This is a genomic window from Psychrobacter nivimaris (genome assembly GCF_904846365.1).
In the GTDB taxonomy this organism is placed as follows: Bacteria; Pseudomonadota; Gammaproteobacteria; order Pseudomonadales; family Moraxellaceae; genus Psychrobacter; species Psychrobacter nivimaris_B.
Genome location: NZ_CAJHAL010000018.1, coordinates 1 through 57,671 on the forward strand (window position 1 = coordinate 1; position 57,671 = coordinate 57,671).

Below are 57,671 nucleotides of genomic sequence, written 5' to 3' on the forward strand. Positions count from 1 at the left end.
ATGTCATCGAAGCTGTTCATGCTACCAGCCATTTGCTCGGCCAGTTTTTTAATGTCAGATTGAGTAGTCATTGCTTATTCTCCTGTTAATGGATTATAAGCAGTTACACAGTTTTTAGGAAACTCCCATAGAACTTTGCCATTTTCTATATAGAACTATCGAACGACCTTACTTCATAAACTAGCAACCATAAGCCGCAGCAATCAAGTTACGGTAAATATGGAGCTAGACACATGAAACAGAAAAATCACATCCCAACTAAGCCACAAGAAAAGCCACCTCAATATCAGCCTAAATGGCAACTCTCTCTACTTAAAATAGTACTCAGTATCCTATTAGCCTACCTGCTGTCACCGCCTGATATCAGCTTTCATATTTATCACATTAATATTATATTTTAGCGCCAACAAACTGAGCACTGCCCTAGCGGATACTCGTGTCCTATAGACTTTTATAGAGCGAGCCGTTAGGGTAAATGCTACACCTTCACACTGGTTTATCCTATGTCCGAGCCTGTCAATCAGCCCACATCTAACTGCCTCATAGTTAACTCACCTTGGGAACGTTACCGCCGACCCTATGTGCGCGATTTGGCTTATGTGTTGGCATGTCCCAATGTTTTGACACAATGGCTAGACTTTGCGCCGCATCAGAGTACACATACGGTTGCCGTGCATAGCGCACAATTTTGGCAGACACAGTTTGAGACGTATGAGCAACGATTAGTAGAGCTAGATACCACTGCCGCCTATCAAGAGCTGACTCGCTATTTACTCAAACGCCCTAGCCCCAATCGACTGGGTTTTCATTTTGAGGGCTTACTGTCATTTTGGTTAGAGGATGGATTTGCGCGCAAGCTGCATCCGTATGAGACACTGGCTAGCAACGTGCAGCTCTATAATGGCAAGCAGACGACTGGTGAGCTTGATTTGATTTTGTATAACCATGCAGAACAGCTGGTTGAACATTGGGAGCTAGCGATTAAGTTTTTTATGGGGTCAGCACCTTTTGAACCTGTGAACTGGGTTGGCATTAACTCCAATGATAACCTACAGCGCAAAATGACGCACATGCAAACCAAGCAGTTTCGAGCGGTGTGGGTAGATACAGAAAACCACGGACAGGTAAAAATCGATAAGCGTTATGGCGTGATCAAAGGGCGATTCTTTTTACCGATTAATACAACTGATTGCGGTGATTATGATTGGCCATATTGGCTAACGCCGAATTTCCCGATACATGAATGGTGCGATAAAAGAGACATGGCAAGTCTTGCAACGATTGACACTACAGCTTTGCGAGCCGCGCATTATATTGAGTGGTTCACCAAGCGCGACTTTTATGATGAGCGAAATGCTTATGATAGTCGCCAGCAGCCGATAGTTTGGTCAGATAGCGAGCTACCTAAAACAGGTTTATATTTTGAAGGCAATCGACCAATCGTTATTTACCCAAGCCAATCAGACCAGCTCGATGAATAAATTTAGCTAACCTAAAGTTTTAAAATGATGCTGCTTAGATAATATTCTGGCCTTAACAATCGGACAGCTTTCACAGAATGCTTAATAACTCTCAATCACTTGCATCAACTCATATCTAAGCATATCGGCACTCGGCATACGCTCAGCATGGAAGCGCACCATCGCAATACCTGCACTGGCAAGCGCCTTATCTTTTTTATCATCCGCTTTTTGGCGGGCTTTGCTACTATGCGTCCAGTCATCAAGCTCGATAGCCACCAAGGTAGTCTGAGCATCGACATCCACAATCACATAGTCAACGCTCTGGCGGCAAATACGATTGAACCAAAAGCTACGCTCTGATGTCTCACTACTATTAGCCTCAATGATCCGTGACAGCTGTACTTGGACAAATATATGATACTCCGGCAGCGCATTTTTTAACTTATTAAAAAATATCACTTCCGTATCAGTCATAATCGGCATCGGCGCAAATGGCCAAATAGCCAACTCATCACCGCGCACAGGTTTTGGATCAGGCTCAACGACAGGGCGCTTCGTCAGTAGTGTTGGTAGCAGCTTCGGTAACGTAATCAGCCCTAAAAACCCAACGGCCAATACTAAAAATATAACACCAAACGACATGGTTCTACCTTATACAATATGAGAGTGGTGGGCTAATTGTCATTAGTAATAGCAATTAATAATGCACCGACCACGACAAGGCAACCTATATAGGCTGACAGGTTATACAACAACGGATTATAAAAATGGCGCTCATCTTAACTAAGGCGGCGCCAATCAGCAATCTATAAAACAAAAAACACGACAGTATTTGTCGTGTTTTCATATAAAGTAGATAAAAGCCGAATCCAGACCGTTAGAAATGCTCTAGCTTAACGCCAGTAAAGCACCCAAGCGCTGGTCGTATTTACTTTAGGGTCACTATTGATTTTATCTTTTAGTGCCAATGCTGCGACTTTACCACGTTCAGGCCCAACCACAACACGGACACCGCGACTGGTCGCACTGGTCTTGACTTGATAACCTGCTGCTCGGAACTTTTTCGCTAACTCATCGGCTTTGGCTTGGTCATTTGCTAGAGCCACTTGTACCCCAAAGCTACCTTTAGCGTCTGTTTCTTTGACTTCTTTACGCGCTTCACTCAGTTTTTGCTGCGCTTCACGTTTTGCATCGGCAGATTTCTTCGCCAGCGCTTCTTCTTGTTGGCGCTTCTTCTCACGCGCTTGTTCAGCGGCAGCCGCTTCACGTTCTAGACGTTGTACCTGTTTGCTCGATGGGATGGTGATGCTCTGACCCATTTGTAGCGCTGCTGATGGTGATAGGTTGTTGGCTTGAGCCAATACTTCTACAGGCATATTGTATTGTCTTGCCAGTTTAATGAGTCCGTCACCTTTCTTAATCTGATATTCAGAAGGCGATTTTGGTGGCTCGTTTTTTGCCGCTTCAGCTGCTTCTCTTTTTCTCTCAGCCGCTGCTTGGGCTTCCCCCTGCTTTTTTGCTTCGGCTAGTTTCTCTGCCTCCGCTTGTTTTTTGCTCTCGGCAAGTTTTTTGGCGGCTGCTTGCTCTTTTATAGCAGCTTGCCTTTGGGCTTCTTGTTGCTCTTGAACCGCTTTTTGCTTCTCGGCTTCGCTAGACTTTGTAGTATCAGTAGCAGACTGACTCTCAGTACGAGGCTGAACGGTCAGATCTGTAGTAACATCTTTTGTAGACTCTGTACTGCTGGTGTCATCAATAGCTGGCGCACTATTATCAACATATTGCTGGCTCTCAGCACGTGCCTTTGCCAACGCTTCTGCTTCAGCAACTTCCTGCTCTGTCAGAAACTCTTTTGCACGTTTTTCTTGCTCTGCAACGCGGGCTGCACGTTCTTTTTGCTTTTGCGCAAGGATACGTTTTTCTGTTTCGATATCAGTTGTGAGCGGCTGCGGAGATTCTTGCTCCGAGCTTAGTTTGTCGACCATCGCTGACATCGGCTCCGGTTGATCGCTATCGCCAATCTGTTGCACCATGGCGTATAGCATCACGCTACCGCCGATAATCATCCCAATGCCCAATAAGGCTTGTCTCGAAAAGTTCATCCGTTTACGTCTCTTAGTTGGTAATAAGGTTGATTGAGCGGCGCAGCGACTATTTCAAAGCAGTATATCAAATCGCTTCAATCATGATCTCTTACCGCCAGTTACTGTCAGTTAATGCCATCAGGGTTCAAAATTTGTGCCGACCGTCTTCTACTAGTCTGGCAAATCATTTTGATTATAAAGCATATTTTTCATGCTGTCTGCTATCAGGCTACGACTAAGATTAACACTAAACATGCCTTACTTTAACTCATATGATCAGTGCTGTAGCGCAGCCAATGCCTCACCAATGGTGTGAAACGAACCGCATACGACGATTAAGTCTTGTGGTTGGCTCGCCTCTATCACTGCATGGGTCGCTGTATGCAGACCATCAAACTCATATATATTGGTGCTATCGACATATTTAACCAAAACAGCTTGCAGCTGCTCAGTAGTCGCGGCACGAGGATAATCAATCTCAGCGATAAACCAGTCACTAATCGGTAAGCCTGCTTGAGTTAAGCGCTGCACAACCTTATCAATGTCTTTATCACCAAGCATAGAAAATAGCATTTTAATCTTTGGCAGGGTGACAGTCGCTGAGCTATTTTGATTATTTTGCTTGGCTACATGCTGCTGCCAAAACGGTAATAGCTGTGCTAGTAAGAACTCAACGCCTTGCTCATTATGCGCCACATCAAATAACCAATGGCGGCTATGGTTCTCACGATAATCAAAACGTCCAGCCAGTTTGACAGTTCGTAACGCTTGCTCAATGGCCTTGATGTCAATATCTAATGGACTTGCTAATACTGCTGATAGTGCATTGGCCGTGTTAGTTAACGATAACGCAGGACGTGGTAACTGCAAGGTAACCGCCGCATTACTGTATTGCCAAGTCGTTGCATCAATATCGCGGTAGCTAAAATCTTGTCCAATCTGATAACAAGTTGCCTGCTGGGTATCGATGGATTGTTGCACGCTAGCTGGCATCTCAGTAGCACCATAAATCAGAGGAATGCCGTTGCGCAAGATACCTGCTTTTTCGCGACCAATATCCTCGACATTATCACCCAACCAGTCAATGTGATCGATACCGATATTGGTAATGACCGCCATGTCAGGGTCAATAATATTGACCACATCTAGGCGTCCACCCAATCCTACTTCTAATACCCATACGTCACAATCTGCCTCAGCGAATATCAATAGCGCTGCTAGTGTGGTCATCTCAAAGAACGACAACGTCAACTCGCACTGTAAGCGTGCTGCCTCTACTTTGCTAAAAGCCTTAATCAGCGTCTGATCGCTGATCATCTCGCCATTGATACGCACACGCTCGTTAAAGGCACTAAGATGTGGCGACTGATATAGTGCCGTCTTATAACCTGCGGCTTTACACATTTCGGCAATGACAGCGGTTGTAGAACCTTTGCCATTGGTACCTGCCACAGTAAATACGTAAGCGTCATCTTTAGCTGACTGCACCACGCCTAACGCTTCTGCAACAGGCAATACACGTGACAATCCCATATCGATCGCCGATACATGAATCTGCTGCATATAATCGAGCCACTCAGTTAGGTTAGCACTTTCATTAGGACTATGGGCATTAGAGCTGCGAAGGTCAGAGGCTAAAAGGTCAGACATGGATAAAACCTATATAAAATTTAATAAGAGATAAAAATATATGTGCTAGCTAAAACCAAAAATAGCACTTACCGTGCAATGACGATAAATGCTATTAGGGGTCTTGCATATGCAGTAGATGTTAGCACGCAGCTAAGTCATTATGCACTCAATAAATGATTCATTATACTGAGTCATTTACCTTATCGAGCATCTCATTTTACTGAGCATCTACATTTGGTACGCGGCATAGTTTTGCAAGCAGACGATAAATCGTATCGATTAGCTGATGACGATGTACCACTTCATCCACTACGCCATGCTCTAATAGGAACTCAGCGCGCTGGAATGGCTCTTCTAGCGTCTCGCGTACAGTCTGCTCGATCACGCGCTTACCCGCAAATCCTATCATCGCTTTTGGTTCTGCTAGATGGATATCACCCAGCATCGCCAGTGATGCAGTTACACCGCCGTACACTGGATTGGTCAATACCACGATGTATGGAATCCCAGCGATTCTTAGACGTTCAATCGCTGCTGCCGTGCGTGCCATTTGCATCAACGATAGCAGACCTTCTTGCATACGTGCACCGCCAGAAGCGGCAAAGCAAACCAAAGGTACTTTTTGCTCTAGCGCCTTTTCAGCTGCTTGGACGAAACGATCGCCAACGACCGAACCCATTGACCCACCCATAAAACGGAAGTCAAAAGCACAGGCTACGATATCAAGGTTACGCAGTTTGCCATACATAGCAACCAACGCCTCAGTCTCACCTGTTTTTTCTTGTGCTTCACTCATACGCGCAGGATATGGCTTACTATCCACAAAGCTCAATGGATCTTTTGCCGTAAATTCTTGTCCTGTCTCACCATCTACTTGATCAAGTAACCAGTTCAAGCGCTCACGAGCACTCATCGGTAAATGATGATCACAATGCGGGCACACATAACAGTTAAAAATCAGCGCTGTGTTGGTAATCATCGAATGACAATTACTACACTTAGTTGACGGTTCAGTCTCTACCGCAGACAGTGGCGCAGTCAAATGCTGTTTGATACCTGGGATAGGACGGTTAAACCATGACTGCCTATCCGTATTGCTGTTTGGCGCGGCTTTAGCAGTATTGTTATCGGGTTTTGTTATTGTATCAGTCATATTATTTGCCATCATAAAAGGCTTATTGACAAGTTTGCTCATTCGCTTGTCATTGAGAGTTTAATGGTTGTCTAAACAAAACGTCTAATACAGTCATAACATGAGCAGTCATGCGACATATTGATAAATAAATCTCGTATGTCGGTAATTTGATTATGCGCTTGTTGATAGATAATGTATTTGCCAATCAAAGTGACGAATAAATCACTGCTATCAGACACCATATAATAGTGATGTTAGTTTACACTCGTAAACTAATTTTAGCAAAGTCATTTAGTATTGTCTTCACGTAAAGCATTTGAGTAAGTCTCAGGTAAACAATAACTGCAATTTGACTTTGCCGTTTCAAATAACTATTTCTTCAAATAACTATCTCTTCAAGTAACAACAATATGAAAGCAATAGCTATTAGGCGCTTAAGCTGTCTAACGCTTCACGTAGCTCATCCATTTTTGCCATGATGTTCTGCTGTGCATTTGCAACCGCGGCGGCATCGTTGGCATCAATATCGGCAAAATTCTGTACCAAAGCACTACCGACGATCACACCATCCGCATGAGTACCGATCGCTTTTGCAGAAGCACCATCACGGATACCAAAGCCGACGCATACTGGCAGGTCTGTTTCTGCTTTGATTGCTTGAACTTGAGTTGCTACATCGTCAGTATCTAGCGTGGCTGAACCAGTCACACCTTTTAGTGATACATAATAAATATAGCCGCCACAATGAGTCAATACTTGCTCACGGCGCTCGGGCAGCGTCGTTGGCGACAGTAAGAAAATCTCATTCATCGAATGATCGGTCAAATGCTGCGTAAAGCTACCCGCTTCTGCTGGTGGCAGATCTACCATCAACAAACCATCAACGCCTGACTGCTCACATAGCGCCACAAAGTTATCATAGCCGATGATTTCAACAGGATTTAGATAACCCATCAGAATAATTGGCGTTTGCGTATCTGTTTGACGAAACTCTGCGACCATTTTTAGCGCATCACGAGTACTGGTACCTGCTGCTAATGCACGCTCGCCAGCCAAGGCCACAGTTGGACCATCGGCCATTGGGTCAGAGAATGGTAAGCCGACTTCGATCATATCAGCGCCGTGTTTGACAAGATCATGTAGCAAGCCAACAAAGTTACTCGGATTGGGATCGCCTGCCATGACATAAGGAATCAGGGCTTTTTTATTTTGTGATTTTAAAGTTTCAAAAGTGCTTTCAATTCGGGTCATAATGTTCTCTTATAATTTTGTTAAATAAATTGTTAGCTTATATAAGTGTATTCTTACTAGCCAATATCCATTAAATTATCATGGTTGTCTTGCGACAAATATTTAATACCATCAGTTCTTTGCTTGTGAAAAGTATTCATAATATTTAGAATTTCACGCAAATCAATATAATACCGGCCATTCAAAACATTGTAATGCTCATATAACGTAAATTTTTTGTGAGCTAACAAGCCTTCAAGTCTTTTATCTTTATTTTTCATAGCTGCAACGTGCTGTTTTTTATATATTATCGAAAAACCAATACCAGAATGACTACTTTGATTTAGATAAAACTTTTCAACATCATCAAAGCTTACTATCTGATCATGATGTAGCTTATCAATGAATATAAAGAAGCTAGATAGAAAGCTAATGCTATCTTCTTTAATAACCATGATTGGCACATGCTTCCAAGTCCATTTTCTAGCAATCCATGGATTTGGCACAACAAAACCTTTTTGGGTACGATGCAACCAATATATCATCAGAAATAAAAACAACATGGGTATAGCTAAAAGAGACCAAAGCCCAAGAATATTTCTTAAAATTTCATCAATTGTCGTAACCGTATAACCTGTCGAAAGCTCCCAAACAGCCATAAAGACATACATCACTGACCATACAATGACAACTATAAAGAAACCATAACTCTGCCAAAAACTGACGCTTTCAGTAGGTACACCCACACTTATTGTGACTGGCGCTGTTAGCACTGCTTGGTCTGGATACTTGCCCAACTGGCTAGGCTTACTCGGTATTAAGCGGTTCAAATTCATGGAGGTATACTATCGATAATAAAAAAATAGCTAGGGCGTGTCTTCAATTCAATCGATAGTCATCTAAATGGGTTAAAAATGGCTAAATCTTGCCAAATGGCGTCAAATAGCTGACTAATATCTCGATATTATCTGCGCTATTTTCCTTGTTTGACTGCGATTTATCTCATTTTTATCACCATTTTTAAAATGAGGACACGCCCTAGCAATATTGATAACTACTCTACTCTATAGAGTGAAGTAATTATCAATTAGCGTATTGAGATTTATGATACCTAATCAAGTTAATACGCTGCTAAACTTTCTTATACAACCATCTAAACTACTCTACTCTTACTACATCTCAATCCCTTCTGCCTTCATTACTGAATGCAGATCCTTGTCACCGCGTCCTGACATATTAACGATAATCGTCTGATCTGGTGTCATGGTTTTAGCCAGTTTCAATGCATAGGCGACCGCATGAGCAGTTTCAAGCGCAGGGATAATACCTTCTTTGCGCGTTGCCTCATGGAAGCCTTCTAACGCCTCTTTGTCAGTACAACCAACATACTCAACACGCTTCATGTCTTTTAGGAAGCTATGCTCCGGACCGACACCAGGATAATCAAGACCCGCTGAGATAGAATGCGTCTCTTGAATCTGGCCATCATCATCTGCCATTAGGTAAGTACGGTTACCATGTAGCACGCCGATACGACCAGCAGCCAATGGTGCTGAATGACGACCTGACTCGATACCATCACCCGTTGCCTCGACGCCATACATTTTAACTTCAGTATCGTTCAAGAAGTCAAAGAACAAACCAATCGCGTTTGAGCCACCGCCAACACACGCAACCAATGCATCTGGCATTTTTCCTGTTTTTTCTAGATGCTGAATGCGCGCTTCTTTCCCAATAATCGCTTGGAAATCACGAACCAATAGCGGATAAGGATGCGGGCCTGCCACAGTACCGATAATATAATAGGTGCTATCTACATTGGTCACCCAGTCACGCATGGCTTCATTCATTGCGTCTTTGAGCGTGCGTGAGCCAGAAGTGACGGGCACAACTCTCGCGCCAAGCAAGCGCATACGATAGACGTTCATTTTTTGACGCTCGACATCGTCCGCACCCATATAGACGATACATTCTAGCCCTAAGCGTGCCGCAATGGTTGCCGTCGCGACGCCATGCTGTCCTGCGCCCGTCTCAGCGATGATACGTTTTTTACCACACATTTTGGCAAGCAATGCCTGACCAATGGTGTTGTTTACTTTATGCGCACCTGTATGGTTTAGGTCTTCACGCTTAAAGTAAATTTGCGCACCGCCAATCTCATCGCTCAAACGCTTAGCATGATACAGTGGCGTTGGACGACCGACATAATTGACCAAATCGTTATGATACTCTTCCCAAAATGCTGGATCTGCTTTTACTTTGGTATAAAGCGTTTCTAGCTCTTCTAGAGCAGCCATTAGCGTCTCAGAGACAAAACGCCCCCCATGTACACCAAAATGACCGCGCGCATCAGGATACTGGTTAAAGTCCTGTACGTTTTCAGGATTGGTAAAAGTGTTTACAGACTGTGCGGTAGCAGATAAATCTTTGTTTTCGACATGACTCATGATAATTCCTACTGTAATAAGTGGTATTTTTTGGATAACTTTAGATAAATAGAGAAAAAATAATAAAAGGGATAATAATCTAATAAGATTTAAGCAGAAAAATCGGAATAACGATCAACTAAGCAGATTGTTTATCGCAAATAGCTAGATACAAACCCACTTAGATGGCGCCAGTGACCGTAGCGTTTTGCCATCGATCGCGTTTGACCGCTTTCATAAAGGCACGCATTTTGGCAGCGTCTTTTTTACCTTTATCAACCTCAATACCACCGCTCACATCGACGCCATAAATAGGTAAATCTAATGTCGCGGCAACATTGTCGGCATCGAGCCCACCAGCCAAAACGATCGGCAGTGCACTGTCATGTGGAATGAGACTCCAGTCAAAACGTGCGCCTGTACCGCCATACTTATGCTGATGATAAGCATCCAGTAAAATACTACTGGCACCTGCTTTAGCAAATTGATTAATCTGAGCGCGGACGCTATCGAGGGTGTCTTGCTCTGTATTGATACGCAATGCTTTGATCCAACGTTTATTGACCATACCTGCCAGCTGTTGGCACTGCTCAGGCGTTTCATCACCGTGGAACTGGATAATATCAAAAGAAACGTTGTTTGCTAATTTGATTAGCTCATCTTTAGGCATATTGACCACTAACGCCACCACGCTGACAAAAGCAGGCACAGCAGCGCTCAGGGTTTGCGCTTGCTCTATCGTAACTGCACGTGGACTTGGTGGATAAAACACCAAACCCACTGCATCTGCACCTAACTGTGCCGCAGTCTTTATATCACTAAGCTGAGTAAACCCGCAAAACTTAACGTGCATTTTGTGACCTTGCGTTTCATGGTACTGAATATGACACCGATTATAGCGGCATCAGATAGGTTCAAGCTAAAGATAAATCGTTAGATGTGATGAGGTTTTGTTAACCAAACGGCAAAGCCATTGCATCCAAAAACTTATCCTAGCATACTTTTATCCTTAGTTTTGTTTATGATTGCGATTGATTAATATAGGGATACTTTGATGTCTAAGACTGCACAGACAGCCGCTACTGATACTGATACTGATACTGATACTGATACTGATACTGACGACAATGCTACTAGCAAAAATCCACCGCATTACTTGATGTGGTTTCGTCGTGACCTACGTATCCATGACAATACTGCTTTAGCAGCGCTTTGCGAACGTGCCAATGAAGACAACGCCTCAGTGTCTGCCGTATTCTTTTTGACACCTGAGCAGTGGCAAGCACACGATACCTCCCTTGTACAAGTTGATCACATTGCTCGCACGCTACCTATTCTAGCGAAGGAATTACAATCGCAATTGAATATCACTTTAACAGTACAGCTCTGCTCAAGCTTTGCTGACTGTATAGATGCGCTCACGACCTTATGCAATGACAATGAAATCAGCTGCATCATGGCCAATCACGAGTACGAAGGCAATGAGATTGATCGTGATGAGCAGTTAAGCAAACAACTTGCAAAAGACGGTATCGAGTTCGTCCGCTGGCATGACCAATGCATTTTGCCACCAAAAACTATCACTACCAATGATGGCGATAGTATGTATAAGGTTTTTACGCCGTTTTATAAAAAATGGCGACATACATTGGACGTCAGCACCATTCAAATGCATGAAGCACCCGCAGTGGATAGCGATTATAAAATCAAACTACCATCATCGCAAACGTTTGCCAATACAATCGACAAGATCAAATCACTAAGTGAGAAGATGCTCAGTGACTACCAGCAGACATTAGAAAAGAACGAGTCATTGCAGCATATCGATATGATAGCTCAGCTTGACCGCGCAAGAGACGCCTATCCTGCAGGTGAATCTGCCGCTTGCCAGCGTCTAGAGGCATTCGTCGATGATGATATCAATAATTATGATGTGAGCCGTGATGTCCCCCATCTGCATGCAACCAGTCAGCTATCGGCTTATCTCACTATAGGCTCTATCAGCCCTAGGCTATGCTATCTACAGGCAAATGCAGCACAAGAGAAACTACATGGCAATGATGGCGACAATGAAGACATCAATCGCTGGATAAGCGAGCTTGCCTGGCGAGATTTTTATCGTCACGTGCTGGTCGAAAAGCCAAACCTTATTCGTCATAAAGCCTACAAAGAAGAGACGGATACTAAGATTAACTGGTCATATGATACCGATGATTTTGAGGCATGGTGCACAGGTATGACAGGCGTGCCGCTCGTAGATGCTGCGATGCGTTGTTTAAATGCGACGGGGTTTATGCACAATCGCTTGCGTATGGTGACTGCGATGTTTTTGACCAAAGACTTATTGATTGATTGGCGCTTGGGTGAGCGCTACTTTATGCAGCAACTGATAGATGGGGATTTTGCGTCCAATAACGGCGGTTGGCAATGGAGCGCGTCGACAGGTACGGACTCAGCGCCCTACTTCCGTATTATGAACCCCTTTAGCCAAGCCAATACGCACGATTCTAAAGCTCTGTTTATTAAAACTTGGCTACCAGAGTTAAAAGATATTCCTAACAGTATCTTACATAACGAAGATAAGATGCGTAAAGAATTGGCAAAAGGTGGTAAGTTTGCCGATGTCGACTACCCTGCGCCGATGGTCGAGCATAAATCGGCGCGCAAGCTGACTATTGCTGAGTTTAAAAAAGAAGCTTAATTTTAGAAAACAACTAGCAGACTAGCCATTGGTAGTGACTGGCAACTGACATGCACCTGCACCCTGAGTGGTAACCGTCACTACCGCTCCCGTGAGTGCAAATAGCTGCTGCAATTGGGTTTGCGCATTTTTCAGTGCCATATTCATAACACCACCTCGGCAAGCACGCTCAAGCACTTCTTTTTTTGCCATGGTCTGTGCTTGCGCTAATATTTTAGGGTCGACTTGCATCATGCCAAAAGCCCCTGTCTGCCAGTCGTAAATCTCAATATCATCCAGATATACTGAAAATATCTCTGTAGGCGGCAAAGTAATATTGATTTGCGGCATAGTGGCAGCTGGTGAGTTGGCATTAGCTACTTGCTCTTCGTCTGCATTAGCTTGAGCAGGTTGCACCACCTGTACCATCTCAGGCGTCAACGCACTCAGATCAATGCCTGCCTCTACGCGACCATGAGCGATAAACAATGCTTTTTGCTCATCCTGCCATAGTTTCATCCAGCTCCCGGGTCGCTCGCTCGTAATCACTGTATCGACACTGAATGCGACGGTATGTAAGCGGTTTAACTGCTGAATTTGCGTAACCACGCCTTCGCGAGTAATAGTTTCTATCGGCGCTTCTTCTGGTTTGTTTTGCGCACTATAAATAGCAAAAACAATCGCTGCTAGACCGATGAGTAATATCACCCACGACATTGTCGCAATAGGATGTTTCTCAGGCTTTTGAGTGGCATTAGCGTTATTCATATCAGGATTATCCATAGAAGCTACCTTTATAATGTTGCATCGTTTGGTAAGGCTAAGAGCGTTGTAAAAACGGAACAGATGCTTAGTCTATAAATGCGACTATTGTGCAGTAACTTCAAGTAATGGCTACCATTCCTCTACATAACTTTATGCATAAACCTCTACGCAATCATGTTAATAAACTGTCTCTCAAGTAATCAGTGCTTTCGCTATAAAATCATACGAATAGCTCAATTATTTACCCCTTATTGAAGCCTTTGCATCACGTTCGGTCTGAAAAGACAAAAAGTCATTGCGTCTTAGGCGAACTTTACCTAACATAGTCAGATTGTATGAATAAAATGTCAGTCTCAAAGCATTTATCAGGGTTTTGATCTGAATAGATTGCATTTTTGGCCTATTGATACATCAAATCAAATTTGCCTCTCTTTTATGAGAGTGGTTTTTACTGATGTGCTTTGTATATAAGCAGATTGGTAACTAGGAAATACCCTAGATTATTGCTAAGTGATAAAGGTAAGCTTGCGGCGGCAATGAAACGATTAGCCATACGCTCAACATCCTACTATTTCTTATTTTTTTATCGTTGATAAGGTTACGCTTTATTTATGAAAGCCAGTCAATTTTTATTTGCCACACTAAAAGAAACCCCAAGTGACGCCGACATCGCCTCAAGCCAATTGATGGTGCGTGCTGGTCTTATCCGCAAGATTGCTTCTGGATTGTATATTTGGTTGCCTATGGGTCTGCGCGTTTTGCAAAAGGTCGAACGCATTGTTCGTGAAGAGATGCAAAACGTCGGCGCACAAGAAGTGCTAATGCCGATGACTCAGCCTGCTGAACTTTGGCAGACGACCGGACGTTTTGATGATTATGGTCCTGAGCTATTGCGCTTCAAAGACCGTCATGATCGCGACTTTGTACTTGGTCCAACGCACGAAGAAGTCATCACCAATCTAGCACAAGGTGAGCTGCGTAGTTATAAACAACTACCGATTACCTTCTTTCAGATTCAAGGTAAATTCCGTGATGAGATTCGTCCACGCTTCGGTGTGATGCGTGCTCGTGAATTTACCATGAAAGATGCTTACTCTTTCCATGTGGATCAAGCCTCATTAGCCAAGACTTACCATGATATGTATGACGCTTATACACGCATCTTTACCCGCTTGGGCTTAGATTTCCGTGCGGTACAAGCAGATACAGGCTCTATCGGTGGTTTTGCCTCACACGAGTTCCATGTATTGGCAGATAGCGGCGAAGACGATATTGCGTTTTCGGACTCATCTGACTATGCAGCCAACGTAGAGCTAGCAGAATCTGTCAGCACCGCTGAGCGTCAACCGCCGAAAATGGAGCGTGAAGACGTTCTAACCGAAGGCATGACCAGCTGTAAAATGGTTGCTGAACACTTGGACATCCCGTTAGAAACGACGGTTAAAACCTTAATCGTTCATGGTCATACTGAGAATGATGAGCCACAACTGATTGCTATCGTATTGCGCGGCGACCACCAGCTCAACACTATCAAAGCTGAGAAAATTGAAGAAGCCAACGTACCATTGACGTTAGCATCTGACGAAGAGCTAAAAGCGGCAGGCCTGCACAAAGGCTATATCGGTGTTAATTTAGATATGCCTGTATTCGTTGATCGTTCGGCAGCTGCGTTATCAGATTTCGTTTGCGGTGCGAACGAAGTGAACAAACATACTATCGGTATGAACTGGGCACGTGATACTCGCATTACTCGCATCGTTGATGTACGCAATGTACAAGAAGGCGACCCGTCTCCTGATGGTAAAGGTAGCCTAAAAATCAAACGTGGTATCGAAGTTGGTCATATCTTCCAGTTGGGGGATAAATACTCACAAGCGATGAACTGTACTGTTTCTGGTGAAGATGGCAAACCTGTTACCTTGATGATGGGCTGTTATGGTATTGGCGTTAGCCGTATCATTGCCGCTGCTATCGAGCAGAACAATGATGAAAACGGCATTATGTGGCCAAAAACGCCAACGGTTGATGATTCAATCGCTCCTTTTGAAGTCGCTATCATCCCGATGAAGTCTAAAGAAGAGACGGTCATGCAGACGGCAACCGCCCTGTATGAAGAGTTGAAAGCTCAAGGCATCAACGTACTACTGGACGATCGTAACGAGCGCCCAGGCGTTAAGTTTGCTGATCTTGAGTTGATTGGTATACCGCATCGTATCGTCGTGTCTGATCGTAACTTGGCTGAAGACAAGTATGAGTACGTCAATCGCCGTGAAGCCGAAAAACAAATGCTAAGCCGTGAAGAGGTCATGGCAAAAGTAAGCAGTAAATAGTCTTGTAAATAAAGACTATTTAACAAAAAGCGCCTATCTCACATAATGAGATAGGCGCTTTTTTATGGGCTTAAAAACTATTTAACATTGTATTTTTATGAACATTGTATTTTTAGCGAGAACTTACTGGCGGATTAAACGGCTTGGCTCAGGCAATAAACTGATATCACTGACACGGCAAGGATTGATATCGATACCACCGCGGCGCGTATACCATGCCCGTACCATCAGCTCACTCGGCTGGTAGTATTGGCTCAAATCAGCAAATATCTGCTCAACACACTGCTCATGAAAACCATTGTGCTGACGGAAGCTCAATATATAGCGCAGCATATTTGCATTATTAAAAGGCTTATCAGTCGTAATCGATACGGCCAACGTACCCCAATCTGGTTGATTGGTCACTGGGCAATTACTACGCAGTAGATTGGAATAAAAGGTATAGGGCTGCATACCCTCATTTGCCACACTTCTACTACTCGCCTCTATTTCTTCGCTAGCACTCAGCAATGACGCGTCAGGATGTTCCGTTAATGCAACTTTATCCGTGTTGCCTGCCAATGCTTCATCAATACAAACACCCTCAGGCTGAGCGATCAATAACGCTGTTTCGTTACCATTTAAATCATCATTCAAGCCAAATAATGCTACCTGTACGTCTGCTTGTAAACAAGCTGACAAGTCTTTCGCAATCAACGCTTGTACGTCGTTCCAACTGGCGAACTCGGTAAAGTTAATACTATTCAAATATAACTTAAGCGATTTTGATTCTACGATAAACGGTGAGCTAGCAGGAATACTAAAGCGTGCAATCGCCACTTGCGAGATACCTTGCGGGTTTAACCAAGAGATCTCAAAGGCCTGCCACCAATCGACACCAACGGCTAGCTTATCGTCTTGCCAACCAATCGCATCACGTCCCATGCTGCGCGCAATCGGATATAGCGTCTCTGGGCTATACTCAGTTGGATAGTCTGTGGTTTGCTCACCCAAGATACCGTGAATACTCATCTGTCTTCCTAATATTAAACGTTTAAAATTTGCTCTACATAATATGCTTAGCGAATAATACACACTACAAACGTACGCGCGAGCCGTTACTTAGCAAGCGATAAGCAATGGTATAAAATATCGCACAGAACACAAAAATAGCCGCCATCGAATACCAAACATTGACATCAGAGTAGCCAAGAATACCGTAACGGAATGAGTTGACCATATAGACGATAGGATTCAATAGCGAAACATTTTGCCAAAATGGCGATAAATTCTCCATCGAATAAAACACACCGCCAAGATAGGTCAATGGCGTCAGTACAAAGCTTGGGATAATAGAGATATCATCAAACGAGCGTGCAAATACCGCATTGATAAAACCACCTAACGAAAACAAGATAGACGTGCCAAGTACCGTAAATATAGTCACAAATAAATGCTCGATACCAAGATCAGTAAAGAACAGCGCCACTATCGAGACAATCACACCGATAGCCAATCCACGGAAGATACCACCACTGATATAACCCATCAAAATAGCATGCTTGGATACTGGCGAGACCAAAAGCTCTTCGATACTAGACGTGAACTTGGCACTAAAGAAGCTTGAGACGACGTTAGAGTAACTGTTGGTAATGATCGACATCATGATCAAACCAGGCACGATAAACTGCATGTAAGGCACGCCGCCCATCTCACCCACACGCGAACCAATCATCTTACCAAAGATGACAAAATACAAACTCATCGTGATAACTGGCGGTAGTAACGTCTGCGGCCAGATACGTAAAATACGGCGTACTTCTTTGAACCAAATAGTACGAAACGCAATCCACTTTTTACTCAATGACATTGTTTTATTATGATCGACTAGTTCCTGACTCATAATCCCGCCTCCTTCATGCTATCTGCACTCTGAATGTTTTTGTCTACCAAGCGCATAAATAACTCTTCTAGTCGGTTGGCTTTATTGCGCATACTCGCCACACTGATACCCTTATCAGACAACTGATCAAAGACACCGTTTAGTGACTCACCTTCTGTCAAGGTAACTTCTAGCGTTTGCTCATCTGGTTGCGAGACCCCGGTGACTCCTGTCAGAGCCAACTGCTCAGTGAGCGGCGTATCCAAATCAAATACAAACGTCTCTACCGACAACTGCGCCAGTAGCTCTTTCATTTCTGTATTAATACGAATCTCGCCGTGATCCAAGATCGCAATGCGTTTACATAATTGCTCAGCTTCTTCGAGATAATGAGTCGTCAGAATAATAGTGGTGTTCTCCTCAATATTAATCTGCTGCATAAATTCCCACATCGAGCGACGAAGCTCGATATCAACACCAGCAGTTGGCTCATCTAGAATCAATAGCTTTGGCTTATGAATTAATGCACGGGCAATCATCAAACGGCGTTTCATACCACCAGATAGCTCACGTGATTTGCTGTCGCGTTTATCCCATAGTCCCAACGCTGTTAACAGTCTCTTTGCGCGTGGTTTGGCTTCTTTTGCTGGAATGCCAAAATAACCCGCTTGCGTAATCAAGATATCTTCGACTTTTTCGAACATATTAAAGTTAAATTCTTGCGGTACAACACCAAGGTATTGCTTGGCAATCGAAGGGTTCTCTAATAGGTCTGTGCCGAAAATATGAACGCTACCGGTGGTTGGCTTAAACAATGAGCTAATAATACCAATCATGGTAGATTTGCCTGCGCCGTTTGGCCCAAGTAACGCAAAGAAACCACCTTGTGGTACTGTTAAATCAACCCCTTTTAATGCCGAAAACCCATTGTCGTAGGTTTTAGATAGGTTTTTTATGGAGAGTGCTGGTGCATCAGACATGAAGACCTCTTTATTTGTTATCAATTTGTATAAAATGCGATTTTAGAATAATAGGCCGTGTTGAACATTCGACTATCATTATCATATAGGCAAAAGCCGTATAAGAATGTTCAACACACTCTACTCTCTAAAGGTGACAATGTACGGTAATAAACGAACTAATCTCATAAAATGAGGCTACTCATGACGAATTTCAACTGCCTTATATTCGAAGTACCATATTAATAATACTCATCATGAAAAAGCGCCTATCTCATCACTGAAATAGGCGCTTTATAGATATACATCGTAAAAGCTTGGAAGGTAATCAACAAAGATTAGCTTGCTTCTGCGACCATATAATCTACGGCATTTTGAACTTCTTCATCAGGAATATCCGCGCCACCTTTAGCAGGCATCGCATTGAAACCATTGATAGCATGGGTATATAGCGTGTCTTTACCTTTTGCAATACGTGGACCCCAAGCGCCAGCATCACCAAAGATAGGAGAGCCTAGCAAGCCTGCTGTATGACAAGTATGACATACGGCGTTATATACCGCTTTACCGTCACGAGGACCGTCGCCAGCAGCTGGGCCAGATGAGCGTGCCGTTACATCACAAGCTTCACCATCTTCAAAACAGATATTGGCAACAGGCTGGATACGCGCAATCAGATTAGGATACAAAGCAATTAGCTTCTGTACTTGCGGCGTATCTTGTGGAATTGGCTCTTCATCAGCGGCAGGCGCTGCAGCGGCAGTTTCTTCGCCTTCTGCTGGAGCGGCTTCGTCAGTCGACGCAGCACCATCTGTCGTATCTGCAGCAGCTTGGGTATCGTCACCTAGCGTTTCAGGAGCAGCTTCTACGACCTCTTGGCCTTCTGCTACGTCTGACGCAGTTACAGGAGTGTCTACAACATCTTCAGCTTGGCTCACCGCGATACTAGCGATTCCTAGAATGGCAGCTGCCGATAACATAACTACTTTTCTCATTCGTCACGTTCTCTTATTACGTATACAAGGACTAGCACGGCTCGGACATTCCGTCTGTCCTCCTTTGACGACCTCTAAGTCTTCAATAGCAGACAGCCATCCCGCGTGCCAGCGCACTTGCAATCGGTGATTATAAATATGAATTCTCCCCAACATTATAAGGGAAAAGGCAGGTAAATTGCCATGCTTGTTTAATGACTTGACTGTTTTTTCTTAAAAAACCTCAATCGCGACTGTCATTTATTGGCTTTATGCTTTTTATTTGTTAGACTAAGCGGTCTTTATTTCTAGACACCTTATGCTAATTATCATGCGCATCTAAGCGTGACAGTCAGACATATCGTTATCGTATGCGCTCGTAGCTCAGTTGGATAGAGTATCGGTTTCCGAAGCCGAGGGTCGTGGGTTCGATTCCCGCCGAGCGCACCAATTATGATGTTTACAACCTCTCTCTACCCTTCCTTAGTACTATCCTAAACTACTCATACTCATCAGACCAACGTTTCAAAATGTTGGCAGTCTTTCTGTGCGCGCATACCTCTAGTTCTATCACCTATATAAAACTTACTTCGCGTCTTGTAAGTTAGCTGTTAGCTGAGCACGGCTAGGCACACGGTGATAATTAATCACTGGCACATCACCCAAACGGCGCTGACCCTCAGCAATCTTTTTATCAATCGTAATCATCGCAATTTTTTTATCTTGTTTGCTAACGAGTAAATGATTTGCCTTACGTGTGACTCGATAATCAGAAAAATGCTGTTTTAATATCGCCGATGTTTTTTGCAGCGCATCATTCGGTGTTGAATTTTTTGATTTTATGCCGCTATGCTTTTCACCTGCTTTTGCGCCGCGTGATTTTGCCACGAACCATAAAACTGCGATGACAGCGAACAATATGACAAGCCACCAAATTCCGTCTATCATAAGTAAAAATATCCATTATTAGCAAGGGTTGGCTCATGTTAGCAGAATTATTACCAGCGTTAATAGCAGAAGTAAAACTTGCCGCACAACTGTTGTCATCGAAACAGCGTATTTGCATTTTGACTGGGGCTGGCATTTCAGCAGAAAGCGGCATTCCAACGTTTCGAGATAAGCAAACAGGACTGTGGGAAAACTATGGTGTCGAAGACTTAGCAACCCCTGAAGCGTTTACTCGTGATCCAAAGCTAGTATGGTCATGGTATCAGTGGCGTCGGCAAATGGTCGCAGACAAAGCGCCAAATCCAGCCCATCATGCGTTGGCTCAGTGGCAGTATCATGCGCAAACCTCCGATCAGCAGGTGACACTCATCACCCAAAATGTCGATGATTTGCACGAGCAAGCTGGTAGCGCAGTGACTCACCTGCATGGTCATCTGTGGCGCAATCGCTGTGGTCAGTGTGAGATACCCTATCAAGATCAATCGAGAGCATCGTACAATAATCAAGGCACCATGAGCTTTGACAAAACACTGCTTAGCTGTCCGCATTGCGACGGTTATATCAGACCAGATATTGTTTGGTTTGGCGAAGCTCTACCTGTACAGGCATGGCAGACTGCCGAAGAAGCTGCGGCTAATTGTGAGGTGTTTATCAGTATCGGTACATCAAGCTTGGTTTATCCTGCTGCTGGATTGGCACAATCAGCCAAACAGAATGGCGCGCAAGTTATCGAGGTAAACCCTGACCCAACGCCAAATACTATCGTCGATATCACATTAGCAGAAAAGGCTGGAGTAATACTGCCGCTACTTATAGAAGAGATTACTACTTTATAATTGCTACTACTTATAGATATTACTGAATGACAGACAATAAAAAAAGCTTAACGATTTATATAAACCGTTAAGCCTTTGCTACTAAAAACAAGCTCGTTGTAGCTTATTTCAATGCAAGATCAACTCTCGCTAAGTAAGCTTCTTTTAACTCATCACTGATAAATGCCGATTTAAACGAGTTTTTTACCAAAGTAATAACATCGTCTTCCGTAATCGGTAAATTTTCATATAGATTGATAAAGTTTTGATTCACGTAGCCTTTGAAATACGCTGGATCATCTGAGTTAACGCTGATATTTAGACCATAGTCTAAAAGCTCTTTAATATTGTGCTCTTTATAAGTCTCAAAGACTTTTAGCTCGATATTTGAGTTCGGGCAAACCGTCAGTGGCATCTGCTCATCTTTGAGTCTTTGCATCAACTCTGGACTTTTTATAGACTGCACACCATGATCGATTCTATTAATATTCAATAAGTCTAACGCTTCGTAGATATACGAGAAGTCTGCTTCTTCGCCTGCATGAGCGACCAACTTGAAGCCTTCTTCTTTGGCTTTTTGGAAGACTTCTTTGAATTTCGATGGCGGGTTACCCAATTCTGATGAATCCAGGCCAACACCGATGATGTCGTCTTTATAATTCAGTGCTTGCTCTAATGTTTCAAACGCTTCTTCTTGCGATAAATGACGCAAGAAACACATGATGATGCATGATGTAATACCGTATTTTGCTTTGGCATCTGCAAGCGCTTCTTTGATACCTGTAATGACCGCTTCAAAAGGTACGCCGCGTTCAGTATGCGTCTGCGGATCAAAGAATATCTCTGTGTGGATGACATTGTCTTCGACACATTTAAGAATATATTCCCACGTCAAATCATAGAAATCATCCTTTGTAAGCAGGACGTTTGCACCCGCATAGTAAATATCTAAAAAGGTCTGTAGATTGGTGAAGTTATAAGCACTGCGTACATTTTCAATATCTTTATAAGGTATCTCTACGTTGTTCTTCTTGGCCAATCTAAACATCAGCTCAGGCTCTAGCGAACCTTCAATATGTAGATGAAGTTCGGCTTTCGGTAGTTTCTTTATTAATTCAATCATAGTATTCCAATAATGGTGGTATCGAGACGAGCCCTAGTAGATATTGCACAGTAGGATAATCAAACTGTATATATAAGGCGTTATCTGTCCCAAAAGAGTTATTTTAACACTAAAAGCATATCGCCTAAAACAAAACCCTTTGACCGTATAGATAAGCTACTGATAAAAGCAACCTTCTTAATAAAACCGTATAAGGCGCGAACTACTTTAAAAATACCACTGTATCAGACAGCTCATTGCCTTCTGGATCGTGCTCTAAATGATAATACTGACGTAGTACCTGCCCTACTTCATCCAGTAACTCAGTCAGACTCTCTTCTGTCTTTTGAGTAGCAATACCAGATACCGCTTTTTCACACATTGCATTCCATACTGTTGGACTAACGTGAGCGCTGATACCTCGGTCTGCGACAATCTCTAGTTTACGCTCACATACATTGACATAGATCAAGACGCCCGTATTTTCTTCGGTATCCCAGACGCGATATTCGCTAAACAAATCAATCGCACGCTCACGGCAGTTCATGCGATAGGCCTCTTGGATAGGTAGATGGTTTTCTACAATCAAGAACACCTCACCACGATGCCCACGTTCGGCTCGTGTCACAGCATCTGTTAGGCGTGCTTTGGATTCTGTTGTTAGCCACTTACTATGTAATAAAGGGACGAACAAAACTTGACGCCACCAGCGGGCAAAACTGGGGTTTGAAGCGTTGTCTTCTACCATTATATTATTTCCTCAAGTACGTCGTTTTCGATGGTTATGTAGAGTTTATCTTGTTTGAATGTGTGGAATACTTACCACGAGCCACCTGCACCGCCGCCGCCGAAACCACCGCCGCCGCCGCCAAAGCCCCCGCCTCCGAAACCACCACCGCCAAAGCCGCCTCCACTGCCGCCGCCCATACCGGGTAAGAAAATCATGCCGCCTCTGCGCCCACCTTTACCGCCGCCGCCTTTTCCACCGCCACCGCCGCGTGAGATCAAAAACATCCAGATAAAGATTGCCATAATCAGCGTCATGAAGAAGCCGCCGCCTAAGGCTATCGAACCTGCAAAAAACCCGCCAGCGGTAATGATAGAACCAAATACTCGGCCCAATATATTCGTAATAAAGCTACCAAAAATCATCGCCATGATAAATAAGAAAATAGGTGACGGCAGCTCGTCTGAGCTTTGCTGAGCAGTACGTTCTGCGGCTTGTGCATCAGCACGGGCTAAGACTTCAGGATCAGCAGTTAGGCGTGTTTTGAGCGCTTCAACGCCAGCAATTATCCCCGCACCATAGTCATTTTGTTTAAATAGCGGCGTGATATCTTCACGAATGATACGGTTGAGCGCAGCATCTGGCAACACCCCTTCTAGCCCGTAACCCGTTAGGATATACATATCACGGTCATTGACAGCGACCACAATTAGCAGACCGTCATCGATAGCTTCATCACCCAGTTCCCACTTCTCAGCAACTTGCAAGGCATAATCAAATATTGGTACGCCATTGGTAGTTGGTACGATAACCACCGCTGCTTGTGCTAAGCCTTGCTGATAAATACTTCGAAGCTGAGCCTCTAGACGTAGCTTCTCTTGGGGATTTAGGATATTAGCCTGATCAACGACTGGTTCATTGAGTATCAACTTATCAGCGTCAACACCCTCGGCACTGGAGCGTACAGGTGGCTGAGTGGTTGTTTGGGCATTGGCTGTATCATTTGCTGTACTTTGGCTATCTGCGTTTTGATTGATAGCGTCGTTGCCGAGCACCGCTTCATTGATAGCATCGTTATTTAATACAGCATCATTAATTGCTTCATTAGACTCGCCTGCTTTAGCAACGGCCACCAACTCTTCGACACTACGGTTTTGCAGATTCGAGGTGCTATCTGTCGCCACCGCTGTATCATTGGGTGCAGCGTGCAATGCAGGCACACTGACGACACCTAACGTAAACAGTAATGCTGATAAGATTGCTTTTGAATTATTCATCTAATCTATACCACCTCAGATAACATCTTTACCAATTGATAGACTCTAACTAATTATTGTCAAACCATTAGCTAAATAAACAGAGCTGCCTATGCCGCTCTGTCGTCACGTTCATTTTAAATTTTATTCAGCTGACTTTTCTGCAGAATCGCCAAAATCAACACTTGGTGCGGTTGAAATTGCTTCTTCGTTTGCCACACTAAAGTTGGGCTTAGTGTCCATACCAAATACTTTTGCAGTGATGTTGGTTGGGAACTGACGTACCGTTGTATTGTATCCCTGCACTTCTTGGATGTAGCGGTTACGAGCAACAGCAATACGATTCTCAGTACCTTCTAACTGTGCCTGCAAGTCCTGAAACAGTGCATCTGACTTTAGATCTGGATAACGCTCAGACACTGCCATCAAACGCGATAATGCCCCTGTCATTTGCTCTTGCGCTGCTGCATAACGCTCCATCGCTTCTGGATCATTAAGCACTTCAGGCGTTACCGTGATACCGCCTGCACGTGAGCGAGCTTCTGCCACTTGGGTAAAGACTTCTTGCTCTTGCTCGGCATACTGCTGTACGACTTTAACTAAGTTTGGCACCAAATCAGAACGGCGCTGATACTGGTTAACCACCTCTGACCATGAAGCAGTGACCTGCTCATCTTGTGCTTGCAGGTTGTTATAGCCACAGCCACTTAGACCAACCGTAGAAGTTGTCAATAAAGCGGCTAGCAACATCGGCTTCATAATAGATTTACGCGTCATTGTTGATTCTCCTAATAATGATAAATAACAAATATCCAGTACCACGTTTTTAATATTTCTAAGTTTTCTTGGTATTCATACGGCAGTCATGCACTCTATATATTGTATATCTCGCATCACTTTATCAGCATGATATCAAAAGAAGTTGTCCTAATGATGGCGTTATATACGGCTTTTTACAATTGACCGTTACCAAAACACAACCGCATAGCGTTAACGATAACGCGTTTTTATCATGATAGATATAGAGCAAAAATCTATCAGTCTGGCGCAATCAGACTAAATGTTATGAAAGTACAAACAATTATTTATATGTAATTCAAATCTTGCTAATGTATCTACGACATAAAATACGAATATATCTACCGTCTATAAAGAAATTTCTAGTAATTAGTACAAAAATATGGCAAATTGCAGTTACGTAGCCGTACGGTTTGAATACATTTGGTAGTGGACTTATAGTTTGATTAGTATTAGCGAGTTGTTAATTTCTTAATAAAAACATCAATTAACTGTCAAATTATCGCTTAATACTGTTAATTCGCCATACCAGTCATGTATTTATTCAAGACAGCTCATAGTAAGTTGAATGCCATCATGGTGATGGATATTTAATTATATAACCGCCTGTTTTATCCGCCGGTCAACTTATGACTCATCTGATGTATAACATGATGATAGAAGACCGCAGTAGTTGAGGTTGTAGAATAATAGTAAACGCAGCTGATATTAATATTGTCAGTGATAAGCGCTATGCAAATAGTCCGTATTACTGATGAGATACGCGGGTAAATACAGACAACTACAGTCCATTCTTGGTGGCCAAGCACATGAGACTTAGACAATAAATAAGTCGATGCAGAGACTTTAACTGCTTAACTTAAATAAGTAAGTTAACCAGTTAGTTTACTCCTAGCAAACAGTGCCACCTTGAGACAGTACTAGGAACATAAATATGGAAGGTTTAGTTAACTTAGTAAATGGAATTATCTGGAGCCCAGCGCTGATTTATCTCTGCTTGGGTGCCGGTCTGTTCTATTCCATTATGACGCGCTTTGTACAAGTACGTCTATTCGGTGAGATGATCAAACTCCTATTCACTGGTAAATCTAGTGCACAGGGTATCTCATCATTTCAGGCACTTGCCGTCTCACTCGCCGGTCGTGTGGGTATGGGTAACATCGCTGGGGTAGCTGCTGCTATCGGCTTCGGTGGCCCAGGTGCCGTTTTCTGGATGTGGATCGTAGCCTTTCTAGGCGCATCTACAGCCTATGTCGAATCTACTCTTGCTCAAATTTACAAAGAAAAAGATGTGGTAACTGGCGAATATCGCGGTGGCCCAGCTTATTACTTTGAACGTGCCCTTGGTCAAAAGTGGTACGGCATCCTCTTCGCAATCGCTTCTATTTTATCATGTGGTATGTTCTTACCTGGTGTACAGGCGAACGGTGTTATCAGTGCATTTGCACAGGTAATGGGCGAAGGTACGATCATGAACGTTGCAGGTCTAGAAGTTGGCTCTATGCGTTTGGTCGGCTTGGCTATCATCTTAGTCGTGCTAGGTATCATCATCTTTGGTGGTATTAAGCGTATTGCAACCTTTACTGAGTTTGCAGTACCTTTCATGGCATTAGGTTATATTGCCCTAGCGCTAATCATCATGTTCAGCAACTTCAGCTTGATTCCAGATGTGTTTGGTATGATCGTTGGTGATGCATTCACTGCACAAGCAGGTTTTGGTGCTGCTATCGGTTGGGGTGTGAAACGTGGTATCTACTCCAACGAAGCTGGTCAGGGTACAGGTCCTCACGCTGCTGCTGCTGCTGAAGTTGAGCATCCATCACAGCAGGGTTTAGTTCAGGCATTCTCAGTATATGTTGATACATTACTAGTATGTTCGGCGACTGCATTCATGATCTTGTCTACTGGTATGTACAACATTCAAGGTACGCTACCAGATGGTCAGTTCATCGTACAGAACGTCGCCGCTGCTACTGAAATCAATGCTCCTGCTTTCACGCAAATGGCAATGGAATCTGTATACGGTACGTTTGGTAATGTCTTTATCGCAATCGCTGTATTCTTCTTTGCCTTTACGACAATTCTGGCTTACTACTACATCGCTGAAGTAAACGTCGCTTACTTAACACGTTTCCTCGGTCGTAGTGCGAACAGAACTGGTCTATTCCTAGTGAAAGTGCTTATCATGGCGATGGTTGCTTATGGTGGTCTAAACTCAGCTGGTTATATCTGGGCAATCGGTGATATCGGTGTTGGTCTTATGGCTTGGCTTAACATTGTTGGTATTCTTGTCATCTTCATCGTGGCTCGTCCAACCCTTACTATGCTTAAAGACTATGAAGCTCAGCGTAAAGCTGGCGTCACTCGCTATAGTTTTGACCCTGCTAAATTCGGCATCAAAAACGCACCGTATTGGGAAGAACGTCATCTAGCACAGCAAAAAAGCATGAACGCTGATCCATTACGTAAAGATAAAGTGTAAATCGATTTAATAGGATTGCTCCTTAATCTTATTGAATAAATAAAAAGCCCGAGACTATGTTCTCGGGCTTTTTTGTTTGGTTAGTTGTATACACTGCTACAGAATAGCTTGCTGAAAAAACATCAAAGCCCACGTTCATAAGAACTGATTTAATACCTTAAAACTGCCCTTTTATTCTCAAAATTAATCTGTATTCGAAATAACATCTGACTGTTATTTTGTATTTTGCCTGTCTTATTTATAAAGCTCGCTTTAGCATTAAACTACTTTATATTAATTAAGTCGTCGTACCAGTATAGGTAAACCACAGTTCCCCTATTTTTAATTCATAGACGTAAAAAAGCCTAGCGCAATGGCCAGGCTTTCTTTAATTTATAGATTATGAATCTACATATAATAAATAGCTTATTCAGGCATTAATACTGCATCGATAGTGTGGACCACACCATTGGTTGCCATGATATCTGTACCAGTGATATTTGCTGTGTTACCAGTAGCATCAGTAATTACGTTGTCTTCACTGATAGTAATGGTTTTACCGTTCGCTGTTTCGATCTCAGTACCGTATGGGATATCAGCCGCTTTAACTTCCATTGCTAGTACATGGTAAGGAAGGACAGTTTTTAGCAAGTCCGTATTGGCCAATAACTCTTCTTTAGTCACGCCTAATTTTTCTAGTACTGGCGCAAACGCATCATCAGTTGGGGCAAATACAGTATGCTTAGTTTCTTCCATTAGCATAGTATCAAGACCAGCAGCCTGTAGCGCAGCGGTTAGGATAGTTAGATTTTCGTTTTCTGCTGCGATTTCAGCGATAGTTTGAGTCGCTTCCATATCCATTTCGGCCATTGGTTCTGCTTCAACAGCTTCTGTCTCAGCAACTGGCTCAACTGCCATCTCTTCAGTCGCTTCTGGTTCAGTTGGCTCTGCAACAGTTTCAGTATCGTTACACGCTGCTAGTGACATGGCTGCGGTTACAACTGCGATAGATAACAAGTTCTTCTTTAACATAGGTAATTCCTTTTTGGATAAATAATTGATTAAGGGATTTATTTAAATTAATAACTTTCGATAAATATAATGGCGACTAATGATTGATAAATGTATCAATTACTTAGTCATACTATTTGGTCCGTTATATTGATAGTTCTCAGTCTAACTGTTTAATTTTCAAATGGTATTTACTTAGGTAGCAACACTGTATCAATCACGTATATAGCATTGTTTGCTTGTATATCAGTTATTGCGACGTTTAAGAAAAAATGGTGGTAGTTAACTACTTTTAGATTTCTGTTTTAAAATTTTAATCTGAACAGAAACTTATATAGATAAAACCCTAAAGTCTAAAACAGCCATTGTCTGATAATGAAATCACCACAAACAATGGCTGCTTAGTCTTACAATAAATACAGTGGGTACGCCTCAGTTAATACTTATTTAGGCAACAATACTCTATCGATTACATGAACGACACCATTGTTAGCAGCAATATCAGTCTTCACAATGTTGGTTGTACGACCATTTTCATCCATCAGTTTGCCTTCTTTAGTTACCATCAACGTATCTTTGCTAGCGGTCATTACGTTACCAGGCTTTACGTCTTTGGCATACATCGCCATATCACCAGCGACTACGTGATAACCCAATACTTTGGTCAATAATGGCTTATTGGCAAATAACTGTGCTTTGGTCATACCGGTTTCTTGCAATGCTTGCATAAAGGCAGCATTGGTTGGTGCAAATACCGTATAGTGAGCGTTAGGGTCAGACAACATATCGACTAGACCTGCTGCTTGTACCGCTTCTACCAATACTGAGAAATCAGGATTGCTTTGCGCAATTTGTACAACATTCATCTTAGCCGTACTCTGACTGTGCATTGGTGCTTTCATATCACCCGTCTTTGCTGGCATCATATTATTACAAGCACTTAGACCTGCAATTGAGATAGCCAATGTACCGATGGTGGCAATTTTAGTAAGTTTCATAACATTTTCCTTAATGATTTGAATTTCTTTGACGTTGGTATTGTTTCAACTATGCTATTACTGTCTTACAGATCATCCTGCCTGCTAATGCCATTTGCTCAGCGTATTGCACTGCTAATACCGATACTTCTGATACAAGTTACTGCTAATAAATGAGCCTGTATTTATAAGTAGGACTTACTAAGACCTTGTATTTCTGAAATTAAATTAACATGTAAGCAATCTTTATCAACCTGACTTTGCGCAATTTTTTGTGGTATGGGTGTAAATTCTGTCTGACTTCTGGGCGTTCCCGTTGGCTTTCATTTGCAAAAGAAAAGCTTTATGTAACCCCTTAGCGAAATGATATTCATTTGTGCGTATCTGCTTTATGAAATAGACTCTGATGTCTTACTTTGTTACTTAGCTCTCCTCTTATTTATCTATTGCCAAAGAGGAATATGCAGTATCCCTATGTAGCAAACTTTTCATGCTAAAATAATGCAAATTTGCGGTCCTCTTCGTGAGACTCTGCACGCTACTGGTTTGTTATTCCTTCTTTTTTTAATAATTACGATATAAGCAGCACACCTATGATTCCAACGACGACCTCACCAACCGATTCTCATACCGATACCGCCTCTAGTTCCTCATCCGCTAATGACTTTATATTAACGCCACCTGCTGTGTTTCCGTTTAAGGAGCAGCAGCTAACCGCACGTGCACGTATCACTGAACAGATGGCATCACGCATTTTGATGTTAGACGGTGCGATGGGTACGCAGATTCAGACTTATAAACTAGAAGAAGCGGATTATCGTGGTGAGCGTTTTGCTGATATCGACCAAGATGTACGCGGCAACAACGATCTGCTGGTACTGACTCAGCCGCACATGATTAAAGACATTCATCACGATCATCTGCTAGCGGGCGCTGATATCATCGAGACCAATACCTTTAACGGTACGCGTCTGTCGATGGCTGACTATAACATGCAGTATCTAGTGCCAGAACTGAACAGGACGGCGGCCAAGATTGCTCGAGAAGCGGCGGATGAATTTACCGCAAAAACGCCTGAGAAACCGCGCTTCGTTGCAGGCGTCGTGGGTCCGACTTCGCGTACGTGCTCGATATCACCTGATGTCAACGACCCTGCGTTTCGTAATATTACCTTTGATGAGTTGGTACTCAACTACCGTGAAGCGACCTTGTGTCTGATAGAAGGCGGCGTCGATATCATTTTGATTGAGACGATCTTTGATACGCTAAATGCCAAAGCCGCGATATTTGCGATCACTGGTGTGTTCGATGATATTGGCTTTGAGCTACCAATCATGATTTCGGGTACGATTACCGACGCGTCAGGTCGTACGCTATCGGGTCAAACGGCCGAGGCGTTTTATAACTCTATCCGCCATGCCAAGCCTCTATCTGTTGGTTTTAACTGTGCACTAGGTGCTGATGCGCTGCGTCCACATATTCAGACATTGTCAAACATCGCTGATACCTTTGTCTCTGCGCATCCAAACGCTGGTCTGCCCAATGAGTTTGGTGAGTATGACGAAACCGCTGAAGAAACCGCTGCCCTACTCGAAGGTTTTGCCAAAGCAGGTATCCTAAATATCGTGGGCGGCTGCTGTGGGACGACGCCTGAGCATATCCGTCAAATCGCTAAAGTCGTGGCGAACTATCCACCGCGTGTCATTCCTGAGATAGCGCCTGCCTGCCGACTATCAGGTCTAGAGCCATTTACCATCAACTCTGATAGCTTGTTTGTCAATGTCGGTGAGCGTACCAACGTCACAGGCTCTAAAAAATTCTTACGCTTGATTAAAACCGAAGCCTATACCGAAGCACTCGATGTCGCTCGCGATCAGGTCGAAGGCGGCGCGCAAATCGTCGATATCAATATGGACGAAGGCATGCTTGATTCCAAGCAGGCGATGATTCATTTCGTCAATTTGGTTTCAGGTGAGCCAGATATCAGCCGTGTACCACTGATGATTGACTCGTCTAAATGGGACATTATCGAAGAAGGCCTAAAGCGTACGCAGGGTAAATCGGTCGTCAACTCTATCTCGTTAAAAGAAGGTCATGCTGAGTTCGTTGAGCGTGCCAAATTATGTATGCGTTATGGTGCCGCGATTATCGTTATGGCATTTGATGAAGATGGACAGGCTGACACTTATGAGCGCAAGATTGAAATATCTAAACGCAGCTATGATGTACTGGTTAACGAAGTGGGTTTCCCATCAGAAGACATTATCTTTGACCCAAATATCTTTGCCGTTGCAACAGGTATCACCGAGCATAATAACTACGGTGCTGACTTTATCAATGCCACACGTTGGATTACGGAAAACCTGCCAAATGCGATGGTCTCGGGCGGCGTATCCAACGTCTCGTTTAGTTTCCGTGGTAACCCAATCCGTGAAGCGATCAACTCCGTATTCTTATACCATGCGATCAAAAACGGCCTGACCATGGGTATCGTCAACCCAGCCATGCTTGAGCTGTACGATGATATTCCAAAGGAAGCCCGTGACGCTATCGAAGACGTCATGCTCAACCGCAATCAAGGTGAGACTGGTCAAGATGCGACTGAGCGTCTGATGACCGTCGCTGAAAACTACCAAGATGGCGGCAAGAAAAAAGACAGTACTGTCGATATGAGCTGGCGCGAAGGTACGGTAGAAGAACGCATTGCCCACGCACTGGTCAAAGGCGTGACCACCTTTATCGAAGCGGATACCAAAGAAGCATGGGAGAAGTACCCTAAACCGCTAGAAGTCATCGAAGGGCCACTCATGGACGGTATGAATATCGTCGGTGACCTATTCGGTGCCGGTAAAATGTTCCTACCGCAAGTCGTAAAATCTGCCCGCGTGATGAAGCAATCCGTCGCATGGCTAAACCCATATATCGAAGCGGAAAAAGTCGAAGGCGAAGTCAAAGGTAAAATCCTAATGGCAACTGTCAAAGGCGACGTGCATGATATCGGCAAAAACATCGTCGGCGTGGTGCTTGGTTGTAACGGCTATGACATTGTCGATCTGGGCGTTATGGTGCCATGTGAAAAAATCCTCGATACTGCCATCGCAGAAAAAGTCGATATCATCGGTCTATCTGGTCTGATTACCCCAAGTCTCGATGAGATGGTCTATGTCGCCAAGCAAATGCAAGAGCGCGGCATGACACTACCATTGATGATCGGCGGTGCGACGACCTCGAAAGCGCATACTGCCGTCAAGGTCGAGCCACAATATCAGAATGATGGCGTCATCTATGTATCCGACGCTTCGCGCTCAGTCGGAGTGGTCACTAAACTGCTATCGAAAGAGCACCGTCAAGCGCTCATCGATGAGACCCGTGAAGAGTATGTCAAAGTGCGTGAGCGTCTGGCTAAGCGTCAACCAAAAGCTGCCAAAGTCACCTATGCTGAATCGGTCAAGATTGGCTTTCAGTATGATTGGGAAACCTATGTACCACCAGTGCCAAATAAACTAGGACAAGTGATATTGGATGACTATCCAATCGCGAATCTGCTACCTTATATTGACTGGACACCATTCTTCATCTCTTGGGGCCTGACCGGTAAATACCCGAAAATATTGCAAGATGATGTGGTCGGTGAAGCAGCGCGCGATCTGTTTGAAAATGCCGAAGAGTTACTACAAAAGATGATTGATGAGAAATCGATCGTAGCCAAAGGGGTGTTTAAACTCATGCCTGCTCGCCGCACTGGCGCAGACACCGTGACTGTATATGATAATGACCCACAAAATGGTGGCAGCCCAGCGTATCAGTTTGAGCATTTACGTCAGCAAAGCGACAAGGCAAGTGGTAAGCCAAACTTTAGCTTGGCAGACTTTATCTCGCCATCAGAGACGCATACCGATCACTTAGGCGGCTTTACCGTCTCAATCGTCGGTACAGAAGCGCTGGCTGAGCAATACAAAGCAGCAGGCGATGACTATAATGCCATCATGGTACAGGCACTGTCTGACCGCTTAGCCGAAGCCTTCGCCGAGCATTTACATGAGCTCATTCGTAAAGAGTACTGGGGCTATCAGCCGACCGAGTCACTCACCAATGATGAGATGATTAAAGAAAAATACGTCGGCATCCGCCCTGCACCTGGCTACCCAGCTTGCCCTGAGCATACCGAAAAAGGTAAATTGTTTGACTGGCTCGGTACGGTAGATGCAATTGGTACAACGTTGACTGAAAGCTATGCGATGTGGCCTGCGTCATCGGTCAGCGGATTCTATTACTCGCATCCTGATAGTGAGTATTTCAACGTCGGTAAGATTAGCCGGGACCAGTTAGAGAGTTATGCTGAGCGTAAAGGCTGGGATATGAAAACGGCTGAGAAGTGGTTAAATCCGAATTTGTAGTCGATTGGCTAATCAAGTGATAGAAATCTGATAGTTATTTTTTGGCTTACTCATTTAATATGGGTAAGCCATTTTTTATGGCAGTCTATTTTGCCCACCATCAGCAAACTTATCGCTACGTTCATAGCAAAATACTTTCATCATTTGCTAACAATAACCATGCTAGATTATTGTCTATTCTATTATTATTGTCTTTGTGAGATAGGCTATGAATCAGATTGCATTACTTTCTAGTTGGATTGGCAAAACCTTTGCAATCTGGGCATTGGTCAGTGCTATTTTGGGATTTATTTTTCCTGAATTTTTTACCTCGTTATCTTTCTTGATCGTTCCCATACTTGGCATCATTATGTTTGGGATGGGTATGACGCTCAAAACAGAAGATTTCCTAGAGATTATCAAACGCCCCAAACCTGTATTGGTAGGCCTATTAGCGCAGTTTACGCTAATGCCTCTTATCGCTTACCTATTAACGGTCATTTTCAACCTCGATCCTTTAATAGCTGTCGGTGTTATCTTGGTTGGTTGCTGCCCTGGCGGTACGTCTAGTAATGTGATTACGTTTTTGGCCAAAGGTGATGTGGCTTTAAGCGTGGCGATCACCTCTATCTCTACCCTGCTTGCGCCTTTTCTGACCCCTATTCTGCTCAGTGTTTTTGCGGGGCAGCTGATTGATATCGATTTGGCTAGTATGATGATAACCATTACGAAAATCGTCATCTTGCCCATATTACTAGGTGTTATCTTTCATAAATTTTTGGGTGAAAAGATCGAGTTCGTCACCGAGGTATTACCGATGGTGTCGGTACTGGGTATTTCCATCATTATAGCGGCAGTGGTTGCCGTGTCTAAAGCGACCATCTTAGATAGCGGTGCTATCGTATTTATCGTGGTTGCCTTACATAATATGACGGGTTATACCTTGGGCTATGTAATCGCTCGCTTGTCTGGCTTTACGGAGAGACAACGCCGCGCGATTATGGTGGAAGTGGGCATGCAAAACTCTGGTCTAGGTGCTGCCCTTGCGGCGACTTATTTTAATCCTGTCGCTGCCTTACCTAGTGCTATATTTAGTGTGTGGCATAACTTTAGTGGTGCGCTGGTTGCGAATATTTTTGCTAAGAGAGATGGTAATTAACCAGCGGTAAATTCAGTCGTGATCAATTAGAAATTTATACTGAGTGTGAAAATTAGAATATAAAAACTGCTAAAAAATGGTTGAAACCCAATTTGTAGTAACTAACTTTCTTACGTTTAAATCGATTTCAAAAAATATATGTAGCTATGACGTTTAAATATACCGTCTCCTTTATCTTTTTCATTCAGTAGAAATGCAGTCAATAAAGGAGACGGCGTTTAATTATATATCTGCCAATTTTTTAAATAAATACTTTTATTGCTCACTATCTTCCAGCGACAGTATCTCGAAAAAGCTCTTCGAACCTTTAATACTTTGACCTTTTCGCTAATAAATTTACTTTTTACAGCTTCTTCTCGCTTTTACACTCTTTTTATTTCATAACCAACCTCTCCATTTTACTCATTTAGAAAATACTTTTTGGATTGGATTAACTGAAAAATGTTTGTTATATTCATAAATACTGATTTATATATTCTTTAATTAACATAATAAGGAGATGCAAGGCACTGACTTTCAGCTGAGTGAGATTTTATATTTTTAAATCAAGGAGAGATAAAAATGAAATCATTTAAACTAGCATTATTAGCCATGACAACAGCACTGATTTTACAGGGATGTGGTAGTGACTCTGATTCTGATGAATCACCGACGTCGCAACCTGATCAACCAGATGTTACACAACCTGATCAGCCCAATATTGATACTGAAATCGTCGGCATGTGGAGTAGCGACGATACCGCTAGTGGAGAGTTATCAACTATTATATTCATGGATGATGGGACTTATATACAGACCCAAGTCGATAGTATCCAATCAACCAGTGAAGCTGGAAATGGTATGGAATTAGGCAGTTATAGCGTCAGTAGTACAGAAGGCAAACTAACCGCTACGCCTATCTTTGATAAAAACGGTACCTCTGGATTATCAGATTCTGTCATGCGTTATGCTCAGGTATCTAACGGTAAATTTATCCTGAAAGTAGATGAAAACGGAAATGGCATCATTGATAGTAACGAAAGCTATCGTTTCTCAGAAACTAAGTCTGAAAGTATTTTAGGACCTTGGGATTTCGATGATGCTGATGACAACGAGCTACTGGGCTTAGCATTCTTAGAAAACGGTACTTATATCTACGTGCAAGTTGACGAGGATAGGTCAGTCGATAATTCCGAAAATGGTATGGAATGGGGTAACTACACTGTTGATGCTGTTACTGGTCAATTAACTACTACTATAATTTATGATGGCAATGCGGGGACTGGATTATCAGAACCACGCACGCGTTACGCTCGAGTAACAGGCAATACTGCCCTTACTATTGAAGTGGACGATAACCAAGACGATGTCATAGACTATGAAGAGATGTTTAAATTCTCAAGACCCTAATCCAACAGTGTAATAGCCACTGATAGCCAATAAAAACGTTAGAGTTATTCTCTATTTTCTAGTGAGAATGACTTTAGTCTTTTTAGGCAAAAGTATTTATAAGTAAACGACCTATATCTCATCTTCTGTAAATTAGACGACGGTGTCGAATGGAAGAAGTACTTATGAAAGAACATTACTAATAATAAGCCATCAACTTAATAAAGCTTCAGCCAATCTATGATCGGCTGAAGCTTTATATTTTGGTCTATTCATCTTTTGCTTTCCCTCGCCGACACTTCTCAGAACAATAAATCACCTGCTCCCAGTCTTTCTCCCACTTTTTACGCCATGTAAATGGGCGCTGGCAGACGGGGCAGATTTTTTGCGGTAGGTTTACTTTTTTATGTGCCATCGTCTACTCCCTTATATCTATATAACCCTATTTCATTACTAACGACTACTTGTCTTCTTTTTGATGATCCAGCCCTTCATATTTTTTTACCCGTCGGCATTGGTCGGAGCAATAGACCATGCTCTCCCAGTTTTTATCAAGCTTCTTAGTCCAACTAAACTCGCGCTCGCAGACAGGGCAGAGTTTTTTGCGAACGTTCTTCTTTTTGTGCGCCATAATTTTCTCATTGGTTTGTTTACTACATTAGTCACTGGGCACTGGGCACTGGGCACTGGGCACTGGGCACTGGGCACTGGGCACTGGGCACTGGGCACTGGGCACTGGGCACTATAGTCTACTAATCATAGTCGTCAAATATTTTATTTAGGCGATTGAGACTATTAACGATTAACTTACCAGATTGATCGGCGCTGGTATCAATCGCCAACTTCTCATCCATCCGCATCGTCAATGGCTCTAACGCTTGCTTGAGGGCAGTTGCCATCAGTGCCGTTTGCTGATGAATATCAGGGATATCGCTATCGGCTGTTTGATTATCATTATTGCTAACCAAGCTATCCGCCATTTTTTGCGCCAGTTGTTCAACAGCGTTGACCAGCTGCACCATGAGCTGTTTTTGTGCATATTGGTTTTGCTTGAGATACTCGCCTTCTGACTTATGATCGTGCTTATATATTTGTAGCAATTGACTCACACTTTTCTCAAAGCCATTATCGATACTATCGCTGACGACTTTGGCATTGTTAATGACACTATCGGCAAGTATTTTTTGTGCTTCTAATTGGGCGTTTAGCTGGGCATCGAGTTGCGCTTGTTGACCTGCTTCTCGTAAGCGAGCGATTTGTTCAGGATCATTTTTCGTTAAGTATGTCTCAAACTGGCTACTGATGGCATTGAAACCACTGGCCAAGTCGACCAACTGGGCGACGATACGTGCGCCCGTATCGCCATCTTCACCGCCCATGGCTTTGTTACGTAGGAAGTCGGCTTTGATTTGCGCCCAACGCTCTTTTTCTGATTCGGTTAAGACACCACGCATCTCACCAAGCTTGAGCAAGTTACTCTCTGCGCCTTGGGTCAATAGCTGCGACTCGCCCAGATAGTGATCGTCTATCAGCTGATTCAGCTCTTCTTCATTCATGACCGCTGATAGCTTTTCGGTCATCTTATTCATATTACGATAACTGCCTTGCAGCTTAAATATCGGCTCAACACGATACTTATCATCTTGCGAGGCGGAGGCAATATAGGCTTGGTTGACGTCCAGAATGACTTCTTGCACCCTAAACATATGGCGCAAAATAGCGACAATCTCGTTAACTTCTGAAGTGCTATACGGATACGTCAAATCGCTGCTTTGTGCTTGAGCAAGATTCGCATTGTCCGTTTTTGCCATTTTAATCAAACGATGCACATCGCTTAAGTCACGGTTGGCCATTGGTGCGAGGACGGTATTAGAGGTCAGCGAGTTTTCAATATAACTGAGTGCAAACACCTCTTCCATGCCGCTCATGATATCGCCTAAGTTATAGATATCGGCACGGTTGGCGAGCATGTCCGGCACTTTGAAAGCCTCGCCGCTTTCGGTATACGGGTTACCTGCCATGACCACGCAGAACTTTTTGCCACGCATGTCATAGGTCTTGGTTTTGCCTTGCCAGACACCATCGATACGGCGTGTACCGTCACCCAACGAGATAAACTTTTGCAAAAATTCCGCATGGGTATGCTGAATATCATCGAGATAGAGCATGACGTTATTGCCCATCTCAAAGGCTAAATTGATTTTATTCAGCTCTTCCCTTGCCGTGGCATTGGGCGCTTTTTCGGGATCTAATGAGGTGACATCATGACCGAGTGACGGACAGTTAATCTTCATAAAGATCAGGCCGAGGCGATTTGCCACATACTCCATCAAGGTGGTCTTACCATACCCTGGTGGCGATATCATCATGAGGATACCCATCAAATCGGTCCGCTTATCCTCGCCGACCGTACCCATTTGCTTGGCAAGGTTATCGCCGATAAGTGGTAAGTAGCTCTCGTTAATCAGGCGGTTACGCACAAATGAGGACAAGGGACGAGGCATAAATTCGTCCAGTCGCAAGGTTTCTTTTGACTCATGTAATATCTCTGAGCGCATCGCCAGATAGCGTTTATAAGCAGGAATCACTTGGGTGTCATGGTGATGCAAACGATTTAGAAAGTCGTCAACGGCAAAGGTTAGGCTCTGCTGATGAATACGTGTATGCTCACCCAATAAACCATTAACTTGTATTTCAAGCGACACCTTACCTGTATGACGCGCAAAGCTTTGCACTTGATTGAGCGGGTTATTGATACTGGTCAGTGACGTTGATGATGACGCTGGAGGTGAAGAGAAAGACAAAGTAGAAGCGGCATTAGCTGTGCCTTTATGCGCGCCGCCTTTATCGAAACTTGCGCCCGAGTCAATGAGTCGCTGTACCAAGGCTTCACGCTGCGCATCGTTCAGTTGAGTGAGTAGTACAGCAATTGCTTCTGGCACATAATGACGACCGCTTTCTAGCTGCTGCTGACGTAGCGCGTCTTTTTCTTGACGTTCAGCCAGCTGCGCTTCACTGAGCGCCTCGCCTGCCTCATTCAGGCCATCATCTGCTACGTTAGCCGACTCACTATTACTGTAAGTCTTATCAAGCAGTGCATGAAACCATGTGGCTAGTAGCTCGTAGGCTGATTTGGGTTGGAAACCCAGCTTACCAATTGAGGACTGTAGCTGCGCAAAACTGGCCGTATTTTGCGTACTGACGGGCGAGCTACTCAGCGTTTGGCTTAGCTGCTCACACAGCTGCTCGGCCTGCCTACTGGTTTGCCAGTTCATTGTGTTATATGCGGCGGCATTTGGTTCTGCTGACTGACCACCCATGACGCTGACTAAATATTCGCAAGCCAGCTGCACATAGCTAGGTTTAAAGATATTGGTATTATGAATATCGCTGGTCGTTGAGTCTGACTCTGACGCCAATGCGGCGTCTGATGGCTGCTTAGCATTATGACTACTACCCATACGTTCGTCACGATAGGCTGTGACAAAACGATGCATCACTTGGCTCATATCCTCGACCAGTAAGGATTTGGCAGTGTCGCTACCAAGGGCACGGCGCAGTTGCTCGGCGTTCGCCGCTCTATCCGTCCAGTTGCTCGCGCGAGTCAGCACAGATTCGTTCAGCCAATTGTCGTAGCCAAATTGACGTAGGCTGTCTAAACCCAGCGCTTGTACGATATTTAACTGCCAATAGAATAATTGCGCCAGTGCGCGGACTTGCGGGGTATAAATCAGTAGCCCGGCCTCACGCAACGTTGGCAGTATCTGCATCAATAGTAGCGTGGCATCATGGTCATGAATGCCTTTGTCAAACCCAAGCTGATAGCGCGGGGTTGCGTACGCTTTGACCAATTTTGCTAGCGGACTGTCATTATCGATATCACCATTGACGTCCAAAGTAATGACGGTTTCGTCGTATGCTTGGTAGAGACGCGTTTCGGTCAGACCGTCTTGACTATTTTTGGCGCTCTCGATGATGCTATAGGCCAAGTACTCGGCGCGGTATACCTTGTCGGACTCGGAGGCAATATTCATCTCCCAATACGGGCGCAAGGCATTTAGCTCAGTATTATTGAGCGCTTCGTAATAGTCGGTACCCGTTAGATGCAAATTGAGCACACGCTTGCCATCTGACTGCTGGCGACTGAGTAAGGTTAAGTCTAATGGCTGAGTATTAACCGAAAAACGATGCTTGCCCAGTTTGATGATTTGGCCACCATCTTCAAACAAGTCCGACTTGTCTTTTAGACTCTTATAGCTTTCGATTTGAATGGCTTTTAGGCGCGCATCAATGTCATCGGCTTTGACGCTAAAGCCCATCGCCTGTAGCTCTTTTGCGATGTTGCGGACTTTTTGCACCAGACCATCAGAGGCAAAGTACGTATTGAGCGCTTCTTCTTCGGTAAAGCCCGTGACACCAGTACTTTGCGTGCGCTTCTTGATACTCTCAAGCATTCGCAGCGCGCCATCGCCTAGATTTTGTGCTTTGCGATTGCGGACATCGAGCAGTTGCTGCTTATGATTTTCAAAGGTTTCGTAAATCTCTTCGCGTTTACTGATGATATCGGCTAAAAACTGATCGCCGCTATTGGTCTCAGGATCCGCGAACTGGCTTTCTAATTCCTCTAATTGCACCAGTAGCTTTGCCATTTGCTCATCTGATTTCTCAGGCGTATTAGCAATGGATAAGGCATTGGCAATCGATTGACCAAACAGCTTAAACTGCGCGCCAAATTGCGCGAGCGCTTCAGCCGATCCTAAGTTTTTGCGTTTGTGATTGAGCTTGGCTTTGCTCTGATTAAGGCTGGCATAAATAGTCGAGATGTCATCGATGATTTGGGTGCGTACCGTGGCGTCAGCAACATCCAACGTACCGAGCAGCTCGGTCAATAAATCTAACCCTTGCGCCGTATCGTCAATTTTATCCAGCACTGGCTTTAATTCAGCATTGGTCTCCGCCGTGTTTAAGCGCTCACTGACATCGACCAATATCCCTTCGTAGCTTGATAGCGATTTATCACCGCTTAAAAACAGTACGGTTTTTTCGGCAAGATCGCTTTCTGCTTCTTCTAGCTGCGCTTGTAACGCTTCTAATTTATCGCTGTCTAAATAACGCAAATCCTCTAGGCTAACCAAACGACCTTTTTGTCGTCTTAATGCCGACAGCTGATCGACATAGTCACTGGCAGACTCAAACGTCGTGACCCGTATCAGCCGCAAAATCTCATTTTGCTGAGATTCGGCATCGGCAAGCGCGTTTTGGGTTTGCTTTTGGATACTTTGTACTTTGGCAAACTCATCAATGACCAGCTCAGCGGTCGCCGTCACTTCTTTAATACTACTGGCGACGTCGCTCAGCTCAGGCTCAGACAGCCAGTAGTAGCTATCAAAGAGGCGACTGGTATTGTCCGACAGCTCTTCATAGAGTTTTTGCGACACGCTTTGGTTGTCGATTAGGCGGGTAATGCTATAAAGATCTGAGATACCGCGCACTAGCTCTTTGTTGCCGATTTTGCCATAGAAGCTCGTGCTTTCAGGCAATTCGCTCACATACTCAGGCGAGGCGTAAGGGGTGTGCCATATCTGCATCGGATGAATGCGCGACGGCTCGCTTTGGTCGCTAAACAGCACCAAGCGACCATTGTCTGCCAAGGCCATACCATTACAATAAATAGGATTTGCCAATTGCTTTTTAATCAAATTATAAGGAAACAGACCCGTGATACCCAAGTCTCTGTCATAAAATAAAAATAGAACATCTTCGCCATTTGGCGATATGATTTTGCGTTTGAACTTTAAGTCTTTGGCGTCCACATTATTGGCATCAAACAGTTTATATTCGCCCGTTTGCAGATAGTAGCCACCCGGAAATATGATGCCGTGGTCTTCTGGTAGCTGCACACACGATTGTCCAATCGCATCCAAACGTAATACCCCTTCGGTTAAAGTGTTATAGACAAAATAGCGATAACTATCCTCGCGATACGGTAATATCTTAAGCAGAATTAAACTGCCAACTTTGGCATAAGCAATCTCGGCATCGGTCAACGACTGAGTACGATCTTCGACAGGCTCGCTATAAATGCCCTGCCCTGACTCGGTATTGTTTTCGATTTTGATGGTCAAGTCACCGCCAACCGTTTCCACAAATATGGTGTCCAAGATATTCATGTGCGGATATTTGCCATTGATCATCTGCTCACGCGTGGTCTCTATCCACTCAAAATCATAAGCAGGCGGTAGTTCAATGTCACGCTCGCCTCGATTGTCCACATAAGCAACTTGTGCAGACTCTGGCGTACCTTGGCTAAAATCTAACGCAAAGCGAAACACTCGAATATCAGTGATGCGCTCACCAATCTGAAATGCCAACAGCAATTTGCTGTCTTTCACCGTTATTTGAATCAGGCGCGTTTGCTTGTAGTATCGATATAGCTCATTGAAGTCTTGGACAAAGGCATCTTGAGCCAAAAACGTCCCTTTTAGGTCAACCTCTTCGAGCTGATACTCTTCTTCATTACCAACTGGCTCGTTCAGACGATATAGCGACAATACGTCTTTAATATTACTCGCGCGTTTGAGCCCCATAAAAACGTTGTAGCCAAACAGTAGATAATCGCCGACCTGCACCATATCCTGCGCCACACAGTTATGTTCGGTACGGATACGGGTACGGGCGATGACTTGCATTTGGGTGCTGCCAAACTCTTCGAGACGCGCATTATTTAGCGTCTGCGTCTGCTGCTCTAAACGGCTACCTTGTTCCGTCAGACGTTTTTTGATGAGCTCATAAGCATTGCCTGAAGCAACTGCCTGATCGGTTTGGTTGGCTTGATTAGCGTTATCGTTGCTGTCTGAATTTGTTGAGTTTTGCGTGTCCGCCATCGTTACTCGTCCGTTTCTGTTTTTACATAATAAGAGAATTTTTTGGCAATAAGGAAAATAAGAAGTTATTTGAGATAAAGATCATCGAAAGTAAAGAAGCGCTTGGCTAATCTAAAAAATCGCATCACTTCTACTGATTTTTTAGATTAGCCAACTCATCATAAACAATGAGCTGGCTATCGCGCTTTAACACGCTTAGCGCGAATGAGTCATAGCTAGCACGCTGCGACCTAAATGACAGCATGCTTATAAATGCAACGTACTTATAAATACTGACATGTATACCAGTCGCACATCATTTAAGCAGTTCTGTCATCATTTGACTGGTTCGCTTTCATGGCTTGGTTCGCCATGACCCCATTGATGATACCGCTTAACGTGTCTGACTTACCCGCTAGGCCATCAATGGCTTTACCGATCGATAGTGATTTGGCAAAGTTGTCAAAGAAATGCGCTTCACCGCCGACGATATCGATTTTGGCTTTTTGGAGTGCCACTGCCAAGACTTCGGCGTTTTCTTTGGCAATCTCTTTACCTGCATCAATAGAAGCCATCGCTTCTTGTAGCGCGGTCTCAAGCCCCATACGGAACTCCTCGTGCTCACGAGCCTCTTTACTCATGCTGCCCATGGCGTTGAACTTCTCGACCAGACCGTCTGCTTCGGCTTGGAAGTGCGCACGAGTGACTTCGGCTTTTGCCATTCCAACGTCACGCTCGGCCTTGGCGTTTGACTCACCGCGAGCGGCGATAACTTCAGCATTGGCCATACCGACATCACGCTCGGCTTTGGCATTAGACTCACCGCGAGCGGCAACAATCTCTGCATCGACCATACCGATGTCACGCTCAGCTTTTGCTTTAGAGGCGCCGCGAGCTGCGATAACTTCGGCTTCAGCCATGCCTTTTTCACGGTCTGTTTGAGCCTGAGCCTGTCCCGTCGCTTTGATGACATTGGCTCTCGCAATACCTTCTTTTTCAAGCGATACTGATTTGGCTTCTTGAATCGCGGCTTCAGCAAAGCCGTGCGCTGACTCTTCTGCTTTGATACCTTCTGCCATTCTGATTTTGGCTTCTGACTCTTTGGCAGAGGCTTCAAGGTTAGCCGTAGCAAGCGTAGTGATTTCAACGGCTTTATGCTTGGCTGACAGCTCTTCGGCTTCGGCTTTTTTCACCTGACGTACTTTGATTTCTTCCGCATCGGCTTCTGCTGCTAGCACGCGTGTCTGCTTAGAACGCTGCGCTTCACTAACTTCGCGAACTTCTTTGATACGCTCTTCTTCTTGCGCCACTGTTTTGTCGACCGCAATACGCTCGCGGATGACATTGGCGATTTCTTTTTTCTCAAGTTCAATCGCACGTTCAGCCTCGATGCGTTGCAAGTCAACTTCACGCTCACGAGAGACGATTTCTAAGTCACGGGCACGCGTAACCTTCTCTTCTTCGATGACAACTGCACGCAGACGATTTTGACCTGCTACTTCAATTTCACGTTGCTGATTCTCTCGCTGAATCGCTAAGTCCTGCTCAACCATGATGACGGCTGTTTCTGACTTCTTACGCTCTTCTTCTTCAATCTTACGAGTTTCAGCCGTTTCACGGGCAATCACTGACGATATTTCACGCTTTTGCTTGGCTTCAGCATCGGCTTGTTGACGCTCAAGCTCTAGCATCGCCTCTCTGGTTTCAACGTTCTTTTTCTTAACCGCTAGCTCTTCATCACGCTCAAGCTCATTGGTAATAACGTTTTGAAAAGCCGTTAGCTGAGTAATCTTTTTGATACCTTCAGCATCTAGAATATTACTTGAGTCCAACGATACTTTCGGTGTTTGCTCTAGATAATCGATTGCGACATCTTCTAAGACATAGCCGTTTAGATCGTTACCGATTTCTTGAACGATACTGTCACGAAACTCGCTGCGGTTTTCAAACAATTTAACGAAATCTATTTGCTTACCAACTGTTTTTAGCGCCTCTGAAAACTTGGCATTAAACAGCTCATTAACAGCGACTTTATCTGAAGCTCTCTCAACCCCAACCGATTTGGCGACTTTTAGCACATCTTCTTCGGTTTCATTGACACGTAGATAAAATGCGACTGTGATATCAGCACGCATGTTATCGGCGCAAATCAGTCCTTCTTTACCGCGTCTATCCACTTCTAACGTGATGAGCGATATTCTCATCAGCTCTTTTTTATTAATAACTGGCCAAACAAAGCCACCATCAAAACGTACGGCTATTTTGCTCACACCGTTGATAATTAGTGCTTTGCCCTGCTCAACCTTGAAGTAAAAGGCTTTGAGCATCAACAGTGCTGCCATAATGAAAACAAACGCCAGCACCACAACCACGCCGACGATAATGAGTATGTCCATGTTTATTCCTTTAATTGAAACATTCTATAGTCAGTTCTATATCCATCAGATGTTCGATCCGGTTTGCTCAACTCCTCTATGTAGCAGTTTCACTTGCCTTTCTCATATCTAAACTAGTTGAACCGACCATAACTAAATTTAAAACCGTTCGTATGATGTAAAAATAGAGGTTTTTTAGCTCAATGGCTGTTTATTGTTTATCAGGGTTTATCTTATTTTCGAGTTTACTCTATGCTAAAAGCGATAATAGAAAGTCGTATCAACTAAACGATTTATAATTATTTATCTTCAACACGAGCGACTTGATAGGTATTTGTTTCTTCTAAATACGCGATCAACATCACTCTATCGCCCTTTTTCAGTAAGCTAGTACTGTTGTCTGAACGAACCTTGAGTATCAAACCTGCACCGCCATCATTCAATTCTGCCTCACCGTGCTTGTCCGTCACACTAAGTGTGCGCACAATCGCGATTTTGCCTACATTATTAGCAGAATTACGTTTGGGAATTCTGGCAATGTTTTTGCGGATGGGTGAAATGATCATGCCTGTTAGCCACATAGAAACGACCAATACGAATATTAGTGCCCCTGTGCCAAATACGTAATACAGAACACCAGAGTCAAAATTTTGATGTAAGAAACTGGTATACAAATAGCTCAATAACCAACCGATTAAACTAACTAAGCTCAATATAATGACTAGAGGCACACCGTAGAGACCAAACTTCAGCATGAGGCCTGTAAAAAAACCGGTCGATGATAAATCAGAGACAGCAGCATCACTACCTGTCTCTACAGCATCCACGCTGTCCATATCTGCCATGCCGAGTAAGGATACCACCCAATATAGAGTAACGAACATCACAAGACCGGTGAAAACAATCGTTGGATATAAACTTATTTTGGTGATAAACACGAAAAAAGCCTCTTGCATTACGCGGGTTCTCCCTTTGTGAACCTAATCTTCTATTTGTAATAACCTACTACAAAAGCTAAGGCTCTTCACTTAATATTTATAAACTTATGTTGTTTTACAAATAAGTTTATAAATGTCACGACTTAAGATATACCTCTCTAACGACCCCATATCGGTGACCGCACGACTCCGCCATCTTGGCCACTGATGGCATAGCTGGTATTACCTGACAGCGAATGGATAACTAGACTACCACCATTTTGGCCTGCTGCTTGCCCGCCCACACTCAAGCGGCGAGTTGGATAGACGGCATAATTGCCAGATGGAGATAGACGTGCAGGCTCATCAAGCCCTGTTTCTGCCAGGTTGACCACCTGTCCCGTCGTCAAGGTCATGACAGCCGCCTTGCGACCATTTAAGTAGGCCATACGCTGACCATCTAAGCTAAGCTGAGGACTGGCCACATACCCATTTGTTGATACAGGTGTCGCATTACCCGTAGCGAAGTCATAACGATAAATTCGCGGTCGTCCAGCACGGACTTTATCACTGGTATAGACAAAGCTTTTGCCATCGGCAGCATAACTAGGCTGTACCTCTGTACTCGGCAGAGTCGTTAACTGCTGGGTATGACCATCACTCAGACGCATCTTATAGATATCAGCATTACCACCGACAGTAGAGCTATAAAGCAAATCTTGACCATCGCGTGAAAATGACGCTGACATATTGCTACCTTCAGCATTTACTACTAAATTGCGCGTATTGCTACTCCGATCATAAATATAAATTTTGGGATGCTCACGCGGGGCTTGTTTGCTATAGGCAAGCAGTTGTCCGTCTGCCGACCACGCTGGCGCATAGATATAGCCATTAAGCTGATCAATGAGCTGACGATCGCTACCGTCAGGACGGATACTATAGAGTGACGATACTTTTGCCGTACCTATGCCTTGCTCTTCTACATAGGCAATATATCCTCGGCGATCAATCGCTGGCATACGTGCAGTCAGCGGATTGGTCTCGACTGTACTGGTTGGCTTTTTTACTGAGGTATTAGGTAATGTCTGACAGCCAGTGAGGACGGTAACTATAGCTATAGTAGTAATGACTTTTATGGTTTCAAACATAGAATGGTATCCAATAGATCCTAATGATAAAAGTATGGTGAATAATTAAAAAACTATCGTCACTGTTGCAGACTCAACGCCATAGCTAGTATCTTACGATATCAAAGGTATTATAGGGTTATGGCTCTAGTGTAGCCTAAACTGAGTCAAACTTTGGATAAAAAAATGCCCCACTTGATAGCGAGGCATTTTGCGTTTCAAGAAGAGTAGCTTTAAATGAGCAACTTTAAATGAGTAGTTTTAGACAAATAATTTTAATTGTTTAAGTTCACGAACCAGTCAAACTGTTTACTCAATCATTAAGCTACTTCGCAACGGCTTTAAAATAAGCGACTTGATCATCGTTTTTAATGGTCAAGATAGGCACATTGTTGGCATTCTTACTAAGGCTATATTTACCTTTTACAGTAGCTAAGGCAGCAGTATCAAAGCTAGCTTGCGGTTCAGGACATGCCATCATAGTACTGATGCCGTTTTTAATCTCGACTTCACCATTTGCAACGCTATATCCAGCACCCATGTTATTACAGGTATTCATAAATGCCACGTAATCTCTACCGTTATCATTCATAAAATTCAACGTTAATGGCTTGGCTGGGTCAAAAAATAGCTGAGTCACTTTATCGCCATTGCTGCGTTTGGCATCAACGAGCTGCCAGTTGTGTGCTTGCAAGACATCTGCAGTGATTGGTTGGTCAACTGGCGCAGGCAAGTTCGTCGTCTGACAACCTGCAGCAAGTGTACCAACTGCCAATGTCGCGGCCATCATTACTTTAGTCATATTCTTCATATCAACTCCTCGCTTTATTGCATCCGATACTTTTACTAGACATCCTATCTGCTTGAGCCATCAGCGCTAATAGACAGGCGGTAAGCGCTAATAAACATAGTAAAAGCTCAGACTTATTATGATTCATTTATTGTTTTATTTAATGCTCTAAACAATGGCAATATTGTGCATGACTCACAGGGAGGTGTCATCATAAACTGGGTAGTTATTCGGAATGCATTTTGTACTACTTTGCAAATATATAGCTACTTGCTCTTGCCAGTACCAAGATGACCTGCTAACTATAATTTTGCTTACTCTATCTATCCGTATCAACGATGGTTATTAACGATAACTATTGACGGCAATTATGGATTGTTCACAGCTTGCTGTCGTTGCAATGCCGCGTAACCATCCAGACGCTTACGCTCAGTATCATCAAATAACTGCTGTTCAAGCTGATTTATCTGAATTTGCGCTTGGGCTACATCGACACCTTGGCTTAATAGGAGATTTTTTTGAGTTTCATACTGGGTGAAGCGTTGGTCAAAATTAGCGTCTTCTTGATCTACTTGTGCCAGCCTTTCTGCTGCTGGTGCGCCTACTAGCTCTCGGCGCATATTATATAACTCCTCGGGCGTTGCACCGCGAGCTTTCATCTGTTCAGTGCGAGTCATCAACTCGCTAATATTGGCTTGTTGCATGATATTGGCTTTAGTAGCATTCTCTGGCAATCGACTAATATAGTCCTGACGGGCAGCTTGTTTTTGTACGTCAGACATTTGCTTATTTTGGTCAATTCTGACCATCTCTATACTATAGTTATCGTAGTCATCCTCTGCGCCAAAAAATGCTGTGATGGTTGACTTATCAAAGTACTGCTGACGTAGATTAGCGATATCTTGTTTTTGCTGGGCAACTGCGTTCAAGTCCAGCTCACCACTTTTGGTCGCCTGTAATTGCAGATTGCCGTAGCGCTTTTCTATCTCAGGAAGTGCTTTAAGGTAAGCAACATATTGATTAAAAATAGTGACCGCTTGGCTAGCGGCAGGCTCTGGTGTGTGATGGCGAATATAACTCTCCACACGGGCCAATATAGTCGCTTCTTCCTCCTCACCTAGGGCTGATAAAAAATAATCAAACAAACGCCGCAGACCTTCAGTGACGACCAACTGTTTATTTTCATCGATGATAATTTCACCATCAATCTGAGTACCCTTTAATGAGCGTGGTAAATTTTCTAATCCTGTAACAAATTGAGACTGGCTGGGTGGCGTTGTCGATTTCACAACTTGTCCCGCAGCCAGCTCAGTTGTCACTGACTCGCTACTCTCATTATTAGAGACGGACGGTTTGATTGAAGCTGAATTTACATCATTACTAGGCTTAAACCACAAAATAACCGCCGCTGTGGCAATGATAACCACGGCGATGATAGCAATTGTTGCATAGGTTGGACGGCGGTTATTTGACATAAACGATATTTCTCAATCAATGAGCATTATTATTTTACAGTTCAGCTTATAGGTTGGCGTTTTTCAGACGGTTTACCTGAGTACGATAGATAGATTTTGGCTCAGACTCTCCCCATGCCGTCAGACCCAAGACTTGATCGGCGGAATCCAAATGGTTCATTCTATAATTATCACGAATCACATAGCCAAGACGACTTGAGCAAGCAGATACCAATCCATCATTAGACTCCCCTGCGAATGGTACGCCCGTTGCGGCTAATAGATAATCGCTAGGGTCAAGTGCGCTCGTTATTTGCCCAACGCCACTAAATGAATAATACTTGATGCCATTGACCGCCGTACTAGTCGGTTGACCACAATAGTTTTTTGGCATTGCTGCAGGAAATTTGGCATTGAACTTAGCAGCACCATCGGTCGATAGAGCCACGAGCGCTTGCCAGCCATCTTGTTGTTGAATTTGGTTGAAACTGATACCAGAACCAATATCTGTGAAGCCACCAATCAGATTGAACACGCCTGATACTAGCTGGGTGGTGACATTAGATGGCTGTCCAGAAGTATTATTTGGCTCAAGGACATCTTTAACAAAATCAGCGGTTTTTGATCCTTGCTCTGGACTTGATACCGCGGTTACTGAAGCCACGTACTTTGGCGCGACGCCAGCGACATAACGGATATCTATACCGCCCTGACTGTGTCCAAACAAATTGACTTTAGATTCACCTGAAATCGCGGCAATGGTCTTGACCTGTTGTAGCAGTTGCTCACCTCGAACTTCGCTGTTATTGACCGCTGACGTTTTGGTGGTATATACCTCTGAGCCACCTTTCATCAAGTCTTCTGGAATCCCGTTGAAATAATCAATGACTCCAAATAGCGTTGTGAAGCCGCCAAGCCCGTGTGCTAAGACGACCGGATATTGAGTTTTAGTGTAACTAGAAGTGAAATATTTACTGTCCACCAACTTGCAACCGTTAGCATTGGCACAATTATAGTATTGTCCTGCAGCTTGAGCAGAAGTGGTTTGCATGGTCATTAGAAGCACACCAGCACTGATTGAACCCAGTATTGGTAACAATGTCTTTGGTGTGAGAGCTGCACGAATGTACAAAGAAAGCGTCATAACAACATCCTTGTTATCATTGATTTGGTTATTTTTACTGTACAACTACAGTAAAAATTGCTGCTAATTCCGTTAGCAGGCAAAATTACATTACTTATATATCCTGCAACATTCAACTAATTTGTCAAAATATGAATATATTAGTCTGACTAATGAGTCATATAAGCCCTTACCAAGCTGTAAAGCAATTATTTTCAATGATAATGATAGGTACACTATCACTTAACGTAAAAGTGTCACTAGTACGTTTATGGTATAATCTATCTACAATGAACCCATAATTATAAGATATACGATGATGACTAAAAAATCCCTTATCCAGTCTCCAGAAGCCATAGAAAAAATGCGTGTGGCCGGTAAACTCGCTAGTGATGTCCTTGTCATGCTCGACGAGCATGTCAAAGTGGGCGTCAGTACCGAAGCACTCAATCAGATCGCCCATGACTATATTGTTAATGTGCAGCAGGCTATCCCTGCCCCACTTAACTATAATGGTTTTCCAAAATCTATCTGTACCTCAGTCAACCATGTTGTCTGTCACGGTATTCCAACTGAAAGCAAGCTGCTAAAAGATGGGGATATTATCAACATCGATGTGACTGTTATCAAAGACGGTTACTATGGCGATACCTCAAAAATGTGGATCGTCGGCAACGGCTCTATCATGGCACAGCGTATTTGCAAAGTGGCGCAAGATGCCCTTTACGCAGGTATGAGCGTGGTCAAGAACGGTGCACGCCTAGGTGATGTTGGCGCTGCTATTCAGGCCGTTGTCGAGCCTGAGCGTTTTAGTATTGTTCGCGAGTTCTGTGGTCATGGTATCAGTGATGAATTCCACCACGAGCCACAAGTCATGCACTATGGCAAAAAAGGCACTGGTTTTGAGCTAAAAACAGGCATGACGTTTACCATCGAGCCTATGATTAACCAAGGCACGTGGCAGACTAAGATTTTACCTGATGAGTGGACGGCGATTACTAAAGACCGTAAATTGTCTGCTCAATGGGAGCACACCATGGTCGTAACAGACAACGGCTGTGAGGTATTTACTACTCGCCCCGAAGAAGATTTAAGTTTTTTGACGCAGTAGTACAATCAAAGATCGCTTAGGCGGTCTTTTTTTTGGCCTTTAATTAGGGCATATTGAGTATTGTGCTTATAGGCGCTTTGTCTTTATACTCAGATGACCTGATAACTTCTATTGATATATTTGTCAGCATCTTTATTGATAGTTGCTATTCGTGACTTTTATTGGCCATTAGTTGCTCAATAGCGCTCAGCTCAAACGTTCTATTTCTAAACTCTTAACTGGATAACACTCATGTTTAATTGTGATATCGCCTCTGTTGATTTGACGCCTTTACCGATACTACCAAGTGAGGTGGCGACAGACTCATCCCCACTGTCAGCCAAGAATGTGGCAGATAAGAACCTACTTGGCATTCCTGAATGGTTGGCCCAGATCAACGACGATATCAGCCGCTCACTAGAACGTGGCACCAATATTCGTCAGCTGGTTGCAGCGCGTGCTTGCGCTATCGACAGCCTATTGATTGCATTGTTTAAATGGTTTGAGTTAGATAAGACTGATTTGGCGTTTTTTGCGACTGGTGGCTACGGGCGCGGTGAGCTATCGCTCTACTCAGACATTGATATTTTGCTTCTGTCTCCTGGTGAAATAGGTGCTGATGCTAGTAGTAAAATTGACAAACTGGTCGCTCTACTATGGGATATAGGACTAGAGCCTGCGCTCTCCGTACGTAGTGTCAATGATGCGCTAGAGGCTGCGCTTGATCATACGATTGCCAGTGCTCAGCTAGAGGCTCGACTCCTAATCGGCAACGAAACATTGCAAGACATGCCTGCTCAAATCGTCAACAAACAGTGGTCTCCGCGCGCCTTTTTTGATGTAAAAATGGAAGAATCCAAAGCGCGTTATTTGCAGCATAATGCTACCGAGTACAACCTTGAGCCCAATATCAAAACAGCACCAGGCGGGCTACGTGATATCCATATCATCGGCTGGGTCACCAAGCGTTATTTTCGCGTGAGTAAGCTATATGATTTAGTGCAACAGAACTTTTTGACCGAAAAAGAATTTGATGAGTTGAGCTTTGCCGAAGGATATTTATGGCAAATTCGTCATTACTTACATGTACTGACTGGCCGTAATGAAAACAAGCTGTTGTTTGATTATCAGCGTGAGATCGCTCAGCTAATGGGCTACGAGACCCAACCCGATGACCAACCTAATGCTGCGGTCGAACGGTTTATGCGCGACTACTATCGCTGTGCGATGCAAATATCAACACTGTCTGAGATGCTGACCAATCACTATTATGAAACGATCATAGAGCCGCAGCTGCCTGACGATGAACGTCCAAAAAAACAGCCTATAAATGCGCGATTCAACCGTATTGGCAATCAGATTGCCATTGCGCATCATCGAGTTTTTGCACAGCACCCAGAGTCTATCTTAGAGATGTTTTTATTGATGGGTCAGCATGGCATCGATAAAGTTCGCACCCATACTTTGCGCGCACTCAAAATTGCCGCACGCGGCATCGATCAGATATATAGAGACAACCCTACTCACAAAGCGTTGTTTTTATCGAATCTAAAAGAACAGAATTACCTGTTCCATCGTCTACGTACCATGAATCGCTATGGAGTATTAGGTAACTACATTCCTGCTTTTGCGCAAGTTACTGGCCTTATGCAATATGACTTGTTCCATCGATATACGGTAGACGCGCATACCTTGTTTTTGATTAGAATTTTGCATCGATTTACAGATCCAACCTTTCAAGAAGATTTTCCGCTAGTCAGCTCTATCTTTCAGCGTATCGAGCGTAAAGAGATTTTGGTACTGGCAGCGATGTTCCATGATATTGCTAAAGGCCGTGGCGGTGACCATAGTGAGCTTGGTCAAACTGAATCGATTGAGTTTTGTTTATCGCATGGTATGAGCTTGGCAGATGCGAACTTAGTAGGCTGGCTCACGCGCTATCACCTTCTTATGTCGATTACTGCACAGAAAAAAGATATCTCAGACCCTGAAGTGGTGACTATTTTCTCTGATCTCATCGGTAATGTGACTCATCTAAACCATCTGTATGTACTGACGGTGGCTGATATGAATGCGACCAACCCACAGCTATGGAACAGCTGGCGGGCGACCCTCATGAAACAGCTGTACTCACAAACTCGGCGCATCTTGCGCGCTGATATCGATGCGCCTACCAATCGTCAAGATATGATTAGCGCCACACGCAAGCAAGCGTTGACGATGCTAGATAATGTCAATAACCAGCATATGAATCGCGATGAAGTATTGCGTCTATGGGATGACTTGGGCGATGAGTATTTCTTGCGAGAAATTGCAGAAGATATCTTATGGCATACTGAAGCTATTTTGAATCACCCACCGATTGGATTGGCTTCTAATGCTGACAGTCCGCCGTTGGTCGTTTTACGTGAACATCGCGAATTGGCACTTGATGCGGTACAGGTCTTTGTTTATACCCAAGATCAAATGAACCTATTTGCCGTTACTATGGCAGTATTTGATCAGATGAATCTTGATGTTTTAGATGCACGTATTATCACAGCGACCCGTGACTTTGCTTTGGATTCTTATGTATTGCTAGATCCTAGTGGCACATTGCTGGTCGATGAGGAGAGCCAACAAGAGCTAAAACAACGCTTAATTGATTCGTTCAAAGACCCTACTGTACTTAAACTGACGAACAAGCGTATGCCGCGTCAATTAAGACACTTTGAAGTGAAAACGGTGATTAACTTTGAGTTCAATGAAGCATCAGGCCAGCACATCATGAGCTTAGAAACGCTTGATCAGCCAGGGCTATTGGCGCGAGTTGGGCAAGTTTTCTTGCAAGAGCAAATCGAAGTACATGCTGCGCGTATTACTACTCTAGGTGAGCGTGCTGAGGATATGTTTTATATCAGTGATCAAAACGATAAGCCACTCTCACCTGATAGACTGGAAGCATTAAAGGAAGCGCTATTAGCCAGTCTTACCGTTCAGAAAGAGCATAATAGCGTAATATATTTTTGATACGGCTAGATAGTTTTGGTTAGCCATTATTTTGAATATTAACTAGCAAAAGTAGTCTGATAGTCATCATAGAAGTACGTTTTATAACGTACTTCTATAGGTTATCTCGCTGGCATGTTCGTTCAATTCATCGTCAGCAAGCTCTGGCGGCAAAACACCTACTTCAGGTGGCTGCTGCTCCATGATTAATCGTCCAGCATCGACTTCTTTTTGTAGCAAACACTGCAAGCTTGCTAGGTGAAACTGTCCATCTAGATAATCATCTAAGGCTTCTAAAGAAATAGGCGATTTGGCATGTACATCAGGATACAGGCTATCTTCTGCCAAAATAATCATCTCGTTGAGCGCCTCTTCGTGCATCAGCTCATCATTATCTATTTTACGTTGCAGCTTGTTTGCTAACTGGCTTTTAGCAGCAAGCGCGCTGACAAAAAGTAGGGTCTGTATCACAAACAAAGAAATATACTGCCATAGTGGTAACGAGATACTAAAGACATTATTGAGCATCATCAAAGCCATCGCCACTATCACATAACCGACTAGCTGCCATAGTAACCACATAATTAGGCTGTTTTCACCATACCAAAATATTTTCTTTTCTTGACGCTCGATCATTTGCTGACGGGCTTGCCACCAGCACTGCTCACGCTCTTTGAGGAGTTTATATAATTTGGAGCGCTGTGGACTATCATCAAAATTTTTATTATTGATATCTTTAGTGATGAGATCATCATTATTTAGCACACTAGACATATCAAACTATCCTTAAAACGATCTACCACATTTGTAAATAGTCATTTTTTATATTGTTATAGGTTATAAATTATGAAATGTTTAAAAGGTTTTTTAACGATTACATACTTAGTATGTCGCCCAATGAATAGCTTACGCTTGGTAAATACCTATTCATGATATAAGAAGAAAAGGACAAAAAATTAGAGAAGTGCTACACTGCTCTAATGTAAATTTTCTTTATAACTTTATTACTAATTGTCTATTATAGTTATCACACTTATGAATCACAACTTAACGTATTTGCACCCTTATCCTTTCGCAAAGATGGCAACACTACTTGCCGAAAGCAAGCCCGCCAATGGCTACAGTGAAATAAAGCTCGGTATTGGTGAGCCAAAACACGAGCCACCTGCATTTGTATTGGACGTCCTACGCGAAAACTTGGACAAAATAAGTCGTTATCCGACCACAAACGGTATGTTTGAGCTGCGCCAAACCATTGCCCATTGGTTAGAGAAGCGGTTTTTTCTTAATCATGTCGATGCCAATACTCAAGTATTACCCGTGATGGGTACGCGTGAAGCGATTTTTAGCTTTGTACAAGCGGTCGTTGATCATGATGTATCTGACAAAGATAGCCATTCTTTAGCATCTAATACATCGCCTACGGTTGTCATGCCCAACCCGTTTTATCAGATATATGAAGGCGCGGCGATACTGGCACAAGCAACGCCTTACTTTGTCCCTTGTACATCAGATAACGACTACAAAGGTGACTATCGCGCGGTACCAAAAGACGTCTGGACGCGTACACAGCTATTGTTTGTCTGTAGCCCAAACAATCCAACAGGCGCCGTCATGACAATGGATGATTGGGAATACCTCATTCGCCTGTCAGATCAGTACGGTTTTATTATTGCCAGTGACGAGTGCTATAGCGAGCTGTATTTTGATACAGCACCGATTGGACTGCTCCAAGCTTGTGCGGCCCTTGGTCGCCGCGATTTCAAAAACTGTATCGTGTTCCACTCTCTATCCAAACGTTCAAACTTACCGGGTTTGCGCTCTGGATTTGTGGCCGGTGATGCCAAAATTTTGCAGGCTTATTTGCAATATCGTACTTACCAAGGTTGTGCGATGCCGATACCTCATCAGCTCGCCTCTATCGCTGCGTGGCAAGACGAAAAACACGTCGCTCATAATCGAGCGCTATATCAAGAGAAGTTTGCCCTATGGATGTCTGAGCTTGGGGAATTGCTAGAGTTACGTATGCCTGATGCTGGGTTTTACTTTTGGGTCAAAGTGCCTGAGCAGTTCGGCGGTGATGATGAAATCTTTGTCAAAGCGCTGTATGAGCAAGCCAATATTCATGCATTGGCAGGACGTTATTTGTCACGTGAAGTTGATGGTCATAATCCTGGACAAGGTTATGTGCGTATCGCTCTGGTCGCGAGTGTCGATGAGAGCCGAGAAGCAATCAGTCGTATCCGCAGCCTACTAAACGCTTAGAGCTAATTAGAAAAATCTAATGTAGCTGGGATAAATGACGCAGTAGCAAAAAGCCTTCAATAACCCTATTTATATTGTGGTTATTGGAGGCTTTTTGTTTTATTAATGCTATAGTAAAGTCTCTACCGAAAATATGCCATCA

The 57,671-nt window shown here is 43.7% G+C and carries 43 protein-coding genes, 1 tRNA gene and 1 pseudogene; 14 read left to right on the forward strand and 31 right to left on the reverse strand.

Features of this window, described 5'->3' with window-relative positions:
- Positions 1 to 71 (reverse strand): annotated as a pseudogene (locus JMX63_RS14720) (transposase); the annotation flags it as partial.
- Between the two features lie 162 nt (positions 72 to 233).
- Here JMX63_RS14720 and JMX63_RS08515 point away from each other — a divergent pair.
- Together JMX63_RS08515 and JMX63_RS08520 are read left to right on the forward strand one after the other, a co-directional pair.
- Entirely contained in the window at positions 234 to 401 is a 168-nt protein-coding gene (locus JMX63_RS08515; protein WP_166739251.1) for a hypothetical protein, read from the forward strand.
- A gap of 102 nt (positions 402 to 503) precedes the next feature.
- Positions 504 to 1,481: a DUF1853 family protein gene (locus JMX63_RS08520; protein WP_201572042.1), complete on the forward strand. Its 978-nt coding sequence runs from the start codon at positions 504 to 506 to the stop codon at positions 1,479 to 1,481.
- Between the two features lie 81 nt (positions 1,482 to 1,562).
- On the opposite strand, the gene JMX63_RS08525 is transcribed toward JMX63_RS08520, so the two are convergent.
- From JMX63_RS08525 to JMX63_RS08560, 8 genes are all read right to left on the reverse strand, one after another.
- On the reverse strand, positions 1,563 to 2,105 hold the full coding sequence (locus tag JMX63_RS08525; RefSeq protein ID WP_134292773.1) for a DUF2726 domain-containing protein: 543 nt from the start codon (positions 2,103 to 2,105) through the stop codon (positions 1,563 to 1,565).
- A gap of 251 nt (positions 2,106 to 2,356) precedes the next feature.
- Complete coding sequence (locus tag JMX63_RS08530; RefSeq protein WP_134292772.1) at positions 2,357 to 3,562, reverse strand: SPOR and LysM peptidoglycan-binding domain-containing protein; 1,206 nt, start codon at positions 3,560 to 3,562, stop codon at positions 2,357 to 2,359.
- A 258-nt stretch (positions 3,563 to 3,820) separates the two neighbouring features.
- Positions 3,821 to 5,194 carry a bifunctional tetrahydrofolate synthase/dihydrofolate synthase gene (folC, locus tag JMX63_RS08535; RefSeq protein ID WP_102093524.1) on the reverse strand — a complete coding sequence of 458 codons (1,374 nt, stop codon included), beginning with the start codon at positions 5,192 to 5,194 and terminating at the stop codon, positions 3,821 to 3,823.
- Positions 5,195 to 5,393: 199 nt separating this feature from the next.
- Positions 5,394 to 6,341 carry an acetyl-CoA carboxylase, carboxyltransferase subunit beta gene (gene accD / locus JMX63_RS08540; RefSeq protein ID WP_201556172.1) on the reverse strand — a complete coding sequence of 316 codons (948 nt, stop codon included), beginning with the start codon at positions 6,339 to 6,341 and terminating at the stop codon, positions 5,394 to 5,396.
- A 396-nt stretch (positions 6,342 to 6,737) separates the two neighbouring features.
- Entirely contained in the window at positions 6,738 to 7,562 is an 825-nt protein-coding gene (gene trpA, locus JMX63_RS08545; protein WP_134292771.1) for a tryptophan synthase subunit alpha, read from the reverse strand.
- 56 nt (positions 7,563 to 7,618) lie between these two features.
- Positions 7,619 to 8,377, reverse strand: a complete 759-nt coding sequence (locus JMX63_RS08550; protein WP_201572043.1) for a hypothetical protein — start codon at positions 8,375 to 8,377, stop codon at positions 7,619 to 7,621.
- A gap of 336 nt (positions 8,378 to 8,713) precedes the next feature.
- Positions 8,714 to 9,988 (reverse strand): tryptophan synthase subunit beta, encoded by a 1,275-nt coding sequence (gene trpB / locus JMX63_RS08555; RefSeq protein WP_102093518.1) that lies wholly within the window; start codon positions 9,986 to 9,988, stop codon positions 8,714 to 8,716.
- A gap of 160 nt (positions 9,989 to 10,148) precedes the next feature.
- Positions 10,149 to 10,850 (reverse strand): phosphoribosylanthranilate isomerase, encoded by a 702-nt coding sequence (locus tag JMX63_RS08560; RefSeq protein ID WP_264757035.1) that lies wholly within the window; start codon positions 10,848 to 10,850, stop codon positions 10,149 to 10,151.
- A 171-nt stretch (positions 10,851 to 11,021) separates the two neighbouring features.
- On the opposite strand from JMX63_RS08560, the gene JMX63_RS08565 reads away from it, so the two are divergent.
- Positions 11,022 to 12,668, forward strand: a complete 1,647-nt coding sequence (locus JMX63_RS08565) for a cryptochrome/photolyase family protein (protein ID WP_201572044.1) — start codon at positions 11,022 to 11,024, stop codon at positions 12,666 to 12,668.
- A 21-nt stretch (positions 12,669 to 12,689) separates the two neighbouring features.
- On the opposite strand, the gene JMX63_RS08570 is transcribed toward JMX63_RS08565, so the two are convergent.
- The gene (locus JMX63_RS08570; protein ID WP_134292768.1) at positions 12,690 to 13,430 is read right to left on the reverse strand and encodes a DUF4230 domain-containing protein; all 741 of its coding nucleotides are present in this window, start codon (positions 13,428 to 13,430) and stop codon (positions 12,690 to 12,692) included.
- Between the two features lie 593 nt (positions 13,431 to 14,023).
- Between JMX63_RS08570 and JMX63_RS08575 the strand changes: the two genes are divergently transcribed.
- Entirely contained in the window at positions 14,024 to 15,742 is a 1,719-nt protein-coding gene (locus tag JMX63_RS08575; RefSeq protein ID WP_201572045.1) for a proline--tRNA ligase, read from the forward strand.
- Between the two features lie 123 nt (positions 15,743 to 15,865).
- Here the strand turns inward: JMX63_RS08575 and queF are convergent, their stop codons facing one another.
- The 4 genes from queF to JMX63_RS08595 all read right to left on the reverse strand — a co-directional run bounded on the left by queF (position 15,866) and on the right by JMX63_RS08595 (position 19,557).
- Entirely contained in the window at positions 15,866 to 16,753 is an 888-nt protein-coding gene (gene queF / locus JMX63_RS08580; protein ID WP_201572047.1) for an NADPH-dependent 7-cyano-7-deazaguanine reductase QueF, read from the reverse strand.
- 64 nt (positions 16,754 to 16,817) lie between these two features.
- Complete coding sequence (locus tag JMX63_RS08585; protein ID WP_160023143.1) at positions 16,818 to 17,591, reverse strand: ABC transporter permease; 774 nt, start codon at positions 17,589 to 17,591, stop codon at positions 16,818 to 16,820.
- Positions 17,592 to 17,620: 29 nt separating this feature from the next.
- Positions 17,621 to 18,583, reverse strand: a complete 963-nt coding sequence (locus JMX63_RS08590; RefSeq protein WP_101204942.1) for an ABC transporter ATP-binding protein — start codon at positions 18,581 to 18,583, stop codon at positions 17,621 to 17,623.
- A 317-nt stretch (positions 18,584 to 18,900) separates the two neighbouring features.
- Positions 18,901 to 19,557 (reverse strand): c-type cytochrome, encoded by a 657-nt coding sequence (locus tag JMX63_RS08595; RefSeq protein WP_057758606.1) that lies wholly within the window; start codon positions 19,555 to 19,557, stop codon positions 18,901 to 18,903.
- Positions 19,558 to 19,909: 352 nt separating this feature from the next.
- Here JMX63_RS08595 and JMX63_RS08600 point away from each other — a divergent pair.
- A tRNA-Arg gene (locus tag JMX63_RS08600) sits at positions 19,910 to 19,986 on the forward strand.
- A 135-nt stretch (positions 19,987 to 20,121) separates the two neighbouring features.
- On the opposite strand, the gene JMX63_RS08605 is transcribed toward JMX63_RS08600, so the two are convergent.
- Positions 20,122 to 20,484, reverse strand: coding sequence for a hypothetical protein (locus JMX63_RS08605; RefSeq protein ID WP_201572048.1), 363 nt, complete (start codon positions 20,482 to 20,484; stop codon positions 20,122 to 20,124).
- A 35-nt stretch (positions 20,485 to 20,519) separates the two neighbouring features.
- Here JMX63_RS08605 and JMX63_RS08610 point away from each other — a divergent pair, with 35 nt between their 5' ends.
- Positions 20,520 to 21,320, forward strand: a complete 801-nt coding sequence (locus JMX63_RS08610) for an SIR2 family NAD-dependent protein deacylase (protein WP_201572049.1) — start codon at positions 20,520 to 20,522, stop codon at positions 21,318 to 21,320.
- A 103-nt stretch (positions 21,321 to 21,423) separates the two neighbouring features.
- Here JMX63_RS08610 and JMX63_RS08615 read toward each other — a convergent pair whose 3' ends face one another.
- The 4 genes from JMX63_RS08615 to JMX63_RS08630 all read right to left on the reverse strand — a co-directional run bounded on the left by JMX63_RS08615 (position 21,424) and on the right by JMX63_RS08630 (position 25,161).
- A complete protein-coding gene (locus JMX63_RS08615) occupies positions 21,424 to 22,422 on the reverse strand; it encodes an adenosine deaminase (RefSeq protein ID WP_201572050.1) in 999 nt (332 codons plus the stop codon).
- Between the two features lie 202 nt (positions 22,423 to 22,624).
- Positions 22,625 to 23,149, reverse strand: coding sequence for a TPM domain-containing protein (locus tag JMX63_RS08620; protein WP_201569408.1), 525 nt, complete (start codon positions 23,147 to 23,149; stop codon positions 22,625 to 22,627).
- Positions 23,150 to 23,220: 71 nt separating this feature from the next.
- Positions 23,221 to 24,405: a TPM domain-containing protein gene (locus JMX63_RS08625; RefSeq protein WP_201572051.1), complete on the reverse strand. Its 1,185-nt coding sequence runs from the start codon at positions 24,403 to 24,405 to the stop codon at positions 23,221 to 23,223.
- Positions 24,406 to 24,528: 123 nt separating this feature from the next.
- Positions 24,529 to 25,161: a LemA family protein gene (locus JMX63_RS08630; protein WP_101204949.1), complete on the reverse strand. Its 633-nt coding sequence runs from the start codon at positions 25,159 to 25,161 to the stop codon at positions 24,529 to 24,531.
- 955 nt (positions 25,162 to 26,116) lie between these two features.
- On the opposite strand from JMX63_RS08630, the gene JMX63_RS08635 reads away from it, so the two are divergent.
- On the forward strand, positions 26,117 to 27,664 hold the full coding sequence (locus JMX63_RS08635) for an alanine/glycine:cation symporter family protein (RefSeq protein ID WP_101204950.1): 1,548 nt from the start codon (positions 26,117 to 26,119) through the stop codon (positions 27,662 to 27,664).
- A gap of 405 nt (positions 27,665 to 28,069) precedes the next feature.
- Here the strand turns inward: JMX63_RS08635 and JMX63_RS08640 are convergent, their stop codons facing one another.
- Both JMX63_RS08640 and JMX63_RS08645 read right to left on the reverse strand, forming a co-directional pair.
- Positions 28,070 to 28,675, reverse strand: coding sequence for a fasciclin domain-containing protein (locus JMX63_RS08640; RefSeq protein ID WP_057758535.1), 606 nt, complete (start codon positions 28,673 to 28,675; stop codon positions 28,070 to 28,072).
- Positions 28,676 to 29,097: 422 nt separating this feature from the next.
- Positions 29,098 to 29,652 carry a fasciclin domain-containing protein gene (locus tag JMX63_RS08645; RefSeq protein WP_201572052.1) on the reverse strand — a complete coding sequence of 185 codons (555 nt, stop codon included), beginning with the start codon at positions 29,650 to 29,652 and terminating at the stop codon, positions 29,098 to 29,100.
- A 572-nt stretch (positions 29,653 to 30,224) separates the two neighbouring features.
- Here JMX63_RS08645 and metH point away from each other — a divergent pair.
- The 3 genes from metH to JMX63_RS08660 all read left to right on the forward strand — a co-directional run bounded on the left by metH (position 30,225) and on the right by JMX63_RS08660 (position 36,555).
- Positions 30,225 to 34,028, forward strand: coding sequence for a methionine synthase (metH, locus tag JMX63_RS08650; protein WP_201572053.1), 3,804 nt, complete (start codon positions 30,225 to 30,227; stop codon positions 34,026 to 34,028).
- A 208-nt stretch (positions 34,029 to 34,236) separates the two neighbouring features.
- On the forward strand, positions 34,237 to 35,166 hold the full coding sequence (locus JMX63_RS08655; RefSeq protein WP_201572054.1) for a bile acid:sodium symporter family protein: 930 nt from the start codon (positions 34,237 to 34,239) through the stop codon (positions 35,164 to 35,166).
- Positions 35,167 to 35,727: 561 nt separating this feature from the next.
- On the forward strand, positions 35,728 to 36,555 hold the full coding sequence (locus JMX63_RS08660; protein ID WP_134292749.1) for an LptM family lipoprotein: 828 nt from the start codon (positions 35,728 to 35,730) through the stop codon (positions 36,553 to 36,555).
- Positions 36,556 to 36,802: 247 nt separating this feature from the next.
- Here JMX63_RS08660 and JMX63_RS08665 read toward each other — a convergent pair whose 3' ends face one another.
- Complete coding sequence (locus JMX63_RS08665; protein ID WP_134292748.1) at positions 36,803 to 36,949, reverse strand: DUF2256 domain-containing protein; 147 nt, start codon at positions 36,947 to 36,949, stop codon at positions 36,803 to 36,805.
- A 45-nt stretch (positions 36,950 to 36,994) separates the two neighbouring features.
- On the reverse strand, positions 36,995 to 37,165 hold the full coding sequence (locus tag JMX63_RS08670) for a DUF2256 domain-containing protein (protein ID WP_010196547.1): 171 nt from the start codon (positions 37,163 to 37,165) through the stop codon (positions 36,995 to 36,997).
- Here JMX63_RS08670 and JMX63_RS14625 point away from each other — a divergent pair.
- Entirely contained in the window at positions 37,157 to 37,282 is a 126-nt protein-coding gene (locus tag JMX63_RS14625; RefSeq protein ID WP_265089097.1) for a hypothetical protein, read from the forward strand. The genes JMX63_RS08670 and JMX63_RS14625 overlap by 9 nt on opposite strands.
- A gap of 4 nt (positions 37,283 to 37,286) precedes the next feature.
- Here JMX63_RS14625 and JMX63_RS08675 read toward each other — a convergent pair whose 3' ends face one another.
- The 7 genes from JMX63_RS08675 to JMX63_RS08705 all read right to left on the reverse strand — a co-directional run bounded on the left by JMX63_RS08675 (position 37,287) and on the right by JMX63_RS08705 (position 51,207).
- The gene (locus JMX63_RS08675) at positions 37,287 to 43,418 is read right to left on the reverse strand and encodes a DNA repair ATPase (protein ID WP_201572056.1); all 6,132 of its coding nucleotides are present in this window, start codon (positions 43,416 to 43,418) and stop codon (positions 37,287 to 37,289) included.
- Positions 43,419 to 43,717: 299 nt separating this feature from the next.
- On the reverse strand, positions 43,718 to 45,793 hold the full coding sequence (locus JMX63_RS08680) for a flotillin family protein (protein WP_134292747.1): 2,076 nt from the start codon (positions 45,791 to 45,793) through the stop codon (positions 43,718 to 43,720).
- Between the two features lie 278 nt (positions 45,794 to 46,071).
- The gene (locus JMX63_RS08685) at positions 46,072 to 46,728 is read right to left on the reverse strand and encodes a DUF1449 domain-containing protein (RefSeq protein WP_134292746.1); all 657 of its coding nucleotides are present in this window, start codon (positions 46,726 to 46,728) and stop codon (positions 46,072 to 46,074) included.
- Between the two features lie 140 nt (positions 46,729 to 46,868).
- The gene (locus JMX63_RS08690; protein ID WP_201572058.1) at positions 46,869 to 47,840 is read right to left on the reverse strand and encodes a PD40 domain-containing protein; all 972 of its coding nucleotides are present in this window, start codon (positions 47,838 to 47,840) and stop codon (positions 46,869 to 46,871) included.
- A 304-nt stretch (positions 47,841 to 48,144) separates the two neighbouring features.
- A complete protein-coding gene (locus JMX63_RS08695; RefSeq protein ID WP_201572060.1) occupies positions 48,145 to 48,630 on the reverse strand; it encodes an META domain-containing protein in 486 nt (161 codons plus the stop codon).
- A gap of 347 nt (positions 48,631 to 48,977) precedes the next feature.
- A complete protein-coding gene (locus tag JMX63_RS08700; RefSeq protein WP_201572061.1) occupies positions 48,978 to 50,084 on the reverse strand; it encodes a lipase secretion chaperone in 1,107 nt (368 codons plus the stop codon).
- A 46-nt stretch (positions 50,085 to 50,130) separates the two neighbouring features.
- Positions 50,131 to 51,207: an esterase/lipase family protein gene (locus JMX63_RS08705; RefSeq protein WP_057758519.1), complete on the reverse strand. Its 1,077-nt coding sequence runs from the start codon at positions 51,205 to 51,207 to the stop codon at positions 50,131 to 50,133.
- Between the two features lie 298 nt (positions 51,208 to 51,505).
- Here JMX63_RS08705 and map point away from each other — a divergent pair, with 298 nt between their 5' ends.
- Together map and glnD are read left to right on the forward strand one after the other, a co-directional pair.
- Entirely contained in the window at positions 51,506 to 52,297 is a 792-nt protein-coding gene (gene map / locus JMX63_RS08710) for a type I methionyl aminopeptidase (RefSeq protein WP_371548431.1), read from the forward strand.
- Positions 52,298 to 52,528: 231 nt separating this feature from the next.
- Positions 52,529 to 55,285 (forward strand): [protein-PII] uridylyltransferase, encoded by a 2,757-nt coding sequence (glnD, locus tag JMX63_RS08715; protein WP_201572062.1) that lies wholly within the window; start codon positions 52,529 to 52,531, stop codon positions 55,283 to 55,285.
- Between the two features lie 81 nt (positions 55,286 to 55,366).
- Here glnD and JMX63_RS08720 read toward each other — a convergent pair whose 3' ends face one another.
- Positions 55,367 to 56,038: a hypothetical protein gene (locus JMX63_RS08720; protein ID WP_201572063.1), complete on the reverse strand. Its 672-nt coding sequence runs from the start codon at positions 56,036 to 56,038 to the stop codon at positions 55,367 to 55,369.
- Between the two features lie 261 nt (positions 56,039 to 56,299).
- Between JMX63_RS08720 and dapC the strand changes: the two genes are divergently transcribed.
- On the forward strand, positions 56,300 to 57,529 hold the full coding sequence (dapC, locus tag JMX63_RS08725; protein ID WP_201572064.1) for a succinyldiaminopimelate transaminase: 1,230 nt from the start codon (positions 56,300 to 56,302) through the stop codon (positions 57,527 to 57,529).
- Positions 57,530 to 57,671 lie beyond the last annotated feature (142 nt).

Bases quoted from the DNA above. Each gene is read 5' to 3' on its own strand.
- queF (WP_201572047.1), bottom strand. From the start codon at position 16,753: ATGAGTATTCACGGTATCTTGGGTGAGCAAACCACAGACTATCCAACT.
- folC (WP_102093524.1), bottom strand. From the start codon at position 5,194: ATGTCTGACCTTTTAGCCTCTGACCTTCGCAGCTCTAATGCCCATAGT.
- dapC (WP_201572064.1), top strand. From the start codon at position 56,300: ATGAATCACAACTTAACGTATTTGCACCCTTATCCTTTCGCAAAGATG.
- JMX63_RS08525 (WP_134292773.1), bottom strand. From the start codon at position 2,105: ATGTCGTTTGGTGTTATATTTTTAGTATTGGCCGTTGGGTTTTTAGGG.
- JMX63_RS08550 (WP_201572043.1), bottom strand. From the start codon at position 8,377: ATGAATTTGAACCGCTTAATACCGAGTAAGCCTAGCCAGTTGGGCAAG.
- JMX63_RS08690 (WP_201572058.1), bottom strand. From the start codon at position 47,840: ATGTTTGAAACCATAAAAGTCATTACTACTATAGCTATAGTTACCGTC.
- JMX63_RS08685 (WP_134292746.1), bottom strand. From the start codon at position 46,728: ATGCAAGAGGCTTTTTTCGTGTTTATCACCAAAATAAGTTTATATCCA.
- JMX63_RS08630 (WP_101204949.1), bottom strand. From the start codon at position 25,161: ATGACGCGTAAATCTATTATGAAGCCGATGTTGCTAGCCGCTTTATTG.
- JMX63_RS08680 (WP_134292747.1), bottom strand. From the start codon at position 45,793: ATGGACATACTCATTATCGTCGGCGTGGTTGTGGTGCTGGCGTTTGTT.
- JMX63_RS08645 (WP_201572052.1), bottom strand. From the start codon at position 29,652: ATGAAACTTACTAAAATTGCCACCATCGGTACATTGGCTATCTCAATT.
- metH (WP_201572053.1), top strand. From the start codon at position 30,225: ATGATTCCAACGACGACCTCACCAACCGATTCTCATACCGATACCGCC.
- JMX63_RS08660 (WP_134292749.1), top strand. From the start codon at position 35,728: ATGAAATCATTTAAACTAGCATTATTAGCCATGACAACAGCACTGATT.
- JMX63_RS08610 (WP_201572049.1), top strand. From the start codon at position 20,520: ATGTTAGCAGAATTATTACCAGCGTTAATAGCAGAAGTAAAACTTGCC.
- JMX63_RS08565 (WP_201572044.1), top strand. From the start codon at position 11,022: ATGTCTAAGACTGCACAGACAGCCGCTACTGATACTGATACTGATACT.
- JMX63_RS08620 (WP_201569408.1), bottom strand. From the start codon at position 23,149: ATGGTAGAAGACAACGCTTCAAACCCCAGTTTTGCCCGCTGGTGGCGT.
- JMX63_RS08520 (WP_201572042.1), top strand. From the start codon at position 504: ATGTCCGAGCCTGTCAATCAGCCCACATCTAACTGCCTCATAGTTAAC.
- JMX63_RS08515 (WP_166739251.1), top strand. From the start codon at position 234: ATGAAACAGAAAAATCACATCCCAACTAAGCCACAAGAAAAGCCACCT.
- JMX63_RS08675 (WP_201572056.1), bottom strand. From the start codon at position 43,418: ATGGCGGACACGCAAAACTCAACAAATTCAGACAGCAACGATAACGCT.
- JMX63_RS08720 (WP_201572063.1), bottom strand. From the start codon at position 56,038: ATGTCTAGTGTGCTAAATAATGATGATCTCATCACTAAAGATATCAAT.
- JMX63_RS08625 (WP_201572051.1), bottom strand. From the start codon at position 24,405: ATGAATAATTCAAAAGCAATCTTATCAGCATTACTGTTTACGTTAGGT.
- accD (WP_201556172.1), bottom strand. From the start codon at position 6,341: ATGGCAAATAATATGACTGATACAATAACAAAACCCGATAACAATACT.
- trpB (WP_102093518.1), bottom strand. From the start codon at position 9,988: ATGAGTCATGTCGAAAACAAAGATTTATCTGCTACCGCACAGTCTGTA.
- JMX63_RS08590 (WP_101204942.1), bottom strand. From the start codon at position 18,583: ATGTCTGATGCACCAGCACTCTCCATAAAAAACCTATCTAAAACCTAC.
- JMX63_RS08605 (WP_201572048.1), bottom strand. From the start codon at position 20,484: ATGATAGACGGAATTTGGTGGCTTGTCATATTGTTCGCTGTCATCGCA.
- JMX63_RS08700 (WP_201572061.1), bottom strand. From the start codon at position 50,084: ATGTCAAATAACCGCCGTCCAACCTATGCAACAATTGCTATCATCGCC.
- JMX63_RS08655 (WP_201572054.1), top strand. From the start codon at position 34,237: ATGAATCAGATTGCATTACTTTCTAGTTGGATTGGCAAAACCTTTGCA.
- JMX63_RS08615 (WP_201572050.1), bottom strand. From the start codon at position 22,422: ATGATTGAATTAATAAAGAAACTACCGAAAGCCGAACTTCATCTACAT.
- map (WP_371548431.1), top strand. From the start codon at position 51,506: ATGACTAAAAAATCCCTTATCCAGTCTCCAGAAGCCATAGAAAAAATG.
- glnD (WP_201572062.1), top strand. From the start codon at position 52,529: ATGTTTAATTGTGATATCGCCTCTGTTGATTTGACGCCTTTACCGATA.
- JMX63_RS08595 (WP_057758606.1), bottom strand. From the start codon at position 19,557: ATGAGAAAAGTAGTTATGTTATCGGCAGCTGCCATTCTAGGAATCGCT.
- JMX63_RS08695 (WP_201572060.1), bottom strand. From the start codon at position 48,630: ATGAAGAATATGACTAAAGTAATGATGGCCGCGACATTGGCAGTTGGT.
- JMX63_RS08665 (WP_134292748.1), bottom strand. From the start codon at position 36,949: ATGGCACATAAAAAAGTAAACCTACCGCAAAAAATCTGCCCCGTCTGC.
- JMX63_RS08585 (WP_160023143.1), bottom strand. From the start codon at position 17,591: ATGTCATTGAGTAAAAAGTGGATTGCGTTTCGTACTATTTGGTTCAAA.
- JMX63_RS08635 (WP_101204950.1), top strand. From the start codon at position 26,117: ATGGAAGGTTTAGTTAACTTAGTAAATGGAATTATCTGGAGCCCAGCG.
- JMX63_RS08575 (WP_201572045.1), top strand. From the start codon at position 14,024: ATGAAAGCCAGTCAATTTTTATTTGCCACACTAAAAGAAACCCCAAGT.
- JMX63_RS08530 (WP_134292772.1), bottom strand. From the start codon at position 3,562: ATGAACTTTTCGAGACAAGCCTTATTGGGCATTGGGATGATTATCGGC.
- trpA (WP_134292771.1), bottom strand. From the start codon at position 7,562: ATGACCCGAATTGAAAGCACTTTTGAAACTTTAAAATCACAAAATAAA.
- JMX63_RS08705 (WP_057758519.1), bottom strand. From the start codon at position 51,207: ATGACGCTTTCTTTGTACATTCGTGCAGCTCTCACACCAAAGACATTG.
- JMX63_RS08640 (WP_057758535.1), bottom strand. From the start codon at position 28,675: ATGTTAAAGAAGAACTTGTTATCTATCGCAGTTGTAACCGCAGCCATG.
- JMX63_RS08570 (WP_134292768.1), bottom strand. From the start codon at position 13,430: ATGGATAATCCTGATATGAATAACGCTAATGCCACTCAAAAGCCTGAG.
- JMX63_RS08670 (WP_010196547.1), bottom strand. From the start codon at position 37,165: ATGGCGCACAAAAAGAAGAACGTTCGCAAAAAACTCTGCCCTGTCTGC.